This is a genomic window from Micromonospora sp. NPDC020750 (assembly GCF_044334565.1).
Taxonomy (GTDB): Bacteria; Actinomycetota; Actinomycetes; order Mycobacteriales; family Micromonosporaceae; genus Micromonospora.
On sequence record NZ_JBIRTH010000010.1, the window covers coordinates 1 to 57,239 of the forward strand.

The 57,239-nt window shown below is 71.2% G+C and carries 53 protein-coding genes and 2 tRNA genes (1 of these 55 running past the window's edge); 21 read left to right on the top strand and 34 right to left on the bottom strand.

What is annotated here, in order from left to right; all coding sequences use genetic code 11:
* The 7 genes from ACH4T9_RS26570 to ACH4T9_RS26600 all read right to left on the bottom strand — a co-directional run.
* Window positions 1–1,101, bottom strand: a 1,101-nt coding sequence (locus tag ACH4T9_RS26570; protein ID WP_396686865.1) for an AMP-binding protein, incomplete at its 3' end; no start/stop codon positions are given.
* A 7-nt stretch (window positions 1,102–1,108) separates the two neighbouring features.
* On the bottom strand, window positions 1,109–2,146 hold the full coding sequence (locus tag ACH4T9_RS26575; protein WP_396671814.1) for a Gfo/Idh/MocA family oxidoreductase: 1,038 nt from the start codon (window positions 2,144–2,146) through the stop codon (window positions 1,109–1,111).
* Between the two features lie 6 nt (window positions 2,147–2,152).
* Window positions 2,153–2,869: an SDR family oxidoreductase gene (locus ACH4T9_RS26580; protein ID WP_396671815.1), complete on the bottom strand. Its 717-nt coding sequence runs from the start codon at window positions 2,867–2,869 to the stop codon at window positions 2,153–2,155.
* Window positions 2,866–4,149, bottom strand: coding sequence for a M20 family metallopeptidase (locus ACH4T9_RS26585; RefSeq protein WP_396671816.1), 1,284 nt, complete (start codon window positions 4,147–4,149; stop codon window positions 2,866–2,868). The genes ACH4T9_RS26580 and ACH4T9_RS26585 overlap by 4 nt, the downstream gene beginning before the upstream one ends.
* Window positions 4,146–4,871, bottom strand: a complete 726-nt coding sequence (locus ACH4T9_RS26590; RefSeq protein ID WP_396671817.1) for a hypothetical protein — start codon at window positions 4,869–4,871, stop codon at window positions 4,146–4,148. The genes ACH4T9_RS26585 and ACH4T9_RS26590 overlap by 4 nt, the downstream gene beginning before the upstream one ends.
* A 1,939-nt stretch (window positions 4,872–6,810) precedes the next feature.
* Window positions 6,811–7,068, bottom strand: coding sequence for an acyl carrier protein (locus tag ACH4T9_RS26595; protein WP_396671818.1), 258 nt, complete (start codon window positions 7,066–7,068; stop codon window positions 6,811–6,813).
* Window positions 7,069–7,077: 9 nt separating this feature from the next.
* Entirely contained in the window at window positions 7,078–8,028 is a 951-nt protein-coding gene (locus tag ACH4T9_RS26600) for a hypothetical protein (protein WP_396671819.1), read from the bottom strand.
* A gap of 777 nt (window positions 8,029–8,805) precedes the next feature.
* On the opposite strand from ACH4T9_RS26600, the gene ACH4T9_RS26605 reads away from it, so the two are divergent.
* The 4 genes from ACH4T9_RS26605 (at window position 8,806) to ACH4T9_RS26620 (ending at window position 11,469) form a co-directional block, all read left to right on the top strand.
* Complete coding sequence (locus ACH4T9_RS26605) at window positions 8,806–9,633, top strand: hypothetical protein (protein ID WP_396671820.1); 828 nt, start codon at window positions 8,806–8,808, stop codon at window positions 9,631–9,633.
* Window positions 9,634–9,762: 129 nt separating this feature from the next.
* Entirely contained in the window at window positions 9,763–10,188 is a 426-nt protein-coding gene (locus ACH4T9_RS26610) for a CBS domain-containing protein (RefSeq protein ID WP_350880294.1), read from the top strand.
* 70 nt (window positions 10,189–10,258) lie between these two features.
* On the top strand, window positions 10,259–10,690 hold the full coding sequence (locus ACH4T9_RS26615) for a SufE family protein (protein WP_396671821.1): 432 nt from the start codon (window positions 10,259–10,261) through the stop codon (window positions 10,688–10,690).
* A gap of 143 nt (window positions 10,691–10,833) precedes the next feature.
* Entirely contained in the window at window positions 10,834–11,469 is a 636-nt protein-coding gene (locus ACH4T9_RS26620) for a DsbA family protein (RefSeq protein ID WP_396671822.1), read from the top strand.
* A gap of 50 nt (window positions 11,470–11,519) precedes the next feature.
* On the opposite strand, the gene ACH4T9_RS26625 is transcribed toward ACH4T9_RS26620, so the two are convergent.
* From ACH4T9_RS26625 to ACH4T9_RS26635, 3 genes are all read right to left on the bottom strand, one after another.
* The gene (locus ACH4T9_RS26625) at window positions 11,520–12,068 is read right to left on the bottom strand and encodes a YbaK/EbsC family protein (RefSeq protein ID WP_396672069.1); all 549 of its coding nucleotides are present in this window, start codon (window positions 12,066–12,068) and stop codon (window positions 11,520–11,522) included.
* 100 nt (window positions 12,069–12,168) lie between these two features.
* A complete protein-coding gene (locus ACH4T9_RS26630; protein WP_387022225.1) occupies window positions 12,169–12,363 on the bottom strand; it encodes a hypothetical protein in 195 nt (64 codons plus the stop codon).
* Between the two features lie 124 nt (window positions 12,364–12,487).
* Window positions 12,488–13,903: an MFS transporter gene (locus ACH4T9_RS26635; protein ID WP_396671823.1), complete on the bottom strand. Its 1,416-nt coding sequence runs from the start codon at window positions 13,901–13,903 to the stop codon at window positions 12,488–12,490.
* Between the two features lie 377 nt (window positions 13,904–14,280).
* Here ACH4T9_RS26635 and ACH4T9_RS26640 point away from each other — a divergent pair, with 377 nt between their 5' ends.
* Window positions 14,281–18,825: an HAD-IC family P-type ATPase gene (locus ACH4T9_RS26640; protein WP_396671824.1), complete on the top strand. Its 4,545-nt coding sequence runs from the start codon at window positions 14,281–14,283 to the stop codon at window positions 18,823–18,825.
* Between the two features lie 59 nt (window positions 18,826–18,884).
* On the opposite strand, the gene ACH4T9_RS26645 is transcribed toward ACH4T9_RS26640, so the two are convergent.
* Complete coding sequence (locus tag ACH4T9_RS26645) at window positions 18,885–19,850, bottom strand: L-threonylcarbamoyladenylate synthase (protein ID WP_396672070.1); 966 nt, start codon at window positions 19,848–19,850, stop codon at window positions 18,885–18,887.
* A 284-nt stretch (window positions 19,851–20,134) separates the two neighbouring features.
* Between ACH4T9_RS26645 and ACH4T9_RS26650 the strand changes: the two genes are divergently transcribed.
* Window positions 20,135–20,809 (top strand): cytidylate kinase family protein, encoded by a 675-nt coding sequence (locus ACH4T9_RS26650; protein WP_396671825.1) that lies wholly within the window; start codon window positions 20,135–20,137, stop codon window positions 20,807–20,809.
* Window positions 20,810–20,986: 177 nt separating this feature from the next.
* On the opposite strand, the gene ACH4T9_RS26655 is transcribed toward ACH4T9_RS26650, so the two are convergent.
* Both ACH4T9_RS26655 and ACH4T9_RS26660 read right to left on the bottom strand, forming a co-directional pair.
* Window positions 20,987–21,481, bottom strand: a complete 495-nt coding sequence (locus ACH4T9_RS26655) for an NUDIX hydrolase (protein WP_396671826.1) — start codon at window positions 21,479–21,481, stop codon at window positions 20,987–20,989.
* A gap of 360 nt (window positions 21,482–21,841) precedes the next feature.
* Entirely contained in the window at window positions 21,842–22,357 is a 516-nt protein-coding gene (locus ACH4T9_RS26660) for a fascin domain-containing protein (RefSeq protein ID WP_396671827.1), read from the bottom strand.
* A gap of 470 nt (window positions 22,358–22,827) precedes the next feature.
* On the opposite strand from ACH4T9_RS26660, the gene ACH4T9_RS26665 reads away from it, so the two are divergent.
* On the top strand, window positions 22,828–23,475 hold the full coding sequence (locus ACH4T9_RS26665) for a transposase (protein ID WP_396671828.1): 648 nt from the start codon (window positions 22,828–22,830) through the stop codon (window positions 23,473–23,475).
* A 14-nt stretch (window positions 23,476–23,489) separates the two neighbouring features.
* On the opposite strand, the gene ACH4T9_RS26670 is transcribed toward ACH4T9_RS26665, so the two are convergent.
* The 3 genes from ACH4T9_RS26670 to ACH4T9_RS26680 all read right to left on the bottom strand — a co-directional run bounded on the left by ACH4T9_RS26670 (window position 23,490) and on the right by ACH4T9_RS26680 (window position 24,819).
* Window positions 23,490–23,771, bottom strand: coding sequence for a winged helix-turn-helix transcriptional regulator (locus tag ACH4T9_RS26670; protein ID WP_387017075.1), 282 nt, complete (start codon window positions 23,769–23,771; stop codon window positions 23,490–23,492).
* Complete coding sequence (locus ACH4T9_RS26675) at window positions 23,768–24,172, bottom strand: VOC family protein (RefSeq protein WP_396671829.1); 405 nt, start codon at window positions 24,170–24,172, stop codon at window positions 23,768–23,770. The genes ACH4T9_RS26670 and ACH4T9_RS26675 overlap by 4 nt, the downstream gene beginning before the upstream one ends.
* A gap of 236 nt (window positions 24,173–24,408) precedes the next feature.
* Window positions 24,409–24,819, bottom strand: a complete 411-nt coding sequence (locus tag ACH4T9_RS26680) for an IS5 family transposase (protein ID WP_396671830.1) — start codon at window positions 24,817–24,819, stop codon at window positions 24,409–24,411.
* 276 nt (window positions 24,820–25,095) lie between these two features.
* Here ACH4T9_RS26680 and ACH4T9_RS26685 point away from each other — a divergent pair, with 276 nt between their 5' ends.
* A complete protein-coding gene (locus ACH4T9_RS26685; RefSeq protein WP_396672088.1) occupies window positions 25,096–25,284 on the top strand; it encodes a hypothetical protein in 189 nt (62 codons plus the stop codon).
* Window positions 25,220–25,576, top strand: coding sequence for a tyrosine-type recombinase/integrase (locus ACH4T9_RS26690; RefSeq protein ID WP_396671831.1), 357 nt, complete (start codon window positions 25,220–25,222; stop codon window positions 25,574–25,576). Before ACH4T9_RS26685 ends, ACH4T9_RS26690 begins: the two co-directional genes overlap by 65 nt.
* Window positions 25,577–25,637: 61 nt before the next feature.
* On the opposite strand, the gene ACH4T9_RS26695 is transcribed toward ACH4T9_RS26690, so the two are convergent.
* The 6 genes from ACH4T9_RS26695 to gyrB form a co-directional block, all read right to left on the bottom strand.
* Window positions 25,638–25,713, bottom strand: a tRNA-Ala gene (locus ACH4T9_RS26695).
* A 43-nt stretch (window positions 25,714–25,756) separates the two neighbouring features.
* Complete coding sequence (locus ACH4T9_RS26700) at window positions 25,757–25,885, bottom strand: DLW-39 family protein (protein ID WP_350880278.1); 129 nt, start codon at window positions 25,883–25,885, stop codon at window positions 25,757–25,759.
* A gap of 42 nt (window positions 25,886–25,927) precedes the next feature.
* A tRNA-Ile gene (locus ACH4T9_RS26705) sits at window positions 25,928–26,001 on the bottom strand.
* A 151-nt stretch (window positions 26,002–26,152) separates the two neighbouring features.
* Window positions 26,153–27,064 carry a DUF3566 domain-containing protein gene (locus tag ACH4T9_RS26710; protein ID WP_396671832.1) on the bottom strand — a complete coding sequence of 304 codons (912 nt, stop codon included), beginning with the start codon at window positions 27,062–27,064 and terminating at the stop codon, window positions 26,153–26,155.
* A 3-nt stretch (window positions 27,065–27,067) separates the two neighbouring features.
* Window positions 27,068–29,590: a DNA gyrase subunit A gene (gyrA, locus tag ACH4T9_RS26715; protein ID WP_396671833.1), complete on the bottom strand. Its 2,523-nt coding sequence runs from the start codon at window positions 29,588–29,590 to the stop codon at window positions 27,068–27,070.
* A gap of 129 nt (window positions 29,591–29,719) precedes the next feature.
* Window positions 29,720–31,666 (bottom strand): DNA topoisomerase (ATP-hydrolyzing) subunit B, encoded by a 1,947-nt coding sequence (gene gyrB / locus ACH4T9_RS26720; protein ID WP_396671834.1) that lies wholly within the window; start codon window positions 31,664–31,666, stop codon window positions 29,720–29,722.
* A 529-nt stretch (window positions 31,667–32,195) separates the two neighbouring features.
* Here gyrB and ACH4T9_RS26725 point away from each other — a divergent pair.
* Window positions 32,196–32,750, top strand: a complete 555-nt coding sequence (locus tag ACH4T9_RS26725; protein ID WP_396671835.1) for a hypothetical protein — start codon at window positions 32,196–32,198, stop codon at window positions 32,748–32,750.
* On the opposite strand, the gene ACH4T9_RS26730 is transcribed toward ACH4T9_RS26725, so the two are convergent.
* Window positions 32,735–33,217: a MarR family winged helix-turn-helix transcriptional regulator gene (locus tag ACH4T9_RS26730; protein WP_396671836.1), complete on the bottom strand. Its 483-nt coding sequence runs from the start codon at window positions 33,215–33,217 to the stop codon at window positions 32,735–32,737. The genes ACH4T9_RS26725 and ACH4T9_RS26730 overlap by 16 nt on opposite strands.
* A 103-nt stretch (window positions 33,218–33,320) precedes the next feature.
* Here ACH4T9_RS26730 and ACH4T9_RS26735 point away from each other — a divergent pair, with 103 nt between their 5' ends.
* Window positions 33,321–33,548 carry a hypothetical protein gene (locus ACH4T9_RS26735; protein ID WP_396671837.1) on the top strand — a complete coding sequence of 76 codons (228 nt, stop codon included), beginning with the start codon at window positions 33,321–33,323 and terminating at the stop codon, window positions 33,546–33,548.
* Between the two features lie 3 nt (window positions 33,549–33,551).
* Here ACH4T9_RS26735 and ACH4T9_RS26740 read toward each other — a convergent pair whose 3' ends face one another.
* From ACH4T9_RS26740 to dnaA, 5 genes are all read right to left on the bottom strand, one after another.
* Window positions 33,552–34,115, bottom strand: coding sequence for a DUF721 domain-containing protein (locus ACH4T9_RS26740; RefSeq protein WP_396672071.1), 564 nt, complete (start codon window positions 34,113–34,115; stop codon window positions 33,552–33,554).
* A 172-nt stretch (window positions 34,116–34,287) separates the two neighbouring features.
* Window positions 34,288–35,421 (bottom strand): DNA replication/repair protein RecF, encoded by a 1,134-nt coding sequence (recF, locus tag ACH4T9_RS26745; protein ID WP_396671838.1) that lies wholly within the window; start codon window positions 35,419–35,421, stop codon window positions 34,288–34,290.
* Between the two features lie 16 nt (window positions 35,422–35,437).
* The gene (gnd, locus tag ACH4T9_RS26750; RefSeq protein ID WP_396671839.1) at window positions 35,438–36,310 is read right to left on the bottom strand and encodes a phosphogluconate dehydrogenase (NAD(+)-dependent, decarboxylating); all 873 of its coding nucleotides are present in this window, start codon (window positions 36,308–36,310) and stop codon (window positions 35,438–35,440) included.
* Between the two features lie 41 nt (window positions 36,311–36,351).
* Window positions 36,352–37,485, bottom strand: a complete 1,134-nt coding sequence (gene dnaN, locus ACH4T9_RS26755; RefSeq protein WP_396671840.1) for a DNA polymerase III subunit beta — start codon at window positions 37,483–37,485, stop codon at window positions 36,352–36,354.
* An 856-nt stretch (window positions 37,486–38,341) separates the two neighbouring features.
* Window positions 38,342–40,195, bottom strand: a complete 1,854-nt coding sequence (dnaA, locus tag ACH4T9_RS26760; RefSeq protein WP_396671841.1) for a chromosomal replication initiator protein DnaA — start codon at window positions 40,193–40,195, stop codon at window positions 38,342–38,344.
* Between the two features lie 584 nt (window positions 40,196–40,779).
* Between dnaA and rpmH the strand changes: the two genes are divergently transcribed.
* The 9 genes from rpmH (at window position 40,780) to ACH4T9_RS26805 (ending at window position 49,969) form a co-directional block, all read left to right on the top strand.
* Window positions 40,780–40,917 carry a 50S ribosomal protein L34 gene (gene rpmH / locus ACH4T9_RS26765; RefSeq protein WP_088959667.1) on the top strand — a complete coding sequence of 46 codons (138 nt, stop codon included), beginning with the start codon at window positions 40,780–40,782 and terminating at the stop codon, window positions 40,915–40,917.
* 35 nt (window positions 40,918–40,952) lie between these two features.
* A complete protein-coding gene (gene rnpA / locus ACH4T9_RS26770; protein WP_396671842.1) occupies window positions 40,953–41,369 on the top strand; it encodes a ribonuclease P protein component in 417 nt (138 codons plus the stop codon).
* Window positions 41,366–41,653 carry a membrane protein insertion efficiency factor YidD gene (gene yidD / locus ACH4T9_RS26775; protein WP_396671843.1) on the top strand — a complete coding sequence of 96 codons (288 nt, stop codon included), beginning with the start codon at window positions 41,366–41,368 and terminating at the stop codon, window positions 41,651–41,653. The genes rnpA and yidD overlap by 4 nt, the downstream gene beginning before the upstream one ends.
* 3 nt (window positions 41,654–41,656) lie before the next feature.
* Entirely contained in the window at window positions 41,657–42,652 is a 996-nt protein-coding gene (gene yidC, locus ACH4T9_RS26780; protein ID WP_396671844.1) for a membrane protein insertase YidC, read from the top strand.
* 216 nt (window positions 42,653–42,868) lie between these two features.
* Window positions 42,869–43,462 (top strand): protein jag, encoded by a 594-nt coding sequence (locus ACH4T9_RS26785; protein ID WP_396671845.1) that lies wholly within the window; start codon window positions 42,869–42,871, stop codon window positions 43,460–43,462.
* A 4-nt stretch (window positions 43,463–43,466) separates the two neighbouring features.
* Window positions 43,467–44,369 carry a 16S rRNA (guanine(527)-N(7))-methyltransferase RsmG gene (gene rsmG, locus ACH4T9_RS26790; RefSeq protein ID WP_396671846.1) on the top strand — a complete coding sequence of 301 codons (903 nt, stop codon included), beginning with the start codon at window positions 43,467–43,469 and terminating at the stop codon, window positions 44,367–44,369.
* A gap of 266 nt (window positions 44,370–44,635) precedes the next feature.
* Window positions 44,636–45,991: an AAA family ATPase gene (locus tag ACH4T9_RS26795; protein WP_396671847.1), complete on the top strand. Its 1,356-nt coding sequence runs from the start codon at window positions 44,636–44,638 to the stop codon at window positions 45,989–45,991.
* Window positions 45,992–46,018: 27 nt separating this feature from the next.
* Window positions 46,019–47,080: a ParB/RepB/Spo0J family partition protein gene (locus ACH4T9_RS26800; RefSeq protein WP_396671848.1), complete on the top strand. Its 1,062-nt coding sequence runs from the start codon at window positions 46,019–46,021 to the stop codon at window positions 47,078–47,080.
* Between the two features lie 2,148 nt (window positions 47,081–49,228).
* Window positions 49,229–49,969 carry a hypothetical protein gene (locus tag ACH4T9_RS26805; protein ID WP_396671849.1) on the top strand — a complete coding sequence of 247 codons (741 nt, stop codon included), beginning with the start codon at window positions 49,229–49,231 and terminating at the stop codon, window positions 49,967–49,969.
* A 46-nt stretch (window positions 49,970–50,015) separates the two neighbouring features.
* Here ACH4T9_RS26805 and ACH4T9_RS26810 read toward each other — a convergent pair whose 3' ends face one another.
* Window positions 50,016–51,008, bottom strand: a complete 993-nt coding sequence (locus ACH4T9_RS26810; protein ID WP_396671850.1) for a D-alanine--D-alanine ligase — start codon at window positions 51,006–51,008, stop codon at window positions 50,016–50,018.
* 7 nt (window positions 51,009–51,015) lie between these two features.
* Window positions 51,016–52,329, bottom strand: coding sequence for a PLP-dependent aminotransferase family protein (locus tag ACH4T9_RS26815; protein ID WP_396671851.1), 1,314 nt, complete (start codon window positions 52,327–52,329; stop codon window positions 51,016–51,018).
* Window positions 52,330–52,628: 299 nt separating this feature from the next.
* Here ACH4T9_RS26815 and ACH4T9_RS26820 point away from each other — a divergent pair, with 299 nt between their 5' ends.
* The gene (locus ACH4T9_RS26820; RefSeq protein WP_396671852.1) at window positions 52,629–53,294 is read left to right on the top strand and encodes a GNAT family N-acetyltransferase; all 666 of its coding nucleotides are present in this window, start codon (window positions 52,629–52,631) and stop codon (window positions 53,292–53,294) included.
* 105 nt (window positions 53,295–53,399) lie between these two features.
* On the opposite strand, the gene ACH4T9_RS26825 is transcribed toward ACH4T9_RS26820, so the two are convergent.
* From ACH4T9_RS26825 to ACH4T9_RS26840, 4 genes are all read right to left on the bottom strand, one after another.
* Complete coding sequence (locus tag ACH4T9_RS26825) at window positions 53,400–54,569, bottom strand: N-acetylmuramoyl-L-alanine amidase (RefSeq protein ID WP_396671853.1); 1,170 nt, start codon at window positions 54,567–54,569, stop codon at window positions 53,400–53,402.
* Between the two features lie 220 nt (window positions 54,570–54,789).
* A complete protein-coding gene (gene trxA / locus ACH4T9_RS26830) occupies window positions 54,790–55,113 on the bottom strand; it encodes a thioredoxin (protein ID WP_350880235.1) in 324 nt (107 codons plus the stop codon).
* A gap of 80 nt (window positions 55,114–55,193) precedes the next feature.
* Window positions 55,194–56,147, bottom strand: coding sequence for a thioredoxin-disulfide reductase (trxB, locus tag ACH4T9_RS26835; RefSeq protein ID WP_396671854.1), 954 nt, complete (start codon window positions 56,145–56,147; stop codon window positions 55,194–55,196).
* A gap of 219 nt (window positions 56,148–56,366) precedes the next feature.
* On the bottom strand, window positions 56,367–57,239 hold the 3' portion of the coding sequence (locus ACH4T9_RS26840; protein ID WP_396671855.1) for a hypothetical protein. It continues 132 nt past the right edge of the window; the window shows 873 of its 1,005 coding nt (coding positions 133–1,005); its start codon lies beyond the right edge, outside the window; it ends in the stop codon at window positions 56,367–56,369.

A 57,239-nucleotide genomic window follows, 5' to 3' on the forward strand; every position in this document is an offset into this window, starting at 1 on the left:
GAAGCGTTGGGTGGTGAGGTGGTCGTCGTTGAGGTAGCCGCGGGCGAGTCCGGCGCCGCTGACGACGATCTCGCCGACGACGCCGACGGGCACCGGCTCCCGCTCCCCGTCCACCACCTTCACCTCCCACCCCGGCACGGGCAGCCCGATGGGGGTACGCCGGTCCGGGTCGTCCGCGCCGCCGAAGACGTGGAACGTGGCACAGATGGTCACCTCGGTCGGGCCGTAGCCGTTGACGATCACCGCTGCGGGGAGCAGGTCGGCGAGGCGTTGCAGGGTGCGCTGCGGAATGGGCTCGACCCCGGTCAGGATCCGGTGCACCGGCAGTGGCGCACCGTCCGCAGCCAGTTCGTCGGCGACCGGTCCCAGGCTGAACGGCGGCAGGTAGACGGTGGTGATGCCGTGCTCGCGGATCAGCCGGAGCAGCGCCTCCGGATCCCCCCCGACGCCCGTGTCGGCGATGACGACCGTGCCGCCGACGGTCAGCGGGAGGAACAACTCCCACACGGAGACGTCGAACGAGAACGGGCAGACGGACAGCGAGACGGTCCGGCCGACCGGCGGGGCCACCGTGTCGAACCCGTCGAGCAGGGCGCTCACCGACCGCTGCTCGATCGGCACGATCTTCGGCTCTCCGGAGGATCCCGAGGTGAAGAGCTGGTACGCCAGCGCATCCGCCGCCATGACCCGAGGCGGGTCGGCACGCCGGGGACCGTCCGGCGTCGGGGGTGGCAGCACGACGTCGAGGAACGGTAGCGCCGAGGCGGCGCCGACCCCGACCCGCACACCGGCCCGCCGGGCCAGTGCGGCCAGCCGGTCCGCAGGGTGCGTGGGGTCCAGCGGGACGTAGCACCCGCCCGCCGCCAGCGCGGCCAGCGCGCCGACCACGAAGCCGGCGTCCCGTACCGCCGACACACCGACCGGGGTCTCCGCCCCGACGCCGTGGTCGCGCAGGCGGGCGGCGAGGTCGAGCACGTCGGCGAGCAGCTCGCGGTAGCGGGTACGCCGGTCGCCGGCCACCACCGCGACGGCTTCCGGGTCCGCGGTGGCGGACGCGACGAACGACTCCACGAGCAGGCCCGGCCGACCATGCTGGCGCATTCTCAGGTCACACCCTTCCGTAACGGGCTTCCAGCAGGCCGTCCTCGGCGGAGTCGCCGATCCGGGTGAGGATGCCCTGCAACCGTTCCGCGGCGGCCAGGTCGACCAGGGCGTCGCTGCCGGTCCCGTGCCACCACCCGTCCAGCGAGGCCCGCACGAACTCGATCACCTTGCCCACCCCCCGGATCTCGGCCGGCAGGGACGACACGTCGGTCGAATCCCGCAGCACCGTGGTCCACCGCCCGTCCGGGGTGATCGACTTGATCTCCAGGCGGTCGCAGTCCCAGTGCGGGTTGTCGAATTCGAGCTCGATCCGGTGGGTTCCTCGGTGCTCCGACCACAGCAGGGCCGTGACCAGCCGCATCCGGGTGGGCCAGGCGTACGAGGTGTGCAGCAGCATCGGGGCGTCGCCGTGGCGGGCGATCACGTCGAGGCTGTCGAGGACGTCCGTCGCGTGCGGGCTGACGTCGCTGAGCACCCCGTTCGACCGGATGATCTCGGGGTTGTCGGCCCCGAACAGGTGACCGAGGAGATCCAGCGCGTGGATCAGTTCGGACAGGACACCCATGGTGGGGCGGGAGTCGCCGATGCGGTGCTTGCCCCAGAACGCCTCGGTACGGGTGACCGTCCAGGGTCCCTCGGCCCGCATCCATTCCCGACAGCGGGTGACCATCGGGCTGAACCGTTCCACGAGGTTCATCGAGAACTGGTGGTGGCCCAGCGCGGCGACGACGGACTGCTCGTCACGCGGGTCGGCGACCAGGGGTTTCTCGGCGAGCACCAGGACCCGGTCGAGGTGCCCGAGGGCCCGGAACACGGTGGCGTGGTCAGCCTCGTTCACGGTCACGCAGACCACGGTCGGACGCAGTTCCCGCAGGGCCGTGGCGAGGTCCGGGTACCCCGGCAGGTCGTCGGGGAGCTGGTCGGGACGGGGGTCGACGACGCCCACGACCTCCACCGGCAGGCCCTCCCGCCGGAGGTGGCGCAGCGCTGCCCGGAATCGGCGTCCGGCGTACCCATGACCGACGATCAGGACTTGTTCCACGTGAGGTCACCCCGGTTGTTCGGGCGAGCAGAAGACGAGATCCAGGAACTCGATGTGCGGCGGCGACCCGAGGACGTACGCCACGACGTCCGCGACGTCCGCCGCGGTGAGGTTCCGGTGGCCGCCGTAGATGTCCGGTTGGGGCGCGGTGCCGCCGGTACGCGAGAAGTAGTTCCGGCCGAAGTCGGTCGACTCGACGAAGCCCGGTGAGACCATCGACACCCTGGTGGACCGTCCGTCGGCCCGTAGCGACCGCCGGTACTCCTCGACGATCGTTTTCGCGCCCGCCTTGGCGACCGAGTAGGCGAGGTTGCCGGGGGTACGGGAGACCCGGTGCGCGGCCATCGAGCTGACGTGCACGAGCCGGGTCAGCTCCGGACAGGTCCGGTCGACGACCGACAGCAGGTTTAGCAGGCCGGTGACGTTGACCGTCAGGATGTCGTTCCAGATCGCCGAGTTGTCCGCGCCCAACGGGGCGTAGAAGCCCACCCCGACGCAGTTGACCACGTAGTCGAGCGGGCCCCGCCGGCACGCGTCGGTGAAGATCTGTTCGAGGCGCCCGAAGTCGCGGATGTCGGCGGGTGCCGACACGCCCGCCGATCCGGGTGGCGGCGTGACGGCCCGCCGGGAGACCAGCGTGACCTCGTCACCGCGTCCGAGAAGCCGCTGTGCCAGCTCGGCGCCGATGCCGGACGAGGCGCCGAGCACCACGCCCCGGGTCACCGGGCCACCTCCCGGTCGGCGGTGAGGAAGCCGACCAGGGTCGCGACGCCCTGCGACCACTCGGCGATGCTCAGCTGTTCGGCGCTGGAGTGGGCGTGGGCGAGCTGGCCGGCGCCGAAGACGACCGTCGGGACGGCAAGGTGGTCGTGGTAGAGCCGGGCGTCGCAGCTCACGCTCCAGGCCCGGGGCATCCGATGCCGACCGGTCGCCGCCTGGGCCTCCCGACGCAGGTCGGTCGCGACCGCCGAGTGTGGATCACCGACGTACGCGCCGTTACGGATGCCCTCGTACCGGATGTCGGTGTGCTCCCTCAGCCAGGGGTCGCCGAGACCCGCCACCAGGTCGGTGAGCATGCCCCGGACGTCGTCCAGCGAATACCTCGGGTGGAAGCCGAAGGCGCCGCCGACGGAGCAGAGCGCCGGGATCGAACCGTGCCACTCGCCACCGGCGATGCGGCCCACATTGATCTGCATCGGCCGGGCGTACCCGGCGAAGTCGGGGTCTGCCATGGCCTCGGCCATCAGCCGCGCCTCCAACCCCCGCAGGGCAGCGATGTACTCCATCGCGCCGTCGATCGCGCTCACCCCGTCGCCGCCCATGTGGCTGGCCCGGCCGCCGATCCGCACCGTGAATTCCAGACAGCCCCGGTGCCCGTGCAGGACCTCCAGGTCGGTGGGTTCCAGCACCACCACCTCGCTGACGTCCCGTCCGTGCAGGATGGTGGAGAGCGCCCCGTTGCCGCCGATCTCCTCCTCGACCACCAGGTCCAGCTCGACCGCCCGGGACAGCGGTAGCCCCAGGTCGGCGGCGCAGCGCAGCGCCGCCGCGAGCATGACGATGTTGCCCTTGGTGTCCGCGGTGCCCCGGCCCACCACCGCGTCACCGCTGACCCGGGGCTGGAAGCCGTCGGGAAAGTCGGCGGCCGGTGGTACGACGTCGACGTGCGCGCTGAACAGGACCCGGGAAAGACCGGCGTCGGCCGGGAACCGGACGTGCAGGTTGGCCCGCTCGGACGCGGACAACGTGCTGTGCTCGTTCCGGTTGGCCGCCGCGTGCCCGGCGAGGGCGGGGTGGCGCGGTTCGGCGGTCACCTCGGCGCCCAGCGCGGTGAAGTATCCGGCCAGCCAGTCGTACGCGTCGCTCTCCCGTGGCGACCGGGTGTCGATCGAGACCAGGTGCATCAGGTCCGCCACGAAGCCCGGGCGGTGCCGCGCGAGCCAGGCGTCGACCTGCGCGGCGTGCCGGGAGGGCTGGGAGGCGGCCGGTGTCGCGGCGGTCATGGCAGCTCTGCATGCCTCTCGAAGGCGTGCCACGGCAACACGTCGGTGAAGTCCGTGTCGGCCCGGGAACCGATCCACCACTCGTCGCCGAAGCGCCGGCCACTGGTCCATTCCGACCAGGCGCACTGGTAGTGGGTCCGCCAGGCGTCGTGGAGCAGGACGAAACCCGCCGGGTTGAGTAGGTCCAGAGCCTCCAGTACGCACCGGCGGCGCTTGCGGCCGTCGATGACCACCATGTCCCACTCCAGGCCGAGGCGGCGGGGCAGGGAGACGTACGCGTCGAGATCGGCGTGCCGGTCGGCCTCCCGGCCGGGGAGGAACGGCCGCAGGTCACCCGCGCCGAAGCCGACGGCCACCGTGTTGTTCGCGGCGAGCAGTGCCCGGATCGTGTCGGCGTCGTCGTGGTCCACCGCGACGGCGTCCGGGCGCTGGTTGAGCTGCGGGGCGAGGCTCTCTTGGAAGAACTGCCCGTGGTGTTCGAGGGCGAGCCACCGGTACGGCACTCCCAGCGCGGCGAGGAAGGACGTGTACCAGAGCGTGCTCCGGCCGGCGCCCCACTCGACCACCCGCAGGGGTTCACCGGCCCGCAGCTCGGCGACCCGGTGCAGCAGTGCCTCGTAGAGGTCGGCGTCCCGGACGCTCATCCACGCCTTGGGGCTCTCCGTCTCACTCCACCACTTCTCCTTGGGAATCGGTGCCTTGTCCCCGCTGGGTGTCGTCACGACGTCTCCTCACTTGCCGGCAAGGGCGGGCGGATGGATGGACACGGGCCGACCCGGAACCGCCGGTGGCGGGGTGCGGGCGGCCCGCGGGAACGGGGCGGGGCGGTCACTTGACGGCCAGGACGCCCTCGAAGCACAGGCTCCGGAGTCGCGCGCCATCGGCGTGACGCCATTCATCGGTGCGTGCGCTCCATCGCCGGGAGCGTCGCCTTCACAGTCGCCCCACTCGGCAGGGACTCGGACCACCCGAGCGTCATCCGCACCACGGTTATGCATCTTCTCGTATTCGCCAGTCATCTTACCGAGCGCGGACACCGGGTGTCGCTCGTCCAGTTGCTAATGTTCGACCGAACTCGATCGAATCGAACACGACAATTCTTGAACCCCTAAGCATTCAGCAATTGCTCTGCGACCGAACGCAGGCTCCACCCCTGGTCTGATGGAGAGTAGGTTGCGCTACGGATGCTGTCAATCATGAACCGAGGGTCATCAACGCAGCTCAGTCTGCAACTCGGTGCCGTCGGTGATGTCTGGGTTTGATGCAAATCTTCGGCAGTGGACGCGGTCCGCGTCGGCTGTGTCCGGGCAGCGGGAGGTGGCGTGGGCCGAGTTGGCGGGTTCTTGCGGACCGCAATTCCGTCGCGCCATCTTGGGGCCCGCGCAACGCGTGTTGCTTGCTCCCGGTAGCTGTGTCGCCACTCCGTTCGCGGCAGCAGTACACCTCGTGCACCCTGGGCGGTTGCGTCAAGACTACGTGCACCGCGCATCGAGTGGGGTCGGCAAGCACGCTGGCGCTCCCGAACTGGCCGCCCGGCCAGGAACCGGCGGGAGAGGCCGGGTCGCTCGCGGATTCCACGGGAAGGTGAAGGGGCGGCTAACGTCGCCTGTCCGGCGCGCTGGCCGGTTTACCAATTTCGTTTCGAGGAATGTTGTGGCCGCAGCTGAGGTATGCAGAGCGGTGCCATTGCAATTGCCTGCGTGGCGGCACGGCTACCGGGAGCGAGCAACGGCCAGGATTTCTGACGCAGCCTCCAGGGCTGCGTGGAATCTGTCGAGCATCTCGCCATCGAGGTGGCCCGCTCCCGGGAGCTGTCACCCGGGGCGGTCGGTGCTCACAGTTATCTTCCAGTAACAGCCACTGCCGCCGCGTGCCTGTTCGACCCTGAGTCATTCAGTTTCACGCAACGTGAAGCGGAGCGATGCGGTCCCCCGTTACGGCTGTTTCTTGGACTTTCCTAAGTGACGCCGGGCGCAACCCAGGGCCCCGGCAAAGTCGCGAGGTGTCCGATCCCGCCCGAAGTTCATCCACCTTCCGGGAATCCCGTTCCGCATCTCAAGATGGCCGGAGATCATGGAAGGAATTGGCCCCTCCGGGGGCCATTCTTTACCAAGATCTCCCGCGTGGTCAGTCGTGCCGTCGGAAATGGCGCTCCTGGTAGTGGTGCGCCGTACCGGGGGCCGGGGCCTCGGTTCCGCCGAACCTCAGCTGTTCCACATTTCGCCCAAATGCCCGGGAGGCCGCAGCTACGCCGCCCCGTGCGCCGGGCAAGTCGGGCAGCGACCTGACAAATGCCCCCACCCGGTCGGGGACCTGCCCTTCGGCCCCCTGCGGAGCTGCCCCGTCCACGCTCCCACTTCCACCGACAGCACAGACGGGGCAGCTCCATAGGGACCAACGCAGGGCAGACCGACCCGGCAGGGGCCGATGATGCCGGCAGCGCGCGCGTCCCCGGGCGCCTACCAAGCCGGAGACCCCTCACGACTTCGCCGGGCCCTGGGGGGTACAACCACGCGGGTGGCCGTCTTCGGTGGCTCGACCACCAACCGCTACCGGTACGACTACATCGAGCGCAACCTGACCGGCTGGTTGGGACCGGGTCGGAACCGACCAGCCGGGCCGTGCCCGCCTGGTCGGCTGTACCGGCTCGGCTTGGTCGACTCAGCCAGGCTGGGCCGGCTGCTCGGTCCAGCCTGGCGCCGCCGCGACCGCGGGAGCCAACTCCGTCGGAGTAGGGAAGTCAAGGATGTCGAGCAGGTCGACGTCCTTGGCCAGTTCCGTCCGGATGAGAGCCCGGATGCGGACCGCCGTCAGCGAGGTGCCGCCGAACTCGACGAAATCGCTCTCCGCGTCGAGCGCGTCGTTCTTGAGCGCGGCCCGCCAGATGGTGACGAGTTGCGCGGTGACGTCGATTGACATGAACTTCCCCTACTCGGTGCCCGCTGCGCCGAGCGGCACAGCGACGCTGGTCAACCGCAACAACTCGGCGCCCCGCCCGAGCTTCGCCTCAAGGCTGCCCCGGCCGAGGACCAGCCGCTGGGCGCCGGCCCCGATCGCGAGCCGCAGCGGTTCGTAGGCGATCAGGTTGAAGTACGCGAAGGCCCCGGCGGTCCGCTCGTAGTCGCAGCCCCAGCACCGGAGACGCCACACCCCGTCCTGCCGCCAGATGACCGTGAACGCGACCGGCTCTTTCGCGTCCGGGTCATCGTCGCCGAACACCGCCAGGCAGGTCGTCTGGTCGCCCAGCGAATCCGCGATGCCGGCCAGGTAGTTCGCGTACTGGTCGACGGTGCCCGCCACGTGGTACTTCTGCTCCACGTTCCGCAGCAGAGGCGCTAGCTCCTGGTGGCGCGCCGACAGCTCGACCTCGATGATCCGCAGGCCCGCCGACCGGAACCGGCGTTGCTCCTTGCGGATCATCTCCCGCCGGCTCCGCGACTGTGCCGCCAGATATCCCGCAAAGGAGTCGAAGGTCACCGGGATGAATGCTTCGAGGCTCTCCACCAGTACCGGGTCGTCCACCGCGACCAACGGCGACACCGCCGCCAACAACTCGTCGTCCAGCAGCGGGAAGCACGCGAAGTCGAGCTGGTGGGACCGTTCCGTCACCAGGTCCCAGCCCGCCTTCAGCAGGGCCGCGCGGACCGGCCCCGGCTCCGTCCCGGGACGCACCGCCACCATCGCCGGTGCCCTGCCGAGCGACCCGAGATAGCACCCAGTCCGCCAGCCCTGCGTCGCCGTCGACCCGTCGAGCACCAACCGGGGATGGGGCGCCGCAGAGTACGGCCGCGCCACCGGATAGACCGGGAGGACACCGACCGGGCCCGCCCCGGCGTCGCGGGCGACGACGAAACGCCCCGACTGGCCGGCGTCCGCCAAGGCCCGCTCCGCCCGGATCAATTCCCGCCGGTCGCTTTCCCCGAGGAGTTCCGGCGCATCGTTACTCAGGGTTGCAAACAAATCCGCGACGGTATCTACCGTGTGGCATTCATAGGGTGGCATTGCGGGCGATCTTAGGGTCCGGCATTGCTACTGTCAATGGAGCCGACGCGGGCCTCCCGTAGGTAACCGGTCCGGTGCGTTCGGTTATTGCCGGTGCGGACCAAAGCCGTTCCGGGCGCGGCCGGGAATAGCACCGGGCGTCTCATCCGACTGCTCAGCCCCCGAATTCCAGGCTGCCGTCGGTGCGCCCCGGGGACCACCCGGTTGATCGATACGGCGGCCGGCACCAGCCGGCCGAAGCCGACGAAGGCATCCAACGAGAGCTGCACCAACACCTCGGGCCAGGCCCCCCGGCGGGTGGCACGGACGGCCTGCCAGCCGTGCGTCAGCGGGGGGAAATCGACAACCGCCTGGAGCTAAGACGCGAAAAAAGAAAGGGGAACGTGCACGCCGCAGAATGCCATGATCGGCAGGTACCCGAGATCCAGCACGATCACCTGAAGAGTCCACCTGGAGTCGGAACGCCACGGCGCTGACCGCCCGACACTCGCCATACGGACACCCGGCAACCCTTGATGCATCACCGATATAGAAGTATCCCCGGGTGCCGGGAGGGCTCTGCTACTATCGGCGTGATCTGTAGCATGGGATGTAACTCAGCGCAATTACTTGCGATACCGAAACCGCTGAGCCCAGGTCGGAAGGGCGGAACTGGTGGACATCCCGGGTTGGCACACGCTCAAGGTCGGTACCGGTGGCGAGGTCTTACTCGTGGTCGACTTCAGTGCCGAAGCATCCCGTGCAGTTGCTGGCTTTGACGACTTTGTCCCGCTTCTCCCGGACCGCTACACCGTTCGGGCACCGAGCCGGGCTGCCTGGGCCGGCGACACCGACAGCCCGGTCGAGCCCGACGCCCAGTTCGCGGCTTGGCTCGCGACGGCCGACGACTTCGGACCGGAGGTGGTGGCCGTACTCGGGTACTGCGCGGGATGTCGGCTCGCCGCCGCACTCGCCGGCCGGATCGCGACCTCGACCCCACCAGCGTTGATCTTCTTCGATCCGCTGCCGGTGGTGCCGCAGACGTTGTCCTACGAGTTCGTGAAGGCCGTCACGCCGCTCGCGCCCGGCCTGGGACAGGACGTCGTCGACGGGGCCGCCGAACGGGCCCGGTCGCAGGCCGAGAGCGCCACCAGTCTCGACGAACTCGCCCGGTGGCTCAGCACCTCGTACGCCGACCTGGCGAGCCGTGGCTGCGCCGAACTCGGCATCGAGACGGAGTTCGCCGAACAGTTGATCGGTCGGCTGGCGGAGTACCTCCGGTACCTGACCATCGCGGCGGCCACGCCGTCGACACCGGGTCCCGCGCCGGCCCTCGTGCTCCAGTCGCGCGAGCCGGTACCGGCCGCGCTGCGCGAGTACGCCGACGCCCGGCGGCTCGACGTGCCACGGGCCGAACTGCTCGGCAGCCGGGACGCCGCCGACCTGGTGACGCAGGCGTTGATCGGTCGGGAGCTGACCGCCCCTGGGCCCGTGGAACCCTGACCCCGAGAACCAGTGGTGGCCCGGGCCGCTGCGGGTCGAGACTCTGGGCACCCGGCGCGACAAGGTGTAACGATCGCCAAACTGGGTACCGGTCTCCGAATCGGCACAGGTGCGCATTCGGAGGCTTTCATGACCGGTTACCGGGTCAGCGACGTAATGACGAAGCAGGTGGTCTACCTGTCCGCGGAGACCACCCTGGACGAGGCGGCCAGGGTGATGCAGGAGGCGGACATCGGGGACGTGGTGGTCACCGACGGGGCCAGCCTCGCCGGCATGCTGACCGACCGCGACATCGTGGTCCGGGCGGTGGCCGAGCGCAGCGATCCGGCCAGCACCACCATCGGCTCGATCGTCACCCGGGAGGTGGTGATGATCGAGCAGCACGCGACCGCCGGGGAGGCGGCCTCGCTGATGCGCGAGCGCGGCGTCCGCCGCATCCTCGTCTGCGACAACGAGCGCAAGCTCGTCGGCATCGTCTCCCTCGGCGACCTCGCCATGCAGCTCGACCCCAACTCCGCCCTCAGCGACATCAGCGAGCAGGCCCCGACCCGTTGACGGGGGTGGTCCCTGCCCGACGCCTCGAGCGGCGGAGGGGCCACCTCTGCGACATCGGTAACCTGACTGGATGCCCGAGATGCCGACCAAGCTGGCCGAGATCGTTGACGAGTTCGCCTCCGCACCCCGCGACGTCGTGCTGGAGATGCTGCTGGAGTACGCCGACGTCATCCCGCCGCTGCCCGAGGAACTGGCCGGCCGGGAGGGCATGGAGCAGGTCCCCGAGTGCCAGACGGCGTTCTTCCTGCGCGCCGAGGTCGCGCCGGACGGCACGGTGACCACCTGGTTCGACTGCCCGCCGGAGGCGCCGACCACCCGCGCCTTCGCGGGCATCCTCGCCGAGGGTTTGGCCGGGCTGAGCGCCGAAAAGGTGCTCGCCGTGCCGGACGACCTCTACCAGCGGATGGGGCTGGCCCAGGTGATCAGCCCGCTGCGGGTCCGGGGCGGCACGGCGATCCTGGCCCGACTCAAGCGCCAGGTCCGGGAGCAGACCGCCGCCTGACGCCGCGAACCCGACCGATCCGGTGTGGGCGGACCGGTACGGAGCGGGTCGGCTCCGTCGGGAGACGATGCCGGTACGACCCGTCCGCCCGTTTCGCGTCACGTCCGGGAACAGTCGCGCCGGTTGGCGGGTTGTCCCCGGACATGGAGATCGAAATCTACGCCGACGTGGCCTGCCCCTGGTGCTACATCGGCAAGCGCCGGCTGGAGCAGGCCCTGGAGTCGTACGACGGTGAGGTGACGGTCCGGTACCGGCCGTTCCAGCTCGACCCGTCGCCGGTGCCGACCCCGCAGCCTCTCGTGTCGGGACTGGCCGCGAAGTTCGGCAGCCGGGAACGCGTCGAGCAGATGTTCACCCACGTGACCGGTGTCGCGGCGGACGCGGGGTTACGGCTCGACTTCGACCGGGCGGTCGCCGCCAACACCTTCGACGCCCACCGGCTCGTTTGGTACGCCTCCCGGCAGGGCCTTGCCGCCGAGACCGTGGACGCCCTGTACCGGGCCCACTTCACCGACGGCGTGGACGTCGGGTCGCGCGCGGCGCTGGCCCGGCTCGCCGGCGGGGCGGGGCTCGACGAGGCCGAGGTGCGGGCCTTCCTCGACTCAGGGGAGGGGTCGTCGGAGGTCACCGCCGAGCTGGCCGCCGCGCGGGAACTGGGCGTGACCAGCGTCCCGACGTTCGTGCTGGCCGGGAAGTACGCGGTCACGGGGGCGCAGGAGCCGCAGACCCTGCTGGCAGCCCTGGCCGAGGTGGAGCAGCGCGAGTCGAGCGCCCACTGACATCGAAGATCACAATGTTTCACGTGCAACAACATCGACAGAGTTGAAACTCACGCCGGCTTGGCCAGGCCCTCCACCACCCGCGCGCCGGGCAACGCGCCGAGGGCCGGCCCCGGCAGTGCGATCTTGCTTTGCCGCACACCCGAGCCGATGATGACGTGCGGGGCGGCGACGACCCGGGCGTCGACCAGGATCGGCCAGTCCTCGGGCAGCCCGATCGGGGTGATCCCGCCGTACTCCATCCCGGTCGCCTCGACCGCGTCGGCCATCGGGGCGAAGCTCGCCTTGCGCACGTCGAGCATCCGGCGGGCCGTCCCGTTGACGTCCACGCGCGTCGTGGCGAGCACGACGCAGGCGGCGTACCGCACCTCGCCCCCGCGCCGGCCCGCGATCACCACGCAGTTCGCCGACACGTCCAGCCCCACCTCGTACGCGGCACAGAACGCGGCGGTGTCGGCGAGGCCCGCGTCGATCGGCGCTACCAGCAAGTCGCCGACGTCCACCGGGGCGTCGGCGGACCACTGCCCGATCGCGGCGGCCACCGGGGCCGCCAGCAGGTCGAGTCGGGTCCGGGCAGGCTCGGTCTTCAGCGTTCCCATCACGGGTGGATCCTCGCACCCCGTCCCCCGTGCTCGCGGAGGCCCGTCGCGACCCGACCCACTGGACCCGTTTCCGCCCTGGTCGGGACGGACGGGCCCGTCAGCCGTTGGCGATGAACGGGTTGTCCCGGACGAACGTCCGGTCCCCGGCGGCGGCGATTTCCTCGGCGCGGAGCAGGCCGGGCCGGCGGGCCTCCAGGTCCTCGAAGGCGTGCCGGACGGCGATCCGGATCACCCCGTAGAGGAACACGAATCCGCAGACGTAAAGGGTCACGGTGGTGACGAGAACCAGCATGGGGCAACCGTAGGCAGCCGGCGAACGAGTGGAGTTCTCATCTCCGGCCGGTTCCCCCGTCCGTGTCGGCCAGGTGGCCGACCCAGCTACGGGTGCCCGTCCGGGTCACGGTGGAGCGGCTCCGTCATCCGGCCGGCCGGGCCCGGGCCGGAACCACCCGTCCGGCGAGGAGGACGCCCAACGCGGCCAGGGCTGCGGCCAGCACGAGAACGGCGGTGTAGCTGCCCGGGCCCGGCGCCGACCCGACCGCGAGCACCGCGCCGGTCAGCGCCAGCACCGACGCCGCGAACAGCGAGTCGCCCAGTTGCAGGGAGGAACTGTTGCGCCCCTGCTCGCCGGGGGCCGACAGCTCCAGGGTGAGCACCGACAGCGACGGGTACAGGAGCCCCATTCCGAGCCCGGCGACGGCCCAGCCGAGCACTCCGACCGGCAGCGGCACCGCCGGCCACACCGCGAGCGCCACCGTGGCCGTCCCGACGGCGATACAGACCAGCCCGGCGCGTACGAGGACGGCCGGCGAACCGGGCACGGGCAGCCGCGCCCGGCCCCCGCTCCCCCGGGCGCTGCCCGGCGCCGGCAGCCGGCCCTGCAACCAGGACCCGGCCGACCAGGAGAGCGCCCCGACGGTGAGCAGCAGGCCCGCCTCGGTCGGCGACAGCCCGCGCTCCCGGGAGAGCATCAGCGGGATCACCATCTCCGCGCTGGCGAACGCGGCGGAGGCCAGACCGCGCAACCCGACCACCGTCGGCAGGCCCCGGCCGGCCCGCAGGAAGCCGGCCGGCAGCAGGCGTGGGGCGCAGCACAGCAGGCCGGCGAGCGCCGCCACCACCAGGCCGACCGCCGACGCGCCGCGCTGCTGCCCCCCGTAGTGCAGCAGCGCGGCGCTCACCCCCGCCCCGCAGGCCCAACCGACCCGGGCCGCCACGCCCGCAGCCAGCCGGACGGCGGGCGAGGCGACGGCCCGCAGGCCCGGCTCAATGAGCAGCACAGCCGGCACCGCCACCGCCGGCACCGCCAGGAAGACCCAGCGCCAGCCGAGGTGCTCGACGATCAGCCCGGCCAGCGCCGGCCCGACCAGCGACGGTACGACCCAGGCCGCCGCGAACGCGGCGAAGATCCGCCGGTGCAGCGCCTCCGGGTACGCCCGCCCCACCACCACGTACAACGCCACCGAGAGCAGGCCGGAGCCGAAGCCCTGCACCAACCGACCCGCCACCAGCACGCCCATGGTCGACGCGGTACCGGCGAGCAGGAGCCCGGCGACGAACCAGCCCACCCCGTGCCACACAGGTGCACGGGGACCCCGGGCGTCGCACCAGATGCCGGAGACCACCATGGCCACCACGCCGGAGGCGAAGGGACCGCCGAACGCCAACCCGTACCAGGACAGCCCGTCGAGGTTGCGGGCGACTGTGGGCATCGCGGTGCCGACGGCGAGCGCCTCGAACGCGACCAGCGAGACCAGGGCCACCACGCCCACCGTCATGGCCCGCAGGCGCGGGGCGAACAGGCGCTCCGGCGCGACCTGGCATGCGACCACGGGGGTCACCGGCGACCGGCCGGACCGGACAGCCGGCCCGGGGCCCGCCGTGACGCGTCCCGACGACGACGCCCGCCCACCGGCAGCCCTCGGCCCGCCTGCGGCATGAACAGTTCCCACGACATGCGGCCAGCTTCCGCCCTGAACCCCGATGGAAGTCAAGTCGGAGGTGACCGGAGTCTCGGCGTCCACCCGGCTCCCACCCGCGCTCCGGTCCGTCCCCGTCGACTGCGGAAACTCCCCGCTGACGGGGAATAACGGGCGTACGGGCGGGAAGGCAGCCCGCCGGGACCGAGCGTGGGAGGCGAAATGGGGCACGGTGGGGGCAACGGCGGCACGGGGAGGCCCGGCCGGCCGATCTCCGGCCGTACCGCTCGATGACGTTGCTGGGCCGGGTGACCGGCCGCCTCCTGCCGTCGGTGGCGGTGCCACCCCTCGTCGGCGACGCGTCACGGGCGGTGCCGCACCTCGTCGGCGACGCGTCCCGAGCCGTCCCGCACCTGGTCGGCGACGCGTCACGTACCGCCGGTGCCGCCGCGGCCCGGCTGGCCCGGCTGGCGGGCCTGGCCCGACGCCGGGTCTGGTCTCGGCCCGGGCGGCACCACATCGAGGTGCACGGCGTCTGCCAGGACGGCGGCGACAGGCTGGCCCGCCAGGTGGAGCGGGAGCTACAGCTGCTGCCCGGCGTGCGGTGGGCCAGGGTCAACGCCCCCTCGGGCAGGGTGGTGGTGGAGGTCGGGGAGCCGGAGCCGAGGCTGCGTGACCTGATCGCCACGATCGCCCGGTGCGAACGCACCTGCGAGCACGAACCGGACCCCGAGATCCCCCCGCCACACCCGCCGGAGGAGGGGCCGCGCACGCCCCGCACCCTCGGCGCGCTCGCCTCGGACGCGCTCGGCCTGACCCTGTCGGCGGCCACCCGGATCCTGCCGTTCACCCCGGTCCCGGCCGAGGTGGCCGGGGTGCTCGCCGCCGTCGACCTGCACCCGAAGCTGCACGCCCTGGCCAGTCGGGGGCTACGCGCCGATCCCCGCGCCGAACTGCTCTTCCCGCTCGCCGAGGCGGTCGTCCAGGGACTGACCGGCGGCTGGACCGGGATCGTGCTGGACGGCGCACAACGGATCGTGCGGTGGGGCGAGGCGCACGCCCAGCTCGTAGCCTGGACGAAGGCCGAGCCCCAGCTCACCGGCGACCCGGAGCGGGCCGTCGCCCGGGCGCCCACGGCCGGCCGGCCGAACCCGAAGCCGGACGGCCTCGTCGAGCGGTTCGCCCAACGGATGCTCGCCGCGGGGGCGGCGGCCGGCGCGGCGGCGGTGCCGGTGGTCGGTCCCAAACGGGCCGCCGCGGTGGCGCTGTCCAGCCTCCCCAAGGCCCCGGGCAGCGGCCGCGAGGGGTACGCGGCCCAGCTCGGACGGATGCTCGCCCGGCGCGGCGTGATCGCCATGGATCGCAGCGTGCTGCGGGAACTGGATCGGATCGACACGGTGGTGTTGGACACGGCGGTGCTCGGCTCGAACCGGGGGGTGCTGGCCGATCTGGCCCCGCTGTCCGGGGCGGACACCGGACAGGTGGCGGCCCGCGCCTTCGCCCTCTTCGACCCGGCCGCCCCGAACCGGACGCAGGAGGCCGACGGGTGGCGGCTCGGGCCGTTGGACGAGCTCGACGCCACCGACCCGGGCGACACCGACGACAGCCGGCGGATGCGGGCGGACGGCGCCACCCTGCTCGGCCTCGCCGAGGGGGGCCGACTGGCCGCCCTGCTCCGGGTGGAGCCCGAACCCGCCCCGGCCATGGACGCGCTGCCGACCGTCTCCCGCCGGGCCGGCCTGCGCCTGGTGGTGGCCGGCGACGACGAGGACGGCCGGTACGCCTTCGCCGACGCCGTGCTGCCCGGCGGCAACCGGATCGCCGAGACCGTCCGCCGGTTGCAGCGCGAGGGCGCGGTGGTGATGCTGCTCTCCTCCGACCGGGCGGCGCTGGGCGCGGCCGACTGCGGGCTGGGGCTGGCCGGCCCGGAGGACCTGCCGCCCTGGGGCGCGCACCTGCTGGTCGGCACCGACCTGCGGATCACCGCGCTGATCATCGAGGCGGCCGGGGTGGCCCGCCGAATGACCGAACAGAACATCCGGCTGTCCATGGCCGGCACCGGCCTGGCCGCGCTGGGGGCGTTCACGGCCGAGCCCCGGAGGCTGCCGAGACTGTCGCTGAACACCGTCAACGGGACCGCCGCCCTGGCCTTTCTGCACGGGGTGTGGCGGGCGGGTCGGCTGCCGGACCGCGCAGACTCCCCGGTCCCGGCCGTGACCGCCTGGCACCTCATGCCGGTCGACGCCGTGCTCCGCCAGCTCGACACCGACGTCGAAGGGTTGGACTCCGCCGAGGCGGAGCGCCGCTGCGGCGGCGGGACCGGCGAGGGGACCGGCCCGTCCGGGCTGCTCCGCGCCTTCGTCGACGAGCTGGCCAACCCGCTCACGCCGGTGCTCGCCGCCGGCGCGGTGCTCTCGGCGAGCTTCGGCTCGCTGGTCGACGCGGCCCTCGTCGGCGGGGTGGTGGCCGGATCAGCCCTGGTGGGGGCGGTACACCAACGCAACACCGAACGGTCCCTGGCCGAGCTGCTGTCCCGTTCGGCGGTCACCGCCCGGGTCCGCCGGGACGGCGAGGAAAGGCCGGTGCCCGCGGACGACCTGGTCCCGGGGGACGTGATCGTGCTCGGGCCCGGCGACGCCGTACCGGCGGACTGCCGGGTGCTGGCGACGGACGGCCTGGAGGCTGACGAGTCGTCGCTGACCGGCGAGTCGCTGCCGGTGGGGAAGACCGCCGACCCGGTGGTCGCCGCCGCCGTCGCGGACCGGCGCTCCATGCTGTACGAGGGCACCACGATCGCCACCGGTCACGGCACCGCCGTGGTGGTGGCCACCGGCGCGGGCACCGAGGCCGGGCGGAGCCTGGCGCTGGCCCGGCAGTCGCCCCCGGCCAGCGGGGTGGAGGCCCGACTCGGTCGGCTGACGAGCTCGGCGATCCCGCTGGCCGCCGGCTCGGCGGTGGCGGTGGCCGGGGTGGGTCTGCTGCGCGGCGTACCCCTGGCGGAGACGGCGGCGACCGCCGCGAACCTGGCCGTGGCATCGGTGCCGGAAGGGCTGCCGTTCCTGGTCAGCGCCGCCCAGCTCGCTGCGGCGCGGCGGCTGGCCGAGCACGGCGCGCTGGTCCGCAACCCGCGCACGATCGAGGCGCTGGGCCGCGTCGACGTGCTCTGCTTCGACAAGACCGGCACCCTCACCGAGGGCCGGTTGCTGCTCGCCTGCGTGGGCGACGGCGGCGGCACCCGGTACGCCCCGCCGGACCGGCTGGACGATCCGCTACGGCTGACCCTGGCCGTCGCGCTGCGGGCCACCCCGGCCGGAGACCCGGACGAGCTGCCACAGCAGACCGACCGGGCGGTCCGCCGGGGGGCAGGGTTGGCGGGGGTCGACGAGCTGGTCGGCGCGGACGGCTGGCGGGCGGTGGGCGGGCTGCCTTTCGAGCCGTCCCGCGGCTACCACGCCACGGTCGGCAGAACCGGCGACGGCCTGCTGCTCAGCGTCAAGGGCGCGCCGGAGACCGTGGTGCCGCGGTGCGCCGATCGGCGTACCGCCGACGGCGGCGACGCACCGCTGGACGACGCCGGCCGGGACGAGCTGCACCGGATGCTCGCCGACCGGGCCGGCGCCGGGCACCGCATCCTGGCCGTCGCCGAGCGCCGGGTCGCCGGGGAGACCGTCACCGACGAGCAGGTCGACGGCCTGGTCTTCGTCGGCTTCCTGGCGCTCGCCGACGGGGTACGCGAGTCCGCCGCGCCCGCCGTCCGCCGGATCCGACAGGCCGGGGTGCACACCATCATGATCACCGGTGACCATCCGGCGACGGCGTCGGCGATCGCGTCGACCATCAGCCCCGACCACGGCGAGCAGCGGGTGGCCACCGGCACGGAGCTGGACCGGCTCGACGATGACGCGCTCGCCGAGCTGCTCACCCGTACCGACGTGGTGGCCCGCTGCACCCCCGCCCACAAGGTCCGGATCATTCAGGCGCTGCAGAAGTGCGGCTGGACCGTGGCGATGACCGGGGACGGTGCCAACGACGCCCCGGCGATCCGGCTGGCCGACGTCGGCATCGCCCTCGGCCAGCGCGGCACCCCCGCCGCGCGGGCCGCCGCCGACCTGGTGGTGACCGACGACCGGCTGGAGACGATCATCGCCACCCTGGTCGAGGGGCGGGCCATGTGGTCGTCGGTCCGGCACGCGCTGAGCATCCTGGTCGGCGGCAACCTCGGCGAGATCGCGTTCAGCGTGCTGAGCGCGGCCCGCACCGGCCGTTCGGCGCTCACCGGACGGCAACTGCTCCTGGTCAACCTGCTCACCGACCTCGCGCCGGCGCTGGCCATCGCGGTCCGGCCGCCCGCCTCCGACCACGCCGACCACCTGTTGCGGGAGGGCCCGGACACCTCGCTCGGCGCGACCCTCAACCGGGAGATCGCGCTGCGCGCGGCGTCCACCACGCTGGGCGCGACGGTGGGCTGGACGCTCGCCCGGTACACCGGACGGCAGCGCCGGGCCGGCACGGTGGCGCTCGCCTCGCTGATCGGCACCCAGCTCGGGCAGACCGTGCTCGCCGGCGGGACCAGCCCGACGGTGCTCGCCTCGACCGCCGCGTCGGTCGGGGTGCTGGTCTTCGTGGTGCAGACCCCGGGGGTCAGCCAGTTCTTCGGCTGTACCCCGCTCGGGCCGGTCGGCTGGGGCATCGCCGCCGGCTCGGCGCTCGGCGCCACCCTCGCCAACGGCGCCCTCACCCGCCTGCTCGACAGCGGGGAGGCCACCGCGGCCGATGCCGAAGGGGCCACCCCGGCCGACGCGTCCGATGGCGACAGGGCTCCCTCCGACAGGTGAGGGCGGTCGTACCGAGCCCGCCACCCGACCAGCCCGAGGCGGTACAGCCGGCCCCGCCGTCAGCCGCCCTGGTGCCAGGTCGCGGCCGCCCGGCCCAGCCGGTCGTTGATCGCCCGGCCCACATCGACGTCCGGAACCCGCTCGGCGACGATCTCGGTCACCCCGGCCGCGTCGAGCCGATGCAGCGCGTCGAAGAGCCGGGCCGCCGCCACCGTCAGGTCCCCCGCGGGCGACAACACCTCGACCGCCACCCAGTCGCCTTCCGCCGGGCGCTCCCGGAAGGCCAGCAGCCCTCGCCGGCCACGGTCGCCGGCCACCGACTCCGCTGCCCCGACCACCCGCAACGGGGTACGCGGGGCGTAGTGCGCGGCCAACGTGCCGGGCGCCACCGGCTGACCGGAGCTGCCCGACCGTACGGTCACCGGGCCGACCGCCTCGACCAGGGCCTCCACCGGCAGCGCGCCGAGCCGGAGCACCACCGGGCGCTCGCCCCGGGCGTCCACGATGGTGGACTCGATTCCGCACCGGGTCGGCCCGCCGTCGAGCACCACGTCCACCGCCGCGCCCAGCCCGGCCACCACGTGCTCGGCGCGGGTGGGGCTGAGCTGGCCGAACCGGTTGGCGCTGGGCGCGGCCACCGGCACCCCGGCCGCGGCGATCAACGCCCGGGCGGACGACTCGTCCGGCACCCGGACGGCCATCGTGTCCAGCCCCGACGTGACGATCGCCGGAATCACGGCGGGTCGGTCCACGATCAGCGTCAGCGGACCCGGCCAGAACCGCTCGGCCAGCGCCTCCACCGCCGCCGGCACCCGCCCCACCAGCCCGGCCAGGTCAGCCGCGTCGGCCAGGTGGGTGATCAGCGGATCGAAGCTCGGCCGCTGCTTCGCCTCGAAGATCCGGGCCACCGCACGGGCGTCGAGGGCGTTGGCGCCCAGCCCGTAGACGGTCTCGGTGGGGAACGCCACCAGCCCTCCGGCGCGCAGGACGCAGGCGGCTTCGGCGATGCCGCCCTCGGCGGGCAGGAGGCGTGGGGATCCGGTGCTCACGCCCCGACGCTAACCTGCCCGTCCCGAGGGCACGGCCGGTGGGGGCGTGCCCGCCCCGGAGCCCTCCAGCAGCGGGACGCGGCAGAACGGTCACGCAGTACCGAGCGACCAGCACCGGCATGACAGTGCGTTTGGCCACGACCGCAGCCACTTCCGCATGCGGCAATCTCGCTCCCTCGGGCATGGCAGGCGCGAAAGGGCCGCCGCACATAAGGTCGGCCCGACACGGCAACCTTCGCGAGACCGGGACGGGGCAGGACATGGACCAAGGCACCCGCGACGAGATGCTCGGCCGCCTGGCTGAGGCAGTCGGGTCCGTCACAGTCGCGCACCCGACGCGGGTTGCCATCGACGGACCGCCCGCCGCCGGCAAGACCACCCTCGCCGACGAGCTGGCCGTCGTCTTGCGCGAACAGGGCCGCGACGTCATCCGCGCGACGATCGACGATTTCCTCTTCCCTCGGGCACAGCGCTATCCGCGCGGCGAGTACTCGGCCGAAGGGTGCTACTACGACACCCACGACTACGACGCGCTGAACCGGGTTCTGCTCGATCCGCTCGGCCCGGGCGGAGATCGACGCTTCCAACACGCGGTCTACGACCACACCGCGGATACTGCGCTGTCCCCGCCGGTCACGAGTGCCCCAGCCGACGCCGTGCTGGTCTTCGACGGCGTCTTCCTCATGCGCCCGGAACTGATTGATCGGTGGGACCTGCGCATCTTCGTGTCGATGGCACTCGAAAAGACCGTGGATCGTGCCGTGATCCGAGAGCGCCGGGTGTCATCTCGGGCCGAAGTCGAACGGCGCTGGCGCGAGCGTTACATCCCCTCCCAACAGTTCTACTTCGCTACGGTCCGCCCGACCCATCACGCCAACATCATCGTGCACAACGACGAGCCTCGGCTGCCGGTCTGGGAGACTCAAACACCCTGACCCCAGGTGCCGGGTTTGATCTGAGCTGGACTGCGGTGGCGGCTCGCGTGGGGGTCGTCTGCTCGGGCACGGCGGACACCGCCCCCATGCTTAGGGCTTGTAGCTCCTCCCCTGCAGCTTCATCTCGGTACCGCACTTCGACGGCATAGGTCTACGGCTGGGTTGCCCGACGCGGCCTCACAGACCGATCTGCACCGGCTTGGGCGGGACGCCGCCGGCGACCAATGCCGTCAGCAGGTCGGCGAGGTCGCGGGGCCCGAACAGATCGGGTCCCGGGTAGGCGATGATGTCGGGCAGGCGCCACCATCGGAGTTCGCTGATATTTTCGGCGGCTAGTTGCGCGTCGGACATGGTGCCTCGCTGGTTAAAGGCGGCGGTGCGGACGAGAAAGTAGTCGTTGATCACGCCGTCGTAGCCCGGTAGGTGTCCGGGTAAGACAGACTCCTGGTGCCACACGTGTGGTGGTTCGGCATCTAAGGCCAGCCCGACTTCCTCTTGCAGCTCGCGACGAAGGGCTACAAGCGCTGTCTCGCCGCTCTCGATGCCTCCGCCGGGCGTTGCCCAGACGACTCGTCCAGGTGGATCGGGAATGACGTGTCGACAGAGCAGGATGCGGTGGTCTTCCGTGAGGATGATCGCCCGGACAGAGTGGCGCAGCTTCGGTGATGGCACGTCGGCATCCTCGGTGATGCGTGCGCAGAGGGCACGTGACTTTTGTTCCGATCCATGCCGTGCGCGCCGGGGCGTGACCGGCCGCCAGGCCGCACGCGCGCCCCGGCGCTGGCACGGCGGCGGGCCGAAGGCCCGCCCTTGAACAAGTAAAGAAAGTCTGAACACACTACGCTTTAGTACTCCAGCAGGGGATCCGTTTTAGGGCTCTGTGAGTTTCTGTCTTTGGGTAGTGGCTGGTCTTGGCGGCAGCTTGATGTCGCCGCCGGAAGATGGACCAGGCGATGACGTCGGCGATGCGTCGGGCGGGTTCGGGTCAGGGCCGTTTAGTCAAGATATTCCAGGGACTTGACGGGGCCGTGGCTAGGCGGCCACGTTGAGAAAGAACTTTTCGTGATCGCCACCCGGGGCGCCGAACTGGCAGTTGACTACCCCACCGCCACCGTTGGTGGAGGCCGTCACCCCGGAGCCGACCAGGCGCAGAAACGAATTCGGAAACAACGTCGACTCGAAGGAGAACGAGCCACCTGCCTGCGGGAGAAGCTTGAACGTCTCGTGGGTACCCACGTGGACCTGGCAGTTGACGGTCCCACCGCCCGGCCCTCCGGGGATCTGCGGCAACTCGGCGGCGTCCATGCGCAGATACACGTTCGAAAAGTTCGCCGACGCGAAGGCGAACGAGCCGTCGGCCTGCGGGAGAACCTTGAACTTCTCGTAGGGTCCCGCGCCAAACTGACAGTTGACGATCCCACTGCCGGACCCGTTCCAGGTCGTTACCCCGGTGCCGTCCATGCGCAAATACACGTTCGGAAAGGTCGTCGACAGGATCGTGATCGGTGCTTTTCCGGGCGCCGCGAGGTCCGCCACTGACAACGGCATGAGAGGTCCTCTCCTTCTTTGGGAATTCTCACTCACGATAGTCGGATCGTCACGGAGAGATAAACCCTGGCGTTTGGCGAAGGGCGAACGTAACGACGATGGTGGACGGATGTGACAATACCGAAATGCAACACCATGCCGGGATTCTCCCGAGCGGCGAGGACTGGCGGTGCCGGTTGGCCAAAGCCGAGGGCGAGCGTGATCAGCGTCGCGTCTTTTCCACCAGTAGTTCTCGTCACGCCGAATCCGCCAACTAATTAGTGCGGTTGGCGCTGACGCTCGACCGCTGTTGACCTGTGGGCGAGTCGATGCCGAGCAACGGTCGGCTGCAATAAATGGCAAACCCGCTCGGCCTGGGAACCGGATAGGGCTAATGCTGGTCCATCTTCCGGCGGCGACATCAAGCCGCCGCCAAGACCAGCCACTACAAAAGACAGAAACTCACAGAGCCCTAAAACGGATCGTGGTTGGTGATCAGCGTGGTGGCGAAGAAGTGCCGCAGAGCGTGGAACCCGCCGTTCTTCTGGGGCCACCCAGCGGCATCGCGCCACCCGGCCCACTCCCGGGACCATGTGCGATCGGTGAAGGCGTTGCCCCGCGTGGTGGTGAACAGCAACGGCACGGTCCGCCGCACCTACATCCGTCGTCGTGGTGCTGCCCGAGATGAAAAGGTCCAACTGGCTGCGGAGTCGCGCTGCCGGCCGATGAGCCTGCTCGTTACCGCTGGCCAAGCCGGCGACGCACCCCAGTTCGAAGCAGTCATGAACGCCATCGCGGTACCCCGCCGGGGACCCGGGCGCCCACGGCAACGTCCGCAGCGGGTCCTGGCCGATAAGGCGTACTCATCGCGCGCGATTCGCGAGTGGCTGCGCCGCCGGGGTGTCCGCGCGACGATCCCGCAGCCAGCAGACCAGCAGGCACACCGACGCCGCCGCGGAAGCCGCGGTGGCAGGCCACCAGCATTCGACAAGCAGCAGTACCGCCAGCGCAACGTCGCCGAAAGCTGCATCAACCGGCTCAAAAAATGGCGCGGCCTGGCCATGCGCACCGACAAGCTCGCGGTGCACTACCAGGCCGCACTCACCCTCGCGGGGATCCTGCTCTGGACCAAACCATGATTCGAGAGACGTTCCTAGGCGTCGTTCTTGCCCCAGTTGCCGAGTGCGACGATCGCCTCGCGCAAGGCGAGCCCGCGATCGGTCAGCGCATAGGCCCGGGTGTTGTGTCGAAGGGGCAGGCGGAACAGCACGCCAGCCGCTTCGAGCTCGCGCAAGCGTATCGCGAGCATGTTCGTCGGCACGCCGAGGTCGCGCTGCAGATCGCCGTAGCGTTGTGGCCCGTCGAGCAGCCGTTCCACGATGAGCAGGGCCCACCGTGCTCCGACGATGTCGAGGGCTGCGGCGAGGTCGCTCACGCGGTCGGATCGGCGTCCGCCTTCATCCAGAACGGTGAGTAGTGGTAACCGTCGGGGTCGTCGAATTGGCGCTGGTACATGAAGGGGTAGTCGTCGGTGTCACCGATCCGCCCGCCGGCGGCGCCGGCGCGGTCAACGAGCTCGTCGACCGCCTCGCGGCTGCCCAGGTTGAACGAGACCGTGACCTTCGAGGGCGTCTGAGGTCCGCCGATCAGCTCTTCGACTCCGCCGACGCTCGCGTACATCTCGCGGCTGCCGAGCATGACGTACTGCTCGGGCGCGATCGCGAAGCACGACACATTGTGGTCGGACATCTCGGTGTTAAGAGCCCAGCCGAGGGCCGTGTAGAAGGCGGTTGCGCGCTCGACGCTCTCGACCGGGCAGGTGATGAAGAGGCTCATGCGGGCCATGCTTGCAAAATGCAAGCGGTCCGTCAAGGGGCATGCGTCCCGCACAAAGGTCGGGTACTGCCTGCGTCCCACACGACGGTGTTGCCGTGGGCGCCCGGGTCCCCGGCGGGGTACCGCGATGGCGTTCATGACTGCTTCGAACTGGGGTGCGTCGCCGGCTTGGCCAGCGGTAACGAGCAGGCTCATCGGCCGGCAGCGCGACTCCGCAGCCAGATGGACCTTGGTGGTCAGGCCGCCTCGCGGCCGGCCGAGGCAGTGGTCGACCGGCTCGTGGCGCCGTGGTCTTTTCCCGGCCGGAGTCCGGCGGCGTGCTGGTGGGCCCGGACCACCGTGGAGTCGACTGCGGTGACCAGCCAGTCGAGCTCACCGGCGGCATCAGCGTCGGCCTGCACCGCGGTCAGCAGCCGCTGCCACGTCCCGTCGAGGGTCCACCGCCGGAACCGCGAGTAGGCACCCTTCCAGGAACTGAACTCGGCGGGCAGGTCGCGCCACGGCGACCCGGTGCGGTACTTCCACGCGATCGCTTCGATCACTTCACGGTGATCGGCCCACCGTCCGCCGCGCTGCGGCGACCGGTCCGGCACATGCGGCTGCAGCCGCGCCCACATCTCATCAGAGATCCATCGACGAACCGGCACGCTTCGTCAACGAGCCGCCTTGATCCGAGAGACGCTCCCTAGCCCGGTCGGCCGGGGAGCTGCACTACGGCCGTCAAGGGCCCCCTGATACGCCGTGCGCCGGGGCGTGACCGGCCGCCAGGCCGCACGCGCGCCCCGGCGCGAACACGGCGGCGGGCCGCAGGCCCGCCCTTGACCAAGTAAAGAAAGTCTGAACACGCTAAGCTCCGGCCATTTGCGCCCCTAGGCGTGGTCCCGGTCATACATGCCAGCCAAGGCCGGGGTCAGCGCAGACAAATGTGCGAGCCGAAGTCCAGATCATCGGGCACCATCGATCTCGATCCGTTCGTGGGTCAAGTGCTGGCCGATCACGTCCGGGACTTCCCGCCCGAACCGGTGGAGATGGTCGACATCACCTCCGGTGAGCCCGTGCGGCGAACCGTGCCGTTGCTGTTCACCACCACCCGGGGGCAACGCCTTCACTGATCGCACGTGGTCCCGAGAGTGGGCCGGATGGCGTGATGCCGCTGGTTGGCCTCAGAAGCACGGCGGGTTTCACGCACTGCGGCACTTCTTCGCCACGACGCTGATCACCAACCACGTCGAGCCGCAGGAGGTGCAGCGTCTGCTTCGGCACAGGACGTTGCGCATCACGTTGGAGACGTACGTGCACTGGCTGCCGAAGCGAGACCGGCCCAGCGGCGTCATTGGCTCGGTCCTGAGCTCAGCGGCGGAACGTGCCAACAAGGCGACCATCCGGCCGCAAGATCATGATTGACCTGTGCCCGGCCTGTGCCCGTTGATCTTGCGATGGGGACTCGCCTGATCAGAGGCGGTATTGGTGGAGCCCAGGGGACTCGAACCCCTAACCCCTGCCTTGCAAAGGCAGTGCTCTGCCAGTTGAGCTAGGGCCCCGAGGGCGGGCGAAGCCGCCGGGAGCTGGAAGTCGGAGAAATGATCAGCGCAGGTCAGGGGCGGTGGTCGCCTCATGCCACAGGGCGCGCTCGTCGTTCGAAACCTTGATCTTCCTGACCACCACGGCGGCCACGCCGACAATGCCGGCCAGAATCAGAAGCTTCTTGAACATGGGCGACCCCTTGCGCTCGACAGCCGTCGGAACCATGTGCGGTGGGGCTAGCTGGAATCGAACCAGCGACCTCAGAGTTATCAGCTCTGCGCTCTAACCGACTGAGCTATAGCCCCGCGTGGCGACGGCCAAGGTTAACGCATCCGCCCGCCGCGCCCCAAATCGGGGGCCGGTGACGAGTCCGTGCTCGCCGTACCCCCTGAAACTACCCGGACGCACGACGCCGGGGCGACCGCTTTACGCGGCGCGCCCCGGCGTCGGGTGCGATCAGTCCCGCTCGGCGAGCGTCAGCTCGATCCCGCCGACCAGGTCGGCGCAGACGTTGTAGACGAACGCGCCGAGGGTGGCGAGCGCGGTGAACAGGACGACGTTGACCAGACCGATCAGGGCGGAGCTGAGGATCACGCCCTTGGCGGTGATCTGGAAGCCGCTCGTGCTCTGCCCGCCGGCGTTGACCAGGTCGCTCAGGCTCTCGTTGACGCTCTGGAACACACCCATGGCGTCCAGCGCCAGGTAGAGCACCGAGGTGGCGACGACCACCACGATGAAGAGCACCACGGAGACGGCGAAGGCGAACTTCATCACGGACCAGGGGTCGATCCGCTTCAGGTTCAGCCGGGCCCGCCGCGGCCCGCGGGACGCGGCGGAGCTGACCGAGGTACGCGCGGCACGTACCGCTTCACCGACCCGGGCGGCCCCGACAGCCGAGGCCGACGACCCGGCGACCCCCGGCGGCAGCCCGCCGCCGTTGGCGGGGCGCCCCCCCGCGCTCGGACGGGCGCCGTCCGGGCGCGGGTTGGCCGGGCCACCACCGACACGCGGCAGTGTGCCGGTGGCGGCGCTGCCAGTCGACTGGCCGCTTCCTGTCCGGATCGGCGCTGTCGTCCCCGGGCGGCCGGCGCTGCCCGCCCCCGCGGCCGGAGCAGCCGCAGAGGTGGGCGCGTCGACGCCGGATGTCTCCGTCTTGTCACCAGCCCCCGAGTCGTCGCCGGGGGTCTCCGGCGGCGGCGTCATCCCGGGAGCCCGGGTGAACTTCGGGGCAGGCGCGTCGGCGGGGACCGTCGCCCGGCCCACGGCCGTGCGGCCGGCCGCTGGTGCGCCGCCCTTCGCGGCGGCCTCCTCGTCGACCGGGTTGGCCGAGGTCCCCTTGTTCCCCGACTTCGCCTGTGTCTCCGTCATCAACTAGTCCTGTTCGTCAGGCTCGTCGGCATTGCGAGCAATCGCCACGATAGTCACGCCGTCCGGGAGGTCCATCAGCTTGACCCCCATTGTGTTCCGGTCACGCGTACGGCGTACAGGCTTCACCGGAGTCCGGATGACGCCACCGTTGCTGGTGATCGCGAACAGCTCGTCGTCCGGGTCGATCACCACAGCGCCGACCAGACCACCGCGTCGCTCGGTGATCTTCGCAGTCAGCACACCCTTACCTCCCCGGCCCTGGACCGGGTATTCCTCGATCGGGGTACGTTTCGCGTATCCCCCGTTCGTGGCCACCAGCACGTCCAACCCCTCGCGGACGACCTCCATCGCGAGCAGGACGTCGTCGTCGCTGAACCGCATGCCGATCACGCCCGACGTGGCCCGGCCCATCGGCCGCAGCGCCTCGTCGGTGGCGTTGAAGCGGATCGCCTGGGCGTTCTTGGAGACCAGCAGCAGGTCGTCGGACGGGGCGACGAGGGCAGCACCGACCAGCTCGTCCTCATCGCGCAGGTTGATCGCGATGACTCCGCCGGAACGGTTGGAGTCGAACTCCTCGAGCCGCGTCTTCTTCACCAGGCCGTTCTTCGTGGCCAGTACCAGGTAGGGGGCCACCTGGTAATTCGGGATTTCGATGATCTGCGCGATCTGCTCGTCCGGTTGGAACGCGAGCAGATTGGCCACGTGTTGGCCCTTGGCTACCCTACTGGCTTCCGGAAGTTCGTACGCCTTGGCCCGGTACACCCGGCCCTTGTTCGTGAAGAACAGCATCCAGTCATGCGTGGAGCAGACGAAGAAGTGGCTGACGATGTCGTCCTGCCGCAGCGTGGCCCCGCTGACGCCCTTGCCGCCGCGACGCTGGGAGCGGTACAGATCGACCTTGGTCCGCTTCGCGTACCCGGTACGGGTGATGGTGACCACCACGTCCTCGCGGGCGATGAGGTCCTCCATCGAGACCTCGCCGTCGAACGGCAGGATCTTCGTCCGCCGCTCGTCGCCCCACTTCGCGATGATCTCGCCGAGCTCCTCCGAGACGATCCGCCGCTGCCGCTCCGGCTTGGCCAGGATGTCCTTGAGATCGGCGATCTCGATCTCGAGCTTGGCCAGGTCGTCGAGGATCCGCTGCCGCTCCAGGGCGGCGAGCCGGCGCAGCTGCATGTCCAGGATCGCGGTGGCCTGGATCTCGTCGATCTCCAGCAGCCGGATCAGGCCCTGCCGGGCGTCCTCGACGGTCGGCGAGCGCCGGATCAGGGCGATCACCTCGTCGAGGGCGTCCAGCGCCTTCGACAGGCCGCGCAGGATGTGCGCCCGCTCCTCGGCCTTGCGCAGCCGGAACGCGGTCCGCCGCCGGATCACCTCGATCTGGTGCTCGACGTAGTAGCGGAGGAACTGGGCCAGGTTCAGCGTTCGCGGCACGCCGTCGACCAGCGCCAGCATGTTGGCGCCGAAGGTCTCCTGGAGCTGGGTGTGCTTGTAGAGGTTGTTGAGCACCACCTTGGCGACCGCGTCGCGCTTGAGTACGAGCACGATCCGCATGCCGGTACGCCCGGAGGACTCGTCCCGGATGTCGGCGATGCCGGCGAGCTTGCCCTCCTTGATCAGCTCGGCGATCCGCTCGGCGAGGTTGTCGGGGTTGACCTGGTAGGGCAACTCGCTGACCACCAGGCAGGGGCGGCCCCGCTTGTCCTCCTCGACCTCCACCACGGCCCGCATCCGGATCGACCCACGGCCCGTCCGGTACGCGTCCTGGATGGCCTGGGTGCCGACGATGAGGCCGTGGGTGGGGAAGTCCGGACCCTTGACGATCTCGATGAGCGCGTCGAGGGTGGTCGCCTCGTCGACTTCCGGGTTCTCCAGGCACCACTGCACGGCCGCGCCGATCTCGCGCAGGTTGTGCGGCGGGATCTTGGTGGCCATGCCGACCGCGATGCCCTCGGAGCCGTTGATCAGCAGGTTCGGGATGCGGGACGGCAGGATGGTGGGCTCCTTGGCCCGGCCGTCGTAGTTGTCCTGGAGGTCGACGGTGTCCTCGTCGATGTCCCGCAGCATCTCCATCGCCAGCGGGTCGAGCTTGCACTCGGTGTAGCGCATCGCCGCAGCTGGATCATTACCCGGCGAGCCGAAGTTGCCGTTGCCGTCGACCAGCGGGTAGCGCAGCGACCAGGGCTGCGCCATCCGGACCAGCGCGTCGTAGATGGCAGAGTCGCCGTGCGGGTGGAACTGGCCCATCACGTCGCCGACGACCCGGGAGCACTTGACGTAGCCGCGGTCCGGCCGGTAGCCGGAGTCGAACATGGCGTAGAGGATCTTGCGGTGGACCGGCTTGAGCCCGTCCCGGACGTCCGGCAGCGCCCGCCCGACGATGACGCTCATCGCGTAGTCGAGGTAGGAACGCTGCATCTCCACCTCGAGCCCTACCGGCTCGATGCGGTCATGCGCCACGACTGCGGCGGCAGCGGTCTCGGGGACCTCGGGCTCGCTCGGGGTGGACTCGGGGGTATCGGTCACTGTTAACCCTTATCAGAATCAGAGTCGGTTTCGTGCTGTGGATAACCGCTGTGGAAACCGGCCAGGCTGTGGATAACCCTGTGGATCGGCGGACCGCCCGGTGGACGACCGGGACGGCCCGCCGGTCCGTCAGATGTCCAGGAAGCGGACGTCCTTGGCATTGCGCTGGATGAACGAGCGACGCGCCTCGACGTTCTCGCCCATCAGCACGCTGAACAGCTCGTCCGCGGTCGCCGCGTCGTCGAGCGTGACCTGGCGCAGGGTGCGGCTGCCCGGGTTCATCGTGGTCTCCCAGAGCTCGGGATAGTTCATCTCGCCGAGACCCTTGAACCGCTGGATGTCGTCCGGCTTGGCGTTCGGCTTCTTCTGCTGCCGCAGCGCGATCAGTCCGTCCCGCTCCCGGTCCGAGTACGCGTACTGCGCGTCGTCGCCCTTCTTGTTCCACTTGATCTTGTAGAGCGGCGGGGCGGCCAGGTAGACGTGGCCCAGCTCGACCAGCGGGCGCATGAAGCGGAACAGCAGGGTGAGCAGCAGCGTCTGGATGTGCTGGCCGTCCACGTCGGCGTCGGCCATCAGCACGGTCTTGTGGTACCGCAGCTTCTCGATGTCGAAGTCGTCGTGGATGCCGGTGCCCAGCGCGGTGATCAGCGCCTGGACCTCGGTGTTCTTCAGCACCCGGTCGATCCGGGCCTTCTCCACGTTGAGGATCTTGCCGCGGATCGGCAGGATCGCTTGGGTGCGCGGGTCCCGGCCCTGCTTGGCCGAGCCGCCCGCCGAGTCGCCCTCGACGATGAACACCTCGGACTCGCGCGGATCGGTGGACTGGCAGTCGGCCAGCTTGCCCGGCATCGAGCCGGACTCCAGCAGCGACTTGCGCCGGGCCAGCTTGCGAGCCTGCTGCGCGGCGATCCGGGCCCGGGCCGCCTGGGACGCCTTGGTGATGATCATCTTGGCTTCGGCCGGGTTGCGGTCGAACCAGTCGACCAGCCGGTCGTTGCAGACCCGCTGTACGAAGCTCTTCACCGGAGTGTTGCCGAGCTTGGTCTTGGTCTGGCCCTCGAACTGCGGGTTTGCCAGCTTGACCGAGATGATCGCCGCCAGGCCCTCCCGGATGTCCTCGCCGGAGAGCTTCTCGTCGCCCTTGAGCAGCTTCTTCTCCGCGCCGTAGCGGTTGACCACGCTGGTCAACGCGGACCGGAAGCCCTCCTCGTGGGTGCCGCCCTCGTGCGTGTTGATCGTGTTGGCGAAGGTGTAGACCGACTCGCCGTACGACTCGTTCCACTGCATGGCGATCTCGAGCGACATGCCCTCCTCCTCGGCACCGAACTCGACCACCGTCTTGTGGATCGGGCTCTTCGAGGCGTTGAGGTGCCGGACGAAGTCAGCGATGCCGCCCTTGTAGCAGAAGGTGACCTCGCGCGGCTTGCCCTCCTCGCCCTCCGGGACCCGCTCGTCGAGCAGGTGAATGGTGAGGCCGCGGTTGAGGAAGGCCATCTCCTGGATGCGGCGGTAGATGGTCTGGAAGTCGAAGTCGACGGTCTCGAACACGTCGGGGTCGGGCCAGAACGTGACCGTGGAACCGGTGCGGTCGGTGGTCTCGCCCTTGTCCAGCGGGCTCGGCTTGGAGTTGGTGTACTTCTGCCGCCAGACGAAGCCGGACTTGTGGATCTCCACCGCCATCCGGCTGGAGAGGGCGTTGACGACGGACACGCCGACGCCGTGGAGACCGCCGGACACGGCGTACGCCTTGCCGTCGAACTTGCCGCCGGCGTGCAGCACGGTCAGCGCCACCTCGACGCCCGGCTTCTTCAACTTGGGGTGCAGGTCGACCGGGAAGCCCCGGCCGTTGTCGGTGACCTGGACCCCGCCGTCGGCCAGCAGCACCACGTCGATGGTGTCGCAGTATCCGGCCAGCGCCTCGTCGACGGCGTTGTCGACGACCTCCCACACCAGGTGGTGCAGACCGCGCTCACCGGTCGACCCGATGTACATGCCGGGCCGCTTGCGGACCGCCTCCAGACCTTCGAGGACGGTGATCGACTCGGCGCCGTACTCCTGCTTGTCCTGCGCTGCCACCCTCGGCCACTTTCTCGCGCCCCCGAGCCGGCAAGCGGCGCGTCGGACGCGGGTTCGGCGGACAGGACGCGACGTCGGCGCGCGACCCGAGACCGGTGGAAACCGGGGTACGGGCCGGAACGCCGGTCGCCGCGGTTGCCCGCGGATCGCGATCGGCTCGACCCGACGTGGAACAATGATCTCGGACCTTTGGTGGGCCCGCGTCCGTCGCTCCGTGTCGGGTCTTCGTCTCGCCTCAATCTTACTGTGCGCGGACGACAGAACCGCCACTCGGCACCCCTTTCGCGGCGGCTGAGACCTCCGTAGCCGGCCGAACCGCGCCACCCGCGACTCCCCCTACACGCCAAGCTCCGATCGGCGGGCGGCGTCGCCGCCGATCGGGCCGGGACGCTCGGGGGCCGGGGTCGCGCCGGAGCCCGCGACGGGCGTACGTTTGCGGCGCCCGGCGTGGCTGGTCTTGATCTTTTCCGGTCGGAACCGGACGATCGACCCGAACGATCCGACACGTGCTCTCAAGGGGTGACGCCAGATGGGGCTGGACAACGTCGCGGTGCACTGGCCGCGGACCGGCCGCTTCTACGACCCGGTCGCACCGGCCGAGTTCGTCGACTTCGGCGAGATCGTCGACCTGCCGCGGATCTCCGCGCCGACGGCGGCCCTCGCGGAACACATCGCCAAGACCGGGACCGTCCGGGCCACGGCGTACACCGAGCTGGTCGATCTCCTGCTCGGGCTGGAGAATGTGCTCTACGCCACGGACGCCGCCGCCGAGGACGAGGACCCGGTGATCGACCCGGACGGCTGCGCCTGGGTCGCCGGCGGGATCGAGCGCTTCGTGGCCGGGCACCGCCCGCACGGGGAGACGGTCGACTTCGACTCGGTGAGCAACGTGCTGCGCGGCCTGCTCGGCGACGGTCGCCTCGCCGAGCAGCAGCTGCGCTGGCTGGGCAGCCGGCTGGACGCGCTGCGCGACGAGAACGGCGACCCGCCGCAGTGGGACTTCACCTGCGCCGAGCTGGGCGTGCTGGCGGCCTTCTACCGCCGTTGCGCCGACCGCGGCTTCGCGGTCTACGCCGACGCCTGACCGGGGTTGGCACCGCCCGCGCCGGCCCGGTTCGTCGCCGCGATCACCCGGGTCAGGACGGCGTGCAGGTCCCGCAGCTCCCCGATCGGCATCCCGAGCCGCCGCACGATCGCCGGCGGGATCTCCTCGGCGCGGGCACGCAGCGCCTCGCCGCCCGCGGTGAGCGTCACGGCCAGGCTGCGCTCGTCGGCGGGGTCGCGCTCCCGCCGGACGTACCCGTTGGCCTCCAGGCGCTTGAGCAGCGGTGACAGCGTCCCCGGGTCGAGCTGCAACAGGCGGCTGAGCTCCCGTACGGACAGCGGCGCATGCTGCCACAGCGCGAGCATGACCAGGTACTGCGGATGGGTCAGCCCCATCGGCTCCAGCAGGGGACGGTAGACGGCGACCACGCCCCGGGCCGCCACGGAGAGCGCGAAGCACACCTGCTCCTCCAGGGCCAGGGGATCGCCCTCAAGCTGGTCGGACACCGCAGGCCTCCTCGTCGTCGCCGTTGCGATCCTAGCAACGATTGGTGTACCAATTATTGGTGCACGAAGTGTTTCCGGGCGCGGCGCGGGAGAGGCCAGGCGGATGAGCGACGACAAGCAGGTGGGCGACTCCTCGGGCAGGGGCGGCCGCCTCATGGGCTGGGTGTTCCGCAACCTCGCCGGCCCTTCCGAGGTACAGGGAGCGGTGCAGGGCGGCTCGCGCCATGCCCGGGAGGCGTGGAAGCAGGACCTGGAAAGGCGTAAGCAGTGGAGCCGTGAGCAGCGGGAACGCAGACGCGCCGAGCGAGAGGCCCAGCGCCCCGGCCACTGACCGTCAGCCGTAGGTGTCGCGTGGGCCCCGCCCCCGGACCCTGCGCGGTCCACGCGACCAGGACGGCGCGGCCGGGCCATGAATGTGCAGCTTGCGCACCACGTTGTGGCCCACCTCGCTGGCGATCTTCTTCAGCAGGGAACCGGCGAGCAGCCGTAGTTGGGTCGCCCACGCGGTGGACCGGGCCTCCACGGTCAGCTCGCCGTTCTCCAGCTTCACCGGACGGCTGTTCTGGGCCACCTCGGAGCCGACCACCCGTTCCCACGCGCCGAAGACCGTCGCCTCGGCGGCCGGCTGCTCCCAGCCGCGCGCCTTGACCAGCCGGTTGAGCACGGCACTCAGCGGCTGAGGGTCACGCGGATCCGGCCCCGGGCCCGAGTAGCCGCGCAGCCGCCGACCGCCCTCGCCGTCGCCGGACACCACGCTGCGCCGGCGGGTCCGGGCCGCCGAGTCACGGCGGGCCTTCGCGGCGTCCAGTACCGCCCGGGCCAACTCCGGCCCCGCCGCCCCTTCGGAGACGTCGTTGCCGCCAGCACCGGTGCCGGTGGCCGCTGGACCGTCGGCCACCGGACCGTCGGGCCGCCCGGCGCCATCGGCCGGCGCTGCCGCCTGGCCGCCGGCGCGCCGCCCGGCCCGGCGCGGCGCGCCCCCACCCCCGGCCGCGTCCCCGCCGGCCGTCGCGCCGGCCGGGGTACGTCCCGGGCGCGGCGGCCCGAGGCGGGCCGGTGGAAGCTCCCGCTCAGCCGACACGACGCACCGTCCCCTCGCCAACCTGGTATCGGGCGCCCCGCAGGCCGGTCGGCACGTCGTCGTCCACGGCGCAGGTCACCAGCACCTGACTGGCCCCGCCGACCAGCTCCGCCAGCCGCTCCCGGCGACCCACGTCCAGCTCGGCGAAGACGTCGTCGAGCACCAGCACCGGCTCGATGCCGTCGGATCGGAGCAGGTCGTACCCGGCCAGCCGCAGCGCCAGCGCGAGCGACCAGGACTCGCCGTGGCTGGCGTACCCCTTCGCGGGCAGCGGGCCGAGGTTGAGCACCAGATCGTCGCGGTGCGGGCCGACCAGGGTGGTGCCCCGCTCGACCTCGGCCGACCGGGACTCGGCCAGCGCCGCCGTCAACGCCTCGACCAGCGCCGCCCGGTCGGGCGTCGGGTCGGTCAGCTCCACCGACGGCCGGTACGTGACGCCGGCCGCGCCCCGGCCAGCCGCCACCGTGTCGTACGCCTTGGTGACGTGCGGGCCGAGCGCGGCGACCAGCTCCAGCCGGCCGGCGAGCAGCTCGGCACCGTGCCGGGCCAGGTGGGTGTCCCAGACGGCGAGGGTGGCCAGGTCCCCGCCCCGAGACCCGCCGGTCTTGCGGGCCAGGTACGCGGTACGCAACAGGGCGTTGCGCTGCTTGACCACCCGCTCGTAGTCAGCGCGCACCCCGGCGTACCGGGGCTGGCGGTTGACCAGTAGGTCGTCGAGGTAGCGGCGGCGCTCGCCCGGGTCGCCCCGGACGAGTTCCAGGTCCTCCGGGGCGAACAGCACCAGCCGCAGCGCGCCGAGAACGTCGCGGGCCCGCCGGGCCGGCGAGCGCCCCAACCGGGCCCGGTTGGCCTTGCCCGGCACGATCTCCAGCTCGACCAGCAGCTCGCGCCCGTCGTGCACCACGGCGCACCGGATCACCGCGGAGGACGCCCCCATCCGGACCAGGGGGGCGTCCGTGGCGACCCGGTGCGAGTCCAGGGTCGCCACGTAGCCCAGCGCCTCGGCCAGGTTGGTCTTGCCGACGCCGTTGGCGCCGGTCAGGACGTTCGGACCCGGCTCCAGATCGACGCCGACCTGCTCGTACGAGCGGAAGTCGACCAGTTCGAGCCGGCGGACGTACACAGGCTGTGGATACCGCTCAGCGCTTGTGGACGGCGTGCCCGCCGAACTGCTGGCGCAGCGCGGCGACGGCCTTCATCGCGGGCGAGTCGTCCTGCCGCGAGGCGAACCGGGCGAACAGCGACGCGGTGATGACGTTCAACGGCACGGCCAGCCGGACCGCCTCGTCGACCGTCCACCGGCCCTCACCCGTGTCCTCGGTGTAGCCACTCAGCTCGGCCAGTTCCGGGTCCTCGTCGAGGGCACGGTCGAGCAGGTCGAGCAGCCAGGAGCGGACGACGGTGCCCTCCCGCCAGGACTTGAACACGCCCGGCACGTTGGTCACGATCTCCGACTTGGCGAGCAGTTCGTAGCCCTCGGCGTAGGCGTGCATCAGGCCGTACTCGATGCCGTTGTGCACCATCTTGGCGTAGTGGCCGGCACCGACCGGGCCGGCGTGCACGAAGCCGAACTCGCCGGCCGGCTTGAGCGCCTCGAAGATCGGCAGCAGCCGGTCGACGTGCTCCTGCGCGCCGCCGACCATCAGGCCGTACCCGTTCGTCTTGCCCCAGACGCCGCCGGAGACGCCGACGTCGAGGTAGCCGATGCCCTGCTCGGCGAGCCGCTCGGCGCGGGGCGCGTCGTCGCTGAACCGGGAGTTGCCGCCGTCGATGATGATGTCGCCCGCACCGAGCACGCCGGCGAGGTCGTCGATGGTCGTGTCGGTGACGCCGGCCGGGACCATCACCCAGACGGCGCGGGGCGCGTCGAGCTTGTCGACCAGCTCGGCCAGGCTCGCGGCGTCGCTCAGCTCCGCGTTGCGGTCGTAGCCGACCACCTCGTGCCCGGCGGCGCGCAACCGCTCACGCATGTTGCCGCCCATCCGGCCGAGCCCTACCAGGCCGAGCTGCATCTGTTCCTACCTCCGCTGCGTCTGGATCAAGAAGGGTGCGATCAGCGGGAGACGCGGATCGGCATGATCAGGTACCGGTACCCCGAGACGACCTCACCATCCTCGCCTGCGGGGGAAATCACCGCCGGCTTGAACGCATCGACGAACGTGAGCAGCGCGAACTGGGCACCCAGGTTGTTCAGGCCGTCGATCAGGTACTGCGGGTTGAAGCCGATGGTCAGCGCCTCACCGGTGAAGGTGGCGTCCATGGCCTCGCTGGCCCGGGCCTCCTCGGTGCCGCCGGCCTCGACGACGAGCCCGTCGGAGCTGAAGCTGAGCAGCACCGGGGTGGTGCGCTCGGCGACCAGGGCGACCCGCTTCACGACCTCGATCAGGGTGCTCACCGCCACCCGGGCCTCGGCGTTGTGGCTGCTCGGGAACAGCGAGCGGACCGGTGGGTAGTTCGCGCCGTCGAGCAGCCGGCTGGTGGTGCGCCGGGTGCCGCCGAAGAAACCGATCATGCCTTCGCCGGCTGCGCCCTGGGAGAGCGCCATGGTGACCTGGCCGCCGAGCGGGCCGAGGGCCTTGGCGGTGTCGTGCAGGGTCCGGGCCGGCACGAGGGCGTTGATGCTCATCTCGGGGTTGTCCGGGTTCCACTCCATCTCGCGTAGGGCGAGGCGGTACCGGTCGGTGGCGAGCATGGCCAGGTTGCCGCCGGAGAGCTCGATCCGAACGCCGGTCATCATCGGCAGGGTCTCGTCCCGGCCGGCGGCCACGGCGACCTGGGCAACGGCTGCGGCGAACGCCGCGGCGTCGACGGTGCCGGCGCTCTCCGGCATCTCCGGGAGGGCGGGGTAGTCCTCCACCGGCATGGTGGGCAGGGTGAACCGGGCACTGCCGCAGACCAGTTCCAGATGCGCGCCTACCGCAGCGATGTCGACCGGCTTGGCCGGAAGCGCCTTGGTGATCTCGGCGAGCAGCCGCCCGGATACCAGCGCGGCACCGTCGGCGTCGCCCTGCACCTCGACGGTCACCTGGCTGGAGACCTCGTAGTCGAAGCCGGAGACCTGCAGGTTGCCGTCGGTCACCCGGAGCATCACGCCGGCCAGCACCGGTACGGAAGGCCTGCTGGGCAGGCTCTTCGCGGTCCACGCCACGGCCTCGGCGAGCGCGTCGCGCTCTACTCGGAACTTCATCAATGCCTCCGCGTCGACGTCAGCGACAACTCTCTCATGCCGACCGCTGCCTACCGTCCCGCCCGACCGTGCGGGTACCCATCGCACCTTAGGGCGCGGGGGCATCGGCTGTGCGCCCGACCCCGCAGATCGCGTCGGTGCCGGGCGGGCTGTCCCGGCCGTTCCGACCCGATCCACAGGAAGTCCAACGGTGATGATTGGTTTTTGTTCTCTTAGAAGAAGAAACTCATCGTCTTCATCGCACCTGTGGAAACTGTGGAAAACCGACGTCTGGGCAGGTCAGACAGGTTATCCACCGGTGGATTGGCTGTGGAGAACCGGGGGTACAACCGGCCCCTCGATCCACAGGCCGCCCGGCAGCGCCCAGTTGTCCACAGCTGTCCACCGGTTATCCACCGGTTATCCACCAACTTTCTCCCCAGACCTGTGGACGGACCGACCCGCTCGGATCGCCGTCGTCCCCAGAACCTTCAACAGGAAATCCACAGGGCCCCTCAGATCGGTGGACAACGTCTGCGTTGTCCCCAGGCGTCCACAGCCTCGTCCCCAGGGTTTTCCACAGCCTGTGGGTAACCGGCTGTGGGCGGACGGTAGTTTTCCACCGACTGTGGAAAACCCGCTGTGGAAAACCGGCGGCGACTGTGGACAACGAGCAGCGGTGGTGGACGGGCATCGCCCGATTCTGTGGCCTCAACCCGGTCGAGGGTCGAGCCCGAACCGCTCGGGACGCCCTGTGGACAACGGAGCCGTCGGGCGGAATGTGTCCGGGGTCACCCGCCTCCGAACGCGCGGACGCCCGGCCGGGTCCGGCCGGGCGTCGGGTCCTCACGCCGCGGGCAGGCGGCGGGCGTACGGCTCAGGTGGTCTGCTTGATCCGGTTGGTCAGCTCGGCGATCTGGTTGTAGAGCGAGCGGCGCTCCGCCATCTGCTGACGGATCTTCCGGTCGGCGTGCATGACGGTGGTGTGGTCGCGGCCCCCGAACGCCTGCCCGATCCGGGGCAACGACAGGTCGGTCAGCTCGCGGCACAGGTACATGGCCACCTGGCGGGCGTTGACCAGCACCCGGGACCGGGAGTGCCCGCGCAGGTCCTCCAGGCTGACCCCGAAGTAGTCGGCGGTGGAGACCATGATCTGGTCGGCGGTGATCTCGGGGCCGGCGCCGTCGGGGATGAAGTCCCGCAGCACCTCCTCGGCCAGCGAGAGCTCCACGGTCGACCGGGTGAGGCTGGCGAACGCGGTGACCCGGATCAGCGCCCCCTCCAACTCCCGGATCGAGTTCGACACCCGCGAGGCGATGAACTCCAGCACGTCCGGCGGGGCGTACAGCCGCTCCTGGGCCGCCTTCTTCTGCAGGATCGCGATCCGGGTCTCCAGGTCCGGTGGCTGGATGTCGGCCAGCAACCCCCACTCGAACCGGGTGCGCAGCCGGTCCTCCAGCGTGGCGAGCTGCTTCGGCGACCGGTCTGAGGTGATCACGATCTGCTTGTTGGCGTTGTGCAGGGTGTTGAAGGTGTGGAAGAACTCCTCCTGGGTCCGCTCGCGGTTCTCCAGGAACTGGATGTCGTCGATCAGCAGGATGTCGACGTCGCGGTAGCGGCGCTGGAACGCGCTGGTCTTGTCGTCCCGCAGCGAGTTGATGAAGTCGTTGGTGAACTCCTCGGTCGAGACGTACCGGACCGAGCGGGCGTTGCCGAGCGTGGTGGCGTAATGGCCGATGGCGTGCAGCAGGTGGGTCTTCCCCAGCCCGGAACTGCCGTAGATGAACAGCGGGTTGTACGCCTTCGCGGGCGACTCGGCCACCGCGACCGAGGCGGCGTGCGCGAACCGGTTGGACGAGCCGATGACGAACGTCTCGAACATGTACTTCGGGTTGAGCCGGTTCCCACCGGCCTCCGCGCCGCCGGGCCGCCGGTCGTCCCGGCCGCCGGGCCGGTGATCCGCGACGCTGCGCCCCGGACCGCTGTCCGTCGCGCCGTCGCGGGGCAGCCGCGGGCCGCTCGCCGGCCCGGCGTCGCGGTACCGGGGCTCGTAGGGCCGGCTGTCGGCACCTGAGCGCCCCTCGTAGCCGCGCCGGCCCGGCGGAGGCGGTTCGGCGAAGGCGGCGCTGAACAGCGGCTCCTGGGCGTCCCGGCTGGCCGGCACCAGCCCCGGCCGGTGACCGTCGGAGCGCGCGGGGGCGTCATCCTCCGACGGGTGCTCCGACGCGTCGCGCTCCAGGTAACCGGCGTCCTCGCGCCCGGAACCGGCCGGTCGGCCGCGGCCGGCGTGGGCCTGCTCACCCCGGTCCGGGTACCCGGGGGCGGGGAAGCCGGGCTCCGGCTCGTGCCGGTCCGCTCCCTGCCCGTCGTAGCTGCGGGCGTCGAAGCCGGAGGGCCCGTCGAAGCCGGGTGGGCCGTCGGCGTCAGGGCCGCTGCGGTAGACCGTGCCCGCCGGGCGTCCGGCCGCGTCCTCGGCCACCCGAACGGTGACGGCCACCTGGATCGGCCGGCCGAGCCGCCGGGTCAGCGCCTCGGTGATGGCGGGCCGCAGCCGGGACTCGATCACGTCGCGGGTGAACGCGTCCGGGACGGAGAGCAGTGCGGTGTCCTCCACGATCGCGCGGAGGCGGGTGAGCCGCAGGTACGCGCGTTGCTGCGCGGAGATGATCTCATCGGCGAGTTCGTCCGTGGTCGCGGTCCACACCGCGGCAAGGTCGGTAGTACCGGCCACCGTCGTGCCACCCCCTCGCCTCTGCTCCCGACCGCCGCTGGTCCAGCCCGAACGGCTGACCGGTCGTCGTTATCCACAAGTTATCCACAGCCTGTGTACCGACCGATTGTGGCCTCCCGCCGGACGCGGGTCGGACCTGCCCCCTGTCTGGGCGGGCGCTGAAGCGGGTTCCACCGTGCCGAACGATTCACTACCTTGTCCGGTCTTGCCTGCCGACGCCAATCGGCTGCCGGCGCGGACCGCAATCGCGCACGCTAACAGCGGGGGGCGGGGCCCATCAACCGTCACCGCGCGGCACCCTTGTCGGCATCAGTGAAAACCACCGCTTCGGTCGTGTTCGAGGCCCGGCGGAGCCGTAGTACGAGGTGTTTGACGGTCATTGCCCCCCTGCGTAGGCTGGAGCGGCTGCTCTACCGCCCTCTGCTAGGGTGGTGCGTGCTTGCTGTCCGTGGTCGTCCTCCCCGCATAATCGGGGTCCCGCGCCCTCGGGCAGCACCGATCGGAGCCACCGCCGAGGGTGGCCTGGACCACCACACGACCCCTGCGGGCCTACGCGCGGGGCGTATGAAAACGGAGAGCCTGACGTGAGCAAGCGCACCTACCAGCCGAACAACCGCCGGCGCGCGAAGACCCACGGCTTCCGGCTGCGCATGCGCACCCGGGCCGGCCGCGCCATCCTCTCGACCCGTCGTTCCAAGGGCCGCACCCGCCTGTCGGCCTGAGGCCGACCGGTCCGGTCCGGGGGACGTGGGCAGTCGTGCTGGCGGCCGCGCAACGACTGCGGCGCAGCAGCGACTTCGCCGCAGCGGTCCGGGCTGGCCGTCGAGCCGGCCGAGGCTCGCTCGTCGTCCACCTGACACTGCCCGCCACACCCGGCACCACCATCGATACCTCGCCGAAGCCGGCGCGGACCCCCGGTACGGAGGAAACCTCCGTACCGACCCGCGCCGGCTTTGTCGTGTCCAAGGCCGTCGGCCCCGCCGTGGTACGTAACACGGTTCGGCGTCGGCTGCGGCATCTGGTCCGCGAGCGGCTGGCGGCCCTGCCGGCCGGCAGCATCCTGGTGGTACGCGCGTTGCCGGCCGCAGCCGAGGCGTCGTACGCCCGGCTCGGGGCCGACCTCGACGGGGCGCTCGCCACCGCCCGCACACCCCGGGGGCGGCGGTCCCGATGAGCAGCGGTTCCGCCGCGCCACGGCCGACGAGCCCGGGTGCCCGGGTGCTGACCTGGCCCATCGTCGCGTACCGTCGTTGGATCAGCCCGGCGCTGCCGGCCCGCTGTCGGTTCTACCCATCGTGCAGTGCATACGCCCTCGAGGCGGTCTCCCGGCACGGCGCGCTCCGGGGAGTCGGCCTGACGGTCCGGCGGTTATCGCGCTGCCACCCCTTTCACCCAGGTGGATACGACCCGGTGCCCGAGCCGGGCGGTCGCCGCCGTGCCGATGTGACTGGAGCCTGAGAATTGTTCAGTCTGGACTGGATCTACTACGCGATCTCGTGGATCCTGCTGACCTGGCACTCGGCGTGGGATGCCGTCGGCGTGCCGGTCAACGCGGTGATCGGTACGAACTGGTCCTGGATCCTGGCCATCGTCTTCCTGGTGGTCACCGTCCGGGTGATCCTGTTCCCCGTCTTCGTCAAGCAGATCAAGTCCCAGCGGGCCATGCAGGCGCTCCAGCCCAAGGTGAAGGAGCTCCAGGAGAAGCACAAGGGTGACCGGGAGACGCTCCAGAAAGAGATGATGGAGCTCTATCGGAAGGAAAAGGCCAACCCGCTCATGGGCTGCCTTCCGATGTTCCTCCAGATCCCGGTCTTCCTCGGTCTCTTCCACGTGCTGCGCCGCCTCGACCCGGGGAAGAGCGAGAACAACAAGACCCTCTACGGCTGGGCGGTCGAACAGTTCAACAGCGCCTCCAGCGCCAAGATCTTCACCGCCCCGATCGCCGGCAAGTTCGGCTCCACCGCTGACGAGTTGGCGGCGCTGAACGCCAACGGCACCACCGTGAAGGTGATCGCTGGCATCCTGGTTCTGATCATGATGGGCACCACCTACCTCACCAGCCGCCAGATGATCCTCAAGACCGGCTGGGCGGAGGACCCGCAGCAGAAGATGATCCAGCGCCTGATGCTCTACGGCATCCCGCTGTCGCTGCTCGTCTCGGGTGCGATCTTCCCGATCGGTGTGATCATCTACTGGGTCACCAACAACATGTTCACTCTCGGCCAGCAGCAGTGGGTGCTGCGCAAGTACCCGCCGCCGCCCACCCCGGGCCGCACCGGTGCCCCCGGGTCCCGCGGGCCGGTCCAGCCGGCCAAGAAGATCGGCGGGCTGCTCGGCCGCAAGGCCGCCCCGGCCCCGGTCAAGCAGGCCCCGTCCGCTCCGAAGATCGCCGGTCCCAAGCCGGGCGCCAAGCCGGTCAACCCGAAGAAGGGCGGCCCGGCCAAGCGTCAGGGCTGATCCTCCGCCGTCCGTCGCCGGCCCGGCCGGCGACGGACGGACCCGGCCCCCTGGCAGCCGCTCCCAAGGCAGGCGCCGGGCCGGAACCGCCGCGCCCAGCGCGGACACGGGCGAGAGTGGCCCGTACAGACGTGCCCAGGGCACCGGCGATCTCCTGCCGGACCCGGGAAACCAGCGGACCCGACGGTCCGGCCGAGCGAGTACGGAGATGAGACCGTGACCGAGACCAGCATCCCCAGCGCTGACCAGTCCGTGGACGAGGAGAGCGCACCGATCGAGGCCACCGACGACACCGAGGCGGAGGAGGGCAAGGCCGGCTCGGGCACGCGGGAGAAGAAGGCCCCGGCCGAGAGCGAGCTGTTCCGGCAGAGCGAGATCGCGGCCGACTACGTCGAGGGGCTGCTCGACATTCTCGACTACGACGGGGACATCGACGAGCTGGTGTCCGGTGGCCGCCCGGTAGTCGAGGTGGTCGGCGACGGGCTGCAGAGCCTGGTCGGTCAGCGCGGCGCCACGGTGGAGGCGCTCCAGGAGCTGGCCCGGCTGGCGGTGTTCCGGCAGACCGGCACCCCGAGCCGGCTGCTGCTCGACGTCGGTGGCTACCGGGCCAACCGCCGCAAGGAGCTCGCCGCCGTCGCCAAGAACGCGGTGGAAAAGGTCAAGGAGTACGGCGAGCCGGTGCGGCTGGAGCCGATGTCCGCGTTCGAGCGCAAGTGCGTCCACGACGTCGTCAACGCGATGAGTGGGGTGGAGAGCGAGTCCGAGGGCGTCGAGCCGAACCGCCGCATCATCGTCCAGCCGGCGGACTGATCGGGTGACACACGACGACACCACGGCTGACGCCGTGACCGTCCCGGGTGGCACGCCGCCCGGGCCGTCGCCTGTCGGGCCCCGCCGACACGCCGACGTGCCGGGCCCGAGCGACGTGCCAGGCCCGAGCGACGTGCCGGGCCCGGCCGTCGGGCTGGACTTCACCGACGGGTCGGACCCGGCCGTTGCGGCGTTGCCGCCGGAGTTGGCCGAGGCGGCGCGTTTTCTCTTCGGCGACCGGCTCGACCTCGCCGCCGCGTATGCGGAGGTGCTCGCCACCGACGGCGTGCTCCGGGGCCTGATCGGGCCGCGCGAGGCACCACGGATCTGGGAGCGGCACCTGCTGAACTGCGCCGCGGTGGCGGAGCGCATCCCGGAGGGCGTGTCGGTGCTGGACGTCGGTTCCGGCGCGGGTCTGCCCGGCCTGGTGCTCGCGATCGCGCGCCCCGACCTGACCGTGACGCTGGTCGAGCCGTTGGCCCGGCGTACCTCGTTCCTCGTCGAGGTCGTCGAGAGGCTGGGTCTGACGAAGGCCGTCCGGGTGTTCCGGGGCCGGGCCGAGGAGGCGGCGACGGGGTCCACCGGTGTCGGGCCGTTCCGCGTGGAGATTGTCACCGCACGAGCGGTGGCCCCACTCGATCGGCTCTCCGCCTGGTGCCTACCGCTGGTGGTGTCCGGCGGACGCCTGTTGGCGGTGAAGGGATCGTCCGCCGGCGACGAGATCGCTGAGCATGCCAAGGCGGTTGCCAAACTGGGTGGGGGTGAGCCCAAGGTGCACCACTGCGGGGTCGGGGTGATCGAGCCGCCCGCGACGGTGGTGGAGATTGTCCGGGAGCGGGTCGTGAACCAGCCGCGGGTCAAGCCTGCGGCGAAGCGGACGCGTGGTGGGTCGCGCCGGGGTCGCTGATCCGACTTCCCTGAATCTCCGCCGGCTTCCCACCGCAGGTCGCGTCGTTGATAGTGAGACGGGCGTGTGGTGGTCTGAATAACCCGACGTGGACCGGCCACGCCTGTCCGCCGTAGGCTGGCCGCGCGTCGATAGTGTGGAGCGGGCGGCATCTGCGCCCCGGGGGACCCCGGCCGCTTCCGCCGGGCCGTAGGCTCCGTGGTGCGACGAGCGTGGCCAAGACGACGGGGTGCGGACCGACCATCCGGAGCGGGCAGGGATGACAGGTGCATGACGACGGCAGGTACGACGATCCACGGGTGACGACGGGCCGCGGGGGACGCTCTGCGGCCGACCCCGTTTCACGTGAAACCGACCAGGGTGATCGGGCCACCCACCCCCCGGACCCGGGCTCGCCGTCAGCCGACTGCGATCCGGCGGTTCGCCGCGACGCGTCGACCGGCTCGGGTGGAGCCCCGCATTCCGTGGGAAGGTCCGGCACGGTCTACGGTGCGAGCCGCCCCGATGACCTGGCCGTCGCCAAGCGGGCCGCGGCGGAACAGCGCGACACCGCCGCGCCTGTCCGGTTCGAGTCGTCGCCCTCGGCTGTGGCTGCTGTTCCCCGACATCCCGCACCCGGTGCGGTGCCCGATGCGACCCCTGGAGTCGCTGTTCCTGTCGACACGCCGGTGTCGCCGGCCGGGGCCTTCGGGGCCGATCCGGCGGATGCCGCGTACGTTTCACGTGAAACCCCGACGCGCGAAGAGGATGACCCACCGTTGGCTATGGAGGCTATGCGCGCCGTGCAGATCCTTAATCCGAGTGGCGAGGTGACCATGCCCCGCCCCGAGCGGACCCGGGTGATGTGCGTCGCCAACCAGAAGGGCGGCGTGGGTAAGACCACGACCACGGTGAACCTGGCGGTGGCGCTCGCCCTGCATGGAAACCGGGTCCTCGTGGTCGACCTCGACCCGCAGGGCAACGCGTCGACCGGGCTGAGCGTCCCGCACCATACCGGGGTCCCGGACGTCTACGACTGCTTGATCAACAGCGTGCCGCTGGAGGAGGTGGCCCAAGGCGTCGAGGGCATCCCCAATCTGTGGTGCGTGCCGGCCACGATCGACCTGGCCGGCGCGGAGATCGAGCTGGTGTCGGTGGTTGCCCGGGAGTCTCGCCTGGTCCGGGCAATCGCCGCCTACCCCGGGCACTTCGACTACGTCTTCATCGACTGCCCGCCTTCGCTCGGCCTGCTCACCGTCAACGCGCTGGTGGCCGCGCAGGAGGTGCTGATCCCGATCCAGTGCGAGTACTACGCGCTGGAAGGGCTCAACCAGTTGATCAACAACATCAACCTGGTCCGTCAGCACCTCAACCCGAGGCTGGAGGTTTCCACCATCCTGCTCACCATGTATGACCGGCGTACCCGGCTGGCCGACGCGGTGGAGCAGGACGTCCGGAACCACTTCGGCGACAAGGTGCTCCAGGCGGTCATCCCCCGGAACGTCCGCGTCTCGGAGGCTCCGAGCTACGGCCAGTCGGTGGTGACCTACGATCCCGGTTCACGGGGGGCGACGAGCTATTTCGAGGCCGCCCAGGAAATCGCCGAGCGTGGGGTCAAGGCACCGGTGAGCCGGAATGTGTAGTGCGGACGAGTCGCTGGGAGGCGTCGTATGAAGAACCGTCCCCGGGGCGGTCTGGGTCGGGGTCTCGGTGCCCTGATTCCCACCGGTCCGGTCCAGCCCGCCGGAACGATGACGGCGACGCCTGAGTTCGGTGAACGCGCCGCCCAGGTTCCGCCGGCGATCGCCGGGCCCGCAGCGACCGAACCGATGGCGGCGCCGGAGCCGGTGGTGACCGAGTCCGAACTGACGGGGCCCGAGTCGACGGAGCCCGAGCTTCAGCTCAGCCCGGTGCCGGGCGCCCGGTTCGCCGAGATCCCGGTCGACGCGATCATGCCCAATCCGAAGCAGCCCCGCCAGGTCTTCGACGAGGAGGCGCTGGAGGAACTGAAGACCTCCATCCAGGAGGTTGGTTTCCTCCAGCCGATCGTGGTGCGGGCGCTGGACGGCGAGAAGTACGAACTCGTCATGGGCGAGCGCCGGTGGCGGGCCGCACAAGCGGTCGGTCGGGAGAACATCCCGGCGATCATCCGGGACACCCGCGATGACGCCATGCTCCGGGACGCGCTGCTGGAGAACATCCATCGAGCCAACCTCAACCCCCTGGAGGAGGCCGCCGCCTACCAGCAACTGCTGGAGGAGTTCGGCGCGACCCACGAGGAGCTGGCCCGGCGGATCGGCCGCAGCCGACCGCAGATCTCCAACACCATCCGGCTGCTGAACCTGCCCGCCCCGGTGCAGCGGCGGGTTGCTGCCGGGGTGCTCTCCGCCGGCCACGCCCGGGCACTGCTGAGCCTGGACGAGGCGGAGGCCCAGGAGCAACTGGCGCTGCGCATCGTCGCCGAAGGGCTGTCCGTCCGGGCCACCGAGGAGATCGTTGCGCTCGCGCTGGCGGACGGCCCGGCCAAGAGCTCCGCCGCGAAGCGACGGACCAAGCCGCACGCCCCCGCCCTGACCGATCTTGCGGACCGGCTCTCCGACCGGTTCGACACCCGCGTGAAGGTGGACATCGGACGCAGCAAGGGCAAGATCACGATCGAGTTCGCCACGGTCGACGACCTTGAGAGGATTGTCGGCATCATCGGGGTCGGCCAGGAGGAAGCCGAGGACTGACCCGGATTTGGACCCCGGCCGCGCCATCCGTGCAGGACGGCGCGGCCGGATTGTCTTCCGGCCCCTCCCGGTACGGGCGGCGCCGCCGGAATCACAGGCCACGCAATCAGCCGCAGCAGTCGGCCGGTTACGGCCAGCCTCGCCGCACCGGCTCCGGGTCGACTCGAACCTGCCCCGCCCGAAGTCCTCGGCGTGGACCGAGGCGAGCACGTGGAGTCTGAGGGGAAGCCGGTGCGTGTGTTGCGGGGCTGAGCCTCGCGACGGCGGGACCTGATGGCCGATGAACCGGGGTGACGCGGGGTTCCGAACGCGGACGGCAGAGCAGCCCTCTGTGTTGGCTTCTGCGGGCATGATCGGTGTGACGCGGTTCCGGGGGTGGTCGGGATCAATCACGAGGTCCCAGGGCCGCCAGGAAGCCCGCCCTGATGGTAGGGGCGGCGGGGCGCGGCGGCTCGGAACCAATCGTGTGTGCCCGGCAGCGCCGGGACGACGTTCCACGTGAAACGTTCGCTATGCCCGGCGGGCGCCGTCAGGAATCCGGCCAGGGGAGCCCAGCCCGTCGGGCCCTGCGACCACACCGCCATTGTGGCCCTCTCCAAGCGGCCTGTATGCCGCCTGCCAACGCGCCCACAGTACAGTCGTGGATCCGGTGGCATCGGTGTGCGGACTGAAGGGCGCGAACGGGCGTCTCGTTCCCACGCCATCCCGTTTAGGTGAGGCAGCCCGCCGTTGGATGGAGCCGGTCTCCGCCGCAGCGAGCCGCCCAGTCCCTGCCCCTCCGGGCGCAGGTTCGCCCACGGGAACGAAGCGCCGTCCGCGAGGGAGTGCCCGTTTCACGTGAAACGGGCCCCTGCGGTGGGGCCGTCGACGAGTGAAGTCACATCGGTCGACGGCGGCGGGTGGTCCCACGAGGCCGGACCCGCCGGCGGAGGTGACCAGAAGCGGGTGGGGCGCGTCGCCGTGGCTTCGGGACGGACCGGCCGGGGACGAAGAGCGGCACCTGCCGAGGAGCGGCACTAGCAGCAGAGCGAGCCGGGCCGAGCGAGCCCGGGCCGAGGGGGCGGAGCCGAGGGGGCGGAGCTGGGCGCCGGCTGCTGGAGCGGAGATCGGGACCAGAGCCGAAGGCCGGGGTTCGGCCAATACGGGCGGCCACGAGAGGGCGAAGGTCGGCGGGGCCAGTGCTCGGGTCCCGCCAGCCCGTGCGGGCCGGGCGCTACTCGGATCGCCACCGTCGGTTTCACGTGGAACCCGGACGGGGCCGACGACCAGGAAGCCGGGAGGGCGGGACGACATCGGCACGCCCGGTACGGGGGCGTGCGTGCGTCCTGGGCGGCATACACAGCCGGTCCGTCCCTGGGAGCGCGTTGGGCCGGACGGGCGCACCGTGTGGTGCCATGTCATCGGGCTCGCTCGTAAGCCCCAGCCAGCCAGCCAGCCGGCTCGGCGCCCGCCGCGGTGCCAGGCTCTAGTCCCGCTTGCCGTGCCGGAGTCTGTCCGGCCGCCGGAGGCAACGCGGCGGCATTCCGGCCGACCCTGGACCCTCCCCTGCCGCGCGACCTGTTCCTTCGGGGAGTAGCCACCGAATCGGATGAAGCCATGGAAGTCAGCGTGCCGGGGCGGAGCGGATCACGGCGGGGGCACCCATGGCCAGCAGAGGCCGGATGGCCGACCGGTCGCGAGGTAGCGTCGCGGCGGCCCGATTTCGCTCCTGGCCGCAGCACCGCTATAGATCTCGTCCACCAGAACAACTCACCCTCGGCTCGTCCCGCGCGCCCCTGAACGGGCCTCGAAGTGCTCACATTCTGGTGGCTGGGCCAGCGACCCATCTCTCTTCGGTTCGTTAGGTACGAGGGAGCTGGTGGGCCTGTGTACAACTTTGCTGCCGAGCCGCCAAGTTATCCACAGCGGTTTTCCACAGGCACCCCCCGTTTCACGTGAAACCCCGCGTGAAACGCGGTGCCAGCCTGTGGATGACGCGGGGTGGTGATGACCCCGGGGGCCTGTGGATAACGTGTGGATAGCCGATGAGTTGTCGAGCCGGAGCGGGCTGATCGGAGCGGGGACGAGTGGCTGTGGCCGGCCCGGCGTACCCGGGGGCAGGCGAATCAGGTAGGGACAGCCGTGGCTCGCTCGGTTAGGGTCAGCGTCGTGCACGACACCCCTCCCTCAGTTCCCGATTTCACCTCCTGGCCCTCTTTTCCCTTCGAAGGAGACCTTCAGGTCAAGCACCTCGACGCCCCGGTCGCGGTGGAGCCCCCGCGCAAGGGCGAGGGAGCTCAGGAATGCACGGCGTGCGGTGCGCCGGACGACGCGTACATCTGGGTCGGCGAGCGTTGGCGGGTTCGGGCCATGGATCGGCCGACCGGGCTACCGATGGTGCTGATCCTGGAGGCCCGTTCCCACCTCGACCTCGGCGACCTGCCCAACCTTCTCGCCGCCGAACTGGGCGTGATGACGGTCCGGCTGGAACGGGCCATCCGCTCCCTCGACGGCGTCGCGCGAGTCCACGTCAACCGCTGGGGTGACGGTTCCGCCCACCTGCACCTGTGGTTCCTGGCCCGGCCGTACGGGCGACTCCAGCTCCGGGGCACGTTCCTGTCGCTGTGGGACTCGATCCTTCCGCCCATCTCCGAGGAACAATGGCGGGAGAACCTGGCCCTCGTGGCCGCCTGGCTGGCCGATTTCGGCGGCCGCCCGCTGGCCGAGCCGCCCCGTATCCAGTGGCAGGCGCCGTCGAGCATCGCCGCGCAGTCGTCCGCCCCCGCTCCGGACGAGGACGACACGGTCGGGGTGATCGAAGCGGCCGAGGAGATCCCGGAGCCGGACGGCGGGGAGGACGCCGCCGCCCCGCCGACCGACAAGCCGACCGGTGAGCCCGGACGCCACTGACACCGCGCAGCGGTCAGGCGCGCGGGAAGGCCGGCGCGCGGGAAGGTCAGGCGGGACGGGCGGCGGCCCGGCTCACCAACGACCCGAGCAGCCGGCCGAAGTCCAGACCGGCGGCCTGCACCGCGAGCGGCAGCAGCGAAGTCTCCGTCATCCCCGGCGAGACGTTGACCTCCAGAACGTGCGGCTGGCCTTCCGCGTCCACGATGAGGTCGACCCGGGACAGGTCGCGCAGCCCGAGCGCGATGTGCGCGGCCACGGCCACCTCGGCCACCGTGGCCGCGACCTCCGGGCCCAGCCGCGCAGGGGCGTGCCAGGTGGTCCGGCCGGCGGTGTACCGGGCCGCGTAGTCGTACACGCCGTTGCGGGGCACGATCTCCACGGCGGGCAGCGCCTGCGGCCCCTCCCCGAGGTCGACCACCGAGACGGCGACGTCCATGCCGGGGACGTACCGCTCGACGAGCGCCGTCGAGTCGTACGCGAAACAGCCGACCATCGCGGCCGGCAGCGACGCCGCCTCCCGGACCACGGCGGCACCCAGCCCGGAACCGCCCTGCGCCGGCTTCACCATCAGCGGCAGGCCCAGCCGGTCGACGATCCTGTCCAGCACCGCCACCGCCCCCAGCTCGGAGAACCGGTCGTGCGGCAGCGCCACCCAGTCGGGGGTGGGGATGCCGGCCTCCCGAAGCACCGCCTTGGCCGAGGGCTTGTCCCACGCCAGCCGGGACGCGCGGGCGTCACAGCCGACGTACGGGACGTCGCAGAGGTCGAGCACGCCGCGCAGCGAGCCGTCCTCGCCGGTGGCGCCGTGCAGGGCGATCACCACGGCGTCGGGCGGGTCGGCGACCAGCGCCGGCAGCAGGGCGATGTCGGCGTCCCGCAGCTCCGCCTCCACCCCGACGGCCCGGAGCGCGTCGAGCACCCGGCGGCCGGACCGGAGGGAGACGTCCCGCTCGTAGGAGAGCCCACCGGCGAGCACCAGCACGTGAGGCTCGGCGGAGGGGTCGGTCACGGTGATGCGCTCGGCAGGGGTCGAAGCCATGCCGGAATCATGCCAAGTCGGGTCCCGGCGCGTCCGCGCCGGCCTGCCCGCGTCGCACCTCGGGACGGTTGACCGTGCCGAACACCCGGCGCATGGCGATGTCCTGCTCCATCACGCCGGCCAGCCGCCGCACGCCCTCCCGGATCCGCTCGGGTGACGGGAAGGAGAAGTTCAGCCGCATGTTGCCGGTGCCGGTGCCGTTGGCGTAGAAGCCGGTGCCGGGCACGTACGCCACCCGCGCCGCGATGGCCCGCGGCATCATCGCCTTCGAGTCCAGGCCCTCGGGCAGCGTCGCCCAGACGAACAGGCCGCCGGCGGGCCTGGTCCAGGTGGTGCCGGCGGGCATCAGGTCGTCCAGGGCCGCCAGCATCGCGTCCCGGCGCTCCCGGTAGACCTCCCGGTAGACCTTGAGCTGCTCCCGCCACGGCATCGTGCCCAGGTAGGTCGAGACGGCGGCCTGGGCGTAGCCGCTGGGGCAGAGGATCTGTGCCTCGTTGGCGATCACCAGCTTGTCGCGCACCGCGTGCGGGGCCAGGATCCAGCCCACCCGCAACCCCGGGGCGAAGGTCTTGGAGAAGGTGCTCAGGTAGAACACCCCGTCGCGGCGGCGGGCCCGCAACGGGCGCGGGGCGTCACCCTCGAAACCGAGCTGACCGTACGGGTCGTCCTCGACCACCAGCAGGCCGGCGCGTTCGCAGATGTCGAGCACCCGTTCGCGTCGTTCCTCGCTGAGCGTCACGCCCGTCGGGTTCTGGTACGTCGGGATCGTGTAGAGGAACTTGACCCGCCGGCCGGCGCGGGCCAACTCCGCGACGGCGACCTCCAGCGCCTCCGGGATCAGCCCGTCGTCGTCCATCGGCACGTGCACCACCTGGGCCTGGGCGGCCTGGAACACCCCGAGCGCGCCGACGTAGGTCGGCCCCTCGGCGAGCACCACGTCACCCGGGTCGAGGAAGAGCCGGGCCACCAGATCGAGCGCCTGCTGGCCGCCGACGGTGACCACCACGTCCTCCGGCGACGCGCCGCAGGCCGCGTCGATGCCGGAGAGGGTCATCACCTCGCAGATCCGTTCGCGCAGCTCCAGGGTGCCCTGGCCGATGCCGTACTGGAGGGTGGTGGCCCCGTGCTCGGAGCCGAGCCGGCCGAGCATCTCGCCCACCGCGTCCAGCGGTAGGGCGGCGATGTAGGGTGCGCCTCCGGCGAGGGAGACCACCTCCGGCCGGCTGGCCACCGCGAACAGCGCACGGATCTCCGAGGCGGTCATGCCCCGGACGCGCCGGGCGTACCGGTCGGTGTAGTCGTCGAGCGTCGTGCCGGTCATGACATCACCTCGATCGCGTGTCGGGCGGCTTCCGCCTGCCCGGGTTACCCGGGACGCCGCAGACCATGGCGGCGCGGGACGCAGATGCCCGATGGTAGTCCGGTTGGCGGCGATCGGTGCCACGACGTGACCCCCGAGTCCACATCCCGGACCGGTGGACCGGCCGGCGGGGCACCCCGGGTGCATTCGCGCGTCTCCTCCCGTAGCGTCGTCAGTCGGCGTACGATCGCTCGTCGGGGGTCCGAGGCGGCGTCGTTGCGCGCCGGTCTCGCCTCCGAGCCTATTGTGGGGATGCGTCAATGTCGCGACGTCTGGTCAGCTTGACCCTCGACACCCTCGAAGACCTGCCCCGCACCTGCCGGCAGTGCGTCTACTGGGAGCTTGATCCGGTGTCCGCCGACCGCGCCTGCGCGGCTGGCGACCCGGGGCTGGAGAAGGAGGCCTGGGTCTCCCAGACACTGCTGGAGTGGGGCTCCTGCGGCAAGCTCGCGTACGTCGACGGCATGCCCGCCGGCTTCGTCATGTACGCGCCGCCGGCGTACGTGCCCCGCGCTATGGCGTTCCCCACCTCGCCCGTCTCCGCCGACGCGGCGCTGCTGATGACCGCGCACGTGGTCGCTCCCTTCGCCGGTGGCGGGCTCGGCCGGATGCTCGTGCAGGGAGTGGCCCGAGACCTCACCAAGCGGGGGATCAAGGCGATCGAGGCGTTCGGCGACGCGAAGTTCGGCGACGACGGTGACCCGCCCGGCAGTTGTGTCGCCCCCGCCGACTACTTCCTCTCGGTGGGCTTCAAGACGGTCCGCGCGCACCCGCGCTATCCCCGGCTGCGGTTGGAACTGCGTACCGCGCTGAGCTGGAAGTCCGACGTCGAGTACGCCTTGGAGAAGCTGCTCGGCTCGATGAGCCCGGAGACCCTGCTCCGGCCGGTCCGACCCGCCCCGGCCACCCGTTCCACCAGCGGCTGACGCCGCACCAACGCGGTCACCGCCGCGCGGGCGCCCCGGCCGGTCGGGAATCGTGCAGGCGGACGTCCGGGGCCGCTCAAGTGCTCGGGCAGCGGATCGGCCGGATCAGGCAGTCGCCACCCGGCCGGCCGCGACCGCCGCGCGCAGTTCGCTGACGTCGATCGAGCCGGTGGGCACGTCCCGCTCGACCGGGAAGTACATCCGCTGGACGGCGGCCACGATCGCCTCGACGATCCGGTCCCGGAAGCGCGGGTCGATCAGCCGTCCACGGTCCGCCGGGGAGGTCAGGTAGCCCACCTCCACCCGTACCGCCGGCATTCGGGTCAGCCGGAGCAGGTCCCACGTCTTGGCGTGGGTCCGGCAGTCCCGCAGCCCCGTCCGGGCCACGATCTCCCGCTGTACCAGCCCGGCCAGCCGCTCACCGGTGGCCGAGGTGACCCCGTTGTCGGTGCCGTAGTGGTAGGTCGCCACGCCCTCGGCCTCCGGATTGGCGTGCCCGTCGGTGTGCAGCGAGATGAACACGTCCGCGCCCAGGGAGTTGGCCAGCTGCGCCCGCTCCATGTCCGGTAGGCAGCTCCCCGGCGCCGGCCCCCGGGTCAGCTGCACCCGCACCCCGGAAGCGGCGAGCCGCCCCTCCAGCCTGCTGGCCAGGTCGTGCACCAAGTCGGACTCGGTCCAGCGCAGTGGCCCGTCCGGCACCACCACCCCCGGATCGGTGCCGCCGTGCCCCGGGTCGATGACCACGATCCGGCCGACCAGGGCCGGGCCGGTCTGCCGGATCGCGTCGGACTCGCGCAGCCACTGCGGCCGGCCGCCCACCACCTTGCGCCCCAGGCGACGCAGCGCCCCCATGGTGTACGGGCCGCAGGAGCCGTCGGGCTTGAGCCCCATCTCCCGCTGGAACTGGGCCACCGCCCGGGAGGTGCGCACGCCGTAGATGGCGTCGGCGCGACCCACGTCGTACCCCATCTCCAGCAGGCGTTCCTGCAGCGATCGGACGTCCTCGCCGATCAGCGGCTCCGGCACCGCGTGGTACAGGGTCCGCGCGCCGAGCCGCCAGCGGGCGGCGTCCAGAGCGCGCCACGTCTCCGCGCCGACCCGCCCGTCCACGCTGAGCCCTCGGGACTGCTGGAACGCCCGGACCGCGCGCTCGGTCGCGGCGTCGAAATCGTCGTCGTCGCCCGTGGGCGCTGCGGGGAGCAGGTCGAGGCCGGTCAGCACACCGCGGATCTCGGTCACCGCCGGTCCCCGGTCACCGGGTCGGATCGGACGCACGCTCGACCCCCTTCGCACGGTTGCCGGCCGGTCGTCCCGCGACGCCGGAGACGGGCCTACGACCCGGACGGCGACGGGGCGCGGCGTGGCCGACCACCGGACGCCCCCTGGTTGAGGCTATGCGGTCCGGCCCGTCGAGGTGCGGTGTCCGTGCAGGTCAAGGCTCGGAAACCCGAAACCCCCGCACCCGGGAGGGTACGGGGGTTTCGGAACGCGTCGGTCAGAGCGCGGACTGGATCAGCTTGACCAGCTCGCCCTTCGGCTTGGCGCCGGCGATGGACCGGACCGGCTCGCCGTCCTTGAAGACGGTCAGGGTCGGCACGGACATCACCCGGTAGGCGCGGGCCGTCTCCGGGTTCTCGTCGATGTTGAGCTTCACGATGCTGACCTGGTCGCCCATCTCGCCGGCGATCTCCTCCAGCAACGGCGAAACCTTGCGGCACGGCGCGCACCACTCGGCCCAGAAGTCGACGAGCACCGGTTTGTCGGACTTCAACACGTCGGCGGCGAAGCTCGCGTCGGTGACCGCCTTTGTCGCTCCCACTATGACTCTCCTCCAAGACTGCGGTTCGACTCATTCGTCGTTCGGTGCCACGCCGCGCCGGCGTCGCTGGTGCTGTCGGCTCAGGGCTGGATCGTGGCGATGAAGCGCTCGGCGTCCAGGGCGGCGGCGCAGCCCGTGCCGGCGGCGGTGATCGCCTGCCGGTAGGTGTGGTCAACCACGTCACCGGCCGCGAAGACGCCCGGGATGCTGGTCCGGGTGCTCGGGGCCTGCACCTTCACGTAGCCTTCGTCGTCCAGCTCGACCTGGTCGCGGAACAGCTCGCTGCGCGGGTCGTGACCGATCGCCACGAAGACGCCGGTGACGTCGAGAACCTTGCTCTCCCCGCTGTGCACGTTGCGGACCCGTACGCCGGAGACCTTGCCGTCGGCGCCGAGGACCTCCTCGACCACCGCGTTCCACTCGACCTTGATCTTGTCGTTGCCCAGCGCCCGCTCGGCCATGATCTTGCTGGCCCGGAACGAGTCGCGCCGGTGGATGATGGTGACCGACTCGGCGAACCGGGTGAGGAAGCTGGCCTCCTCCATCGCCGAGTCACCGCCGCCGACCACCACGATGTGCTGGTTGCGGAAGAAGAAGCCGTCACAGGTGGCACAGGACGAGACGCCGTGGCCGAGGTATTCCTGCTCACCCGGCACGCCCAGGGGACGCCAGGCCGAACCGGTGGAGAGGATGACAGCCTTGGCCCGGTAGGCGGTCTCGCCGACCCAGACGGTGCTCACCGCGTCGGAGCCGACGCTGCCGGTGTCCTTCAGCTCGACCCGGGTCACGTCGTCGGTGAGGAACTCGGCCCCGAACCGCTCGGCCTGCTTGCGCATGTTGTCCATCAGCTCGGGGCCGAGGATGCCGTCGGCGAACCCGGGGAAGTTCTCCACCTCGGTCGTCGTCATCAGTGCGCCACCGGACTGCACGCCCTCGATGATCAGGGGCTTGAGGTTGGCGCGCGCGGCATAGACCGCCGCCGTGTAGCCGGCCGGCCCGGAGCCGATGATAATCAGGTTGCGGACCTCGTCCACTGCCGTCTCCCGATGTGTGTGGTCGCCATCGGCGCGCACACCGATGTCGGTCTGAGTGCCGCCGCCACGCGGACGCCGGCTCCTGACTTGCAGAACGCCATCGTACGAAGTGGGGATTCCCGAGCCGGTCATCCGGTGGGTCAGGTCACGTGGAAGGACGGCAACGCCGATTCCGTCTCGCCGGGCCCGGCCGGTCACGCCGGCCGGCGCACCGCGACCTCACCCTACCCGCGCCCGGTAGCGGGTGTCGGCCCCGGATCCGGGTACGCCGCACTCCGGGCCGCTGACCCACGCCCAGCGCGCCCCGGAGGGGTCGACGAAGCGCACCACCAGCGCCGGGTCGCCCCGGAACCGGGCATAGTCGACCAGGTCGACGGTGAGCGGACCGGCCCCGTGCTCGGTGCTGACCGCCGCGAGGCAGGAGTCCAGGGCGCTCCGTGTGGTGAGCCGGTAGAGGCCATCAACCGCCGGGAGGCGTTCCCCCCCGACGGCCGGCGGCCCCGCCGATCCCTGCCCGAACGACTTGACCGGCCCGGTCGGCGGCACGCCGGGGGCCCCGGTGGCCAGCGCCTCCGGCGTCCAGTCGGTGCCGCTGTGCTGCGGGGTGCCGGCCGCGCGGAACGAGTCTTGCGCGCCCCGCACAGCCCCGGCGGGTTCGCTCACCGCGGTGGTCGACGCGCTGTCGGACTGCGTGGCCTCGGTGACGAACCGGTTGAGCCCCAGCCCGATGGCGAACACCGACGCCGTGGCCAGCGCCACCGGCCCGGCGATCCGGGCCCAGCGTCGTCCGCGCCGGCCGGGACCGGCGGTCCCGGTACGCCCGGTCGTCGGCCCTGACCCGCCGGCAGGCCGGCGTGACCCGCCCGACGGCTGGGTCGGAACCAGCGCGGGCGGCACGCCGGTCGCGCGGTCGGGGTCGGTCCGGTCCGTGGCGTCCGGCACGGCGGAGGGGTCGGTGGGCGTGCCCGGGCCGGCGCCGGCCAGCGCGGCGGCGATCCGGTCGGCGACCGCGAGCGGCATCTCGGGGGCCGGACCCGCCCAGGCCGCGAGGTCCTCACCGACCCGGGCCAGAGCCGGCACCAACGCGTCGTG

Bases quoted from the DNA above. Each gene is read 5' to 3' on its own strand.
- ACH4T9_RS26585 (WP_396671816.1), bottom strand. From the start codon at position 4,149: ATGACCGCCGCGACACCGGCCGCCTCCCAGCCCTCCCGGCACGCCGCG.
- ACH4T9_RS26595 (WP_396671818.1), bottom strand. From the start codon at position 7,068: ATGTCAATCGACGTCACCGCGCAACTCGTCACCATCTGGCGGGCCGCG.
- ACH4T9_RS26610 (WP_350880294.1), top strand. From the start codon at position 9,763: ATGACCGGTTACCGGGTCAGCGACGTAATGACGAAGCAGGTGGTCTAC.
- ACH4T9_RS26615 (WP_396671821.1), top strand. From the start codon at position 10,259: ATGCCCGAGATGCCGACCAAGCTGGCCGAGATCGTTGACGAGTTCGCC.
- ACH4T9_RS26620 (WP_396671822.1), top strand. From the start codon at position 10,834: ATGGAGATCGAAATCTACGCCGACGTGGCCTGCCCCTGGTGCTACATC.
- ACH4T9_RS26625 (WP_396672069.1), bottom strand. From the start codon at position 12,068: ATGGGAACGCTGAAGACCGAGCCTGCCCGGACCCGACTCGACCTGCTG.
- ACH4T9_RS26630 (WP_387022225.1), bottom strand. From the start codon at position 12,363: ATGCTGGTTCTCGTCACCACCGTGACCCTTTACGTCTGCGGATTCGTG.
- ACH4T9_RS26640 (WP_396671824.1), top strand. From the start codon at position 14,281: ATGACGTTGCTGGGCCGGGTGACCGGCCGCCTCCTGCCGTCGGTGGCG.
- ACH4T9_RS26650 (WP_396671825.1), top strand. From the start codon at position 20,135: ATGGACCAAGGCACCCGCGACGAGATGCTCGGCCGCCTGGCTGAGGCA.
- ACH4T9_RS26660 (WP_396671827.1), bottom strand. From the start codon at position 22,357: ATGCCGTTGTCAGTGGCGGACCTCGCGGCGCCCGGAAAAGCACCGATC.
- ACH4T9_RS26675 (WP_396671829.1), bottom strand. From the start codon at position 24,172: ATGAGCCTCTTCATCACCTGCCCGGTCGAGAGCGTCGAGCGCGCAACC.
- ACH4T9_RS26685 (WP_396672088.1), top strand. From the start codon at position 25,096: ATGTGCGAGCCGAAGTCCAGATCATCGGGCACCATCGATCTCGATCCG.
- ACH4T9_RS26700 (WP_350880278.1), bottom strand. From the start codon at position 25,885: ATGTTCAAGAAGCTTCTGATTCTGGCCGGCATTGTCGGCGTGGCCGCC.
- ACH4T9_RS26710 (WP_396671832.1), bottom strand. From the start codon at position 27,064: ATGACGGAGACACAGGCGAAGTCGGGGAACAAGGGGACCTCGGCCAAC.
- ACH4T9_RS26725 (WP_396671835.1), top strand. From the start codon at position 32,196: ATGGGGCTGGACAACGTCGCGGTGCACTGGCCGCGGACCGGCCGCTTC.
- ACH4T9_RS26735 (WP_396671837.1), top strand. From the start codon at position 33,321: ATGAGCGACGACAAGCAGGTGGGCGACTCCTCGGGCAGGGGCGGCCGC.
- gnd (WP_396671839.1), bottom strand. From the start codon at position 36,310: ATGCAGCTCGGCCTGGTAGGGCTCGGCCGGATGGGCGGCAACATGCGT.
- dnaN (WP_396671840.1), bottom strand. From the start codon at position 37,485: ATGAAGTTCCGAGTAGAGCGCGACGCGCTCGCCGAGGCCGTGGCGTGG.
- yidD (WP_396671843.1), top strand. From the start codon at position 41,366: ATGAGCAGCGGTTCCGCCGCGCCACGGCCGACGAGCCCGGGTGCCCGG.
- ACH4T9_RS26800 (WP_396671848.1), top strand. From the start codon at position 46,019: ATGAAGAACCGTCCCCGGGGCGGTCTGGGTCGGGGTCTCGGTGCCCTG.
- ACH4T9_RS26810 (WP_396671850.1), bottom strand. From the start codon at position 51,008: ATGGCTTCGACCCCTGCCGAGCGCATCACCGTGACCGACCCCTCCGCC.
- ACH4T9_RS26815 (WP_396671851.1), bottom strand. From the start codon at position 52,329: ATGACCGGCACGACGCTCGACGACTACACCGACCGGTACGCCCGGCGC.
- ACH4T9_RS26820 (WP_396671852.1), top strand. From the start codon at position 52,629: ATGTCGCGACGTCTGGTCAGCTTGACCCTCGACACCCTCGAAGACCTG.